The sequence below is a fragment of the Bradyrhizobium sp. CCBAU 45384 genome, from assembly GCF_028128665.1.
GTDB lineage: Bacteria > Pseudomonadota > Alphaproteobacteria > Rhizobiales > Xanthobacteraceae > Bradyrhizobium > Bradyrhizobium manausense.
Window position 1 is genome coordinate 678,076 of sequence record NZ_LBIZ01000120.1, and the last position, 55,665, is coordinate 733,740.

Here is a 55,665-nt window from a genome sequence, read left to right on the forward strand (position 1 = left end):
CTGTGCAGATGATCTGCACAAGCGCACCCCAATTCCGCTCCAATCGGGCTGCATTACGGAAGCGCATCACAAGCAGGCTTCCATGATCTCTCGGCGTCATCTCATCCGTTCTGTCGGCGGCCTTTCGGCGCTTGGCATCTCGACGGCCGCCTATGGCGTCGGCGTCGAGCCGGAGCTGCGGCCGCGCATCACGCGCTATCATCCGATGCCGCGACAATGGCCTGCGGACTTGCCGCTAAAGATCGCCGTAATCGCCGACATCCATGCCTGCGATCCCTGGATGTCGCTGGAGCGGATCGAGGCCATCGTCGACCAGACCAACGCGCTCAAGCCCGATCTGATCGCCCTGCTCGGCGACTATGTCGCCGGCCATCACCACGTCACCCGCGTTATCCCGGCCGCAGAGTGGGCGAGGGTGCTGGCTGGCCTGAAGGCGCCGCTCGGTGTTCATGCTGTCATGGGCAATCATGATTATTGGGACGACAAGGTCGTGCAGCTGGCCGGGCACGGACCGACGGTCGCCCATCGTGCGCTTGAGACGGCTGGCATTCCCGTCTACGAGAACGACGTTGTGCGTCTGAGCAAGGATGGCCGCTCATTCTGGCTCGCGGGCCTCGGTGATCAGCTCGCTTATGTTGCCGGGCCGCGCTATGGTCACGCGAGGAGTTTTGGGGCCGACGATCTCGATGCGACGCTCGCGAAGACCACCGACGACGGGCCGATCATTCTTCTCGCGCATGAGCCCTATATCGCGACGCGCGTACCCGCGCGCGTTGCGCTGCAACTGTCCGGTCACACCCATGGCGGACAGGTCCGCTTGCTCGGCTGGTCGCCGGCGCTTCGGCAGCAGCATGGCGTTCCGCTCGTCTATGGCCATCTCCGGCTGAAATGCGACGTCGTCATCTCCGGCGGCCTCGGTTGCAGCATCATCCCGGTCCGCGTCGGCGTGCCGCCGGAGATTGTCGAGGTGACGCTGGGGCGGCCGCCGGTGGCAACGGTGTCTTAGCCGTGCTTGCGCTGCCGGCCGTTTTTGCGCAAAAACGGACCTGCAGCGACAAGCGAAGAGGCTCGCGACGTGACAGCTCATCTCGACGGCGAGATCCGCGACGGCCGCCATCACATGCAGGTCCGCGTCTATTACGAGGACACGGATTTCTCCGGCATCGTCTACCACGCCAACTATCTGCGCTATATGGAGCGCGGGCGCACCAATCACCTGCGTCTGATGGGCGCCGAGCAGCAGGCGCTGTTCGATCAGGTCGAGACGGAAGGTGCTGGCTTCGCCTTCGTGGTGCGCTCGATGCATCTGGACTTCCTCAAGCCGGCGCGGATGGACGACGTGCTTGACGTCGTGACCTGGCCGGTCGCGGTGAAGGGGGCGTCCATCATGCTGGCGCAGGAGGTGCGGCGTGGTGAGGACGTGCTGGTCAAGGCCGAGGTGCGCGTCGCCTTCATCAGCGGCGGCCGCGCCCAGCCGATCCCGAAATCGATCCGTACGCTGATGAAGGCCGATCTGATTTCGTGATCGGTCGATAGGGGATCACCTCTCGACTCCGCCGCGTGTGGCGATAGATTGCGGCCTTGCAAACTGATGAGGCCCTCATGTCGCGCCCGCCGCTTCCGCCCTTCACCCGTGAGACCGCCGCGCAAAAGGCCCGCATGGCCGAGGACGCCTGGAATTCACGTGACCCGGTACGTGTCTCGCTCGCCTATACCGAGGACAGCCGCTGGCGCAATCGCTCCGAAGTATTTCAAGGTCGAGAAGCCATCGTCGCCTTCCTCACCCGTAAATGGGAGAAGGAGCAGGACTACCGCCTGATCAAGGATCTCTGGGCCTTCGATGGCAACCGCATCGCGGTGCGCTTCCAGTATGAATGGCACGACGCCGGTGGACAGTGGTATCGCTCCTACGGCAACGAGCAGTGGGAGTTCGACGAGCACGGTCTGATGCGGCGGCGCGAGGCCTCGATCAACGACATCATGATTGCGGAGAAGGATCGGCGGTTTTACTGGCCCGCGCCGGGACCGCGGCCGGCGGATGTGCCGGGACTGGGGACGGATCCGTTCTGAGTAACTCTCAATCCTCATGCGAAGCGCCGTCTCGAACCATGCAGGCCCGGCCGGTACAGCGGGGGCCTCGACCCTTCGAGACGCCCGCCTTTGGCAGGCCTTCAGGGTGAGGAGATGGATTTGCGCGCCAAAAAGCGCGTAATCGCTCCACCGAGCTTCGCGTTGTCCAACGGCTCCGCCAGTGACTGCCTCGCGGTCGCCACGACCTCATCCGGCGCCTTGCCGTCGCGCAGGTCGCAGCAGACTTGCGCGAACTCGACCTCGAACTCAGGATGGGGCTGCACCGTCAGCGTCGCGCCGTTGGCGTAAAGCAAGCCGGCATGCGGGGTGAATTCCGACGAAAGGATGGTCAGCGCATCGTCGGGCGCTTCGATCACCTGGTCCTGATGCGAGCAGGCGATGGCGACCGCTTCGCCGCCAATGACGCCGTTCTCCGGCAGCACCTGATAGACGTGCCGGCCGATGCCCCAGCCCTTTTCGGACTTGCGCACGGTGCCGCCGAGCGCCTGCGCGATCAACTGATGGCCGAAGCAGACGCCGACCATCGGCGTCTTGCTGGCGTAGGCACTGCGGACGAAATCTTCCAGCGGCGCGATCCAGTCGAGCCCGTCATAGACACCGGCGGCTGCCCCCGTGATCAGCACGGCCTCGAGCTTGCTCGGATCGGGCAGCGCATCGCCATTCGGAATGCTGACGACGTCGACTTCGGCGGTCGGATCCTCGGCGCGGACCATGCGCTCGAACATGTCCGGAAAGGAGCCATGCTGCTCGCGATATTTCGGCGGGACCTGCCCGGTCTCGATGATGGTGATGCGTGCCATATACCCCTCAGGTCAAAGGTAAGCTCAGTCGCTTCCTGCCCCATCTTGCTGGTGTGGCGCTGTGCGCGCCAGCAGCGCGCTCTCCTTGCGGATTTCGCCGAGAAAGGCCTTTGCCAGGCGCGACAGCGGTTCGGCTTCCGACCAGAGCATGTAAGCGACCGCGCGGGTTGTCGGTGTGAACGGCCGTACGACGAGGCCGTGCCCGCCATTCTGACGTGGTGAGAAGGGGTCGACCACGGCGGCACCGACGCCGGCGGCTGCGAGCACGCAGGCGGTGTTGCAATAGCGCACCTCGACCGTCGGCTGGAACGGCGCGCCGGCGCGAGCAAAACTGTCGCGCACGGCTTCGCCGAGCCGCGTGCCGCGCTCGAGCCCGATGAAGGGCAGGCCGGACAAGTCACACGCCGAAATCACGGCCTTGCTTGCGAGCGGATGCTGCGGGGGCACCACGCAAACCATTTCGCCGGTGTGCACCACCTCGTGCGCGATACCCGGGTGATGCGTCAGCCCGAGCGCGAAGCCGAGCTCGGCGACATGGCTGAGCACGCCTTCGATGATGCCCTCATAACGCCGGACGTCGAAGAACACGCGCGTCTCCGGGCGGCGGCGCAGGAAGACGGACAGCGCTGTGGGAATGATGCTGTACGCGAGCGGCGGCGTTGCCACGATGGCGAGATGCCCGGCGCGGTTCTCGCGCAGATCGCGCACGCGATTTTCGAGCTTGGCGTGAAGCGCGAAGATCGCCTCGCTCTCCTTGTAGAGCGCCATCGCCTCCGCTGTTGGAAACAGCCGGTTGTTGATGCGCTCGAACAGCGCAAAGCCCGCCTGCGCCTCCATCGTCTTCAGCGCGTTGCTGACCGCCGGCTGCGACAGCGCCAGTTCGTCGGCCGCCGCCACCGTGGTGCGATGGCGGATAACGGCATGCAGGATCTCGAGCTGGCGCAGGTTCATATCACTGGCTGTTATACTCTGGGCCAAAAGATCATAGCACGATGAATTGCTTTTGCAGCCCGGCTTACGCCTAATACCTCGGATTTGCACGCTGGATCAAAGGGTTCACTAGCCCATTGAGGCAGCATTGCGCACAGATTGGAGGCAAACTTGGTTCGTGTCCTTCGCGCCGCCGCCGCCCAGATGGGGCCGACGCAGAAAGCCGATGCGCGTGAGCAGACGCTGTCGCGGATGCTGGCCATGCTGGAGGAAGCGGCGGGCCGCGGCGCCAGCCTCGTGGTGTTTCCCGAACTCGCCTTCACCACCTTCTTTCCGCGCTGGTTTTTGGAAGGCGACGCGCTTGACCAATATTTCGAGCGCGGCATGCCGAACCCGGCCGTGGCAAAACTGTTCGAGCGCGCGCGTGCGCTGCGCGTCGGCTTCTATGTCGGCTATGCCGAGTTGACGCCCGAAGGCCGCCGTTACAATTGCGCCATCCTGGTCGATCGCGACGGCGAGATCCTCGGCCGTTACCGCAAGGTGCATCTGCCGGGGTCGGTCGAGCCTCGCGAGGGTGCGCGCTACCAGCAGCTCGAGAAGCGCTATTTCGAATATGGCGATCTCGGCTTTCCAGCGTTCCGCGCGGGATCTGCCTGGGCGCACGCGATCATGGGCATGATGATCTGCAACGACCGCCGGTGGCCGGAATCCTGGCGCGTGCTTGGCCTGCAGGGCGTCGAGCTGGTCTGCATCGGCTACAATTCGGCGGCCTATGATCCCAATGGCGGCAGCACTGAAGATGCCTCCTTGCGCACTTTCCATTCGACGCTGGTGACGCAAGCAAACGCCTATATGAACGCGACCTGGGCGATCTCGGTGGCCAAGGCGGGCGAGGAGGACGGCTCCGGCCTGATCGGCGGCTCCTGCATCGTCGATCCCAACGGCCGCATCGTCGCGCAGGCGGCGACGTTGACCGACGAGGTGATCGTCGCCGACATCGATCTCGACCTCTGCCGCCAGGGCAAGGACAAGATGTTCAATTTCGCCGCCCACCGGCGGCCTGAGCAGTACAGGGTGATCACCGAGCGCGCCGGCGTCATCGAGCCGGCCGTGCTCGACGCGGACTGAGCAAAATGGCACAGCGCTGGCTTGGATCAGCAACGAAAAAAGCCCGGCAAAGGAAAAGGTTGAAGGAGCTGATATGACACGCCTCTCGCATTTCCTCGCCTTCACAGCGCTGGCTGCGGTGACCTCAGTACAGGCTGCCGAGCTTCCGGCTGAGATCAAGCAGACGGGCGCGCTCAAGCTCACGGTCAACTCGACCTATGCGCCGATGGAATATCGCGACCCTGCCAGTAACGAGCTGGTTGGGCTCGACATTGATCTTGCGAACGAGCTTGCCAAGCGGCTCGGCGGCCTCAAGATTGTCTGGAGCGAGACGCCGTTCGCCGAGCTGATCCCCTCGCTCCAGACCAAGCGGGCCGATTTCATCATCTCGGGCATCTCCGACCGCGCCTCGCGGCGCGAGACCGCCGATTTCGTCGACTATCTGACCACAGGACCGCAGTTCTTCGTGATGGCCGACAGCGACGCGAAGGCTGCGGCCGATCTCTGCGGCAAGAAGGTCGGCACCACCCGCAGCACCAGCTTCCCGGTCGAGATCGAGAAATGGAGCAAGCAGAATTGCGAAGCCGCCGGCAAGCCGGCGATCCAGTACGTGCCTGGCGAGAACTCGATCGACGTGCGCAACCAGCTCAGGCAGGGCCGCATCGACGCCGCGGTGCAGGGCAGCGAGACGCTGCCTTATGCGCAGACGCAAGAACCTGGAAAATACCGCGTCGTCGGCGAGGCCTTTGCCAGAGGTTATCAAGGCATCATGTTCCGCAAGGACGATGCGGCGCTCCGCGAGGCCGTGACGGAGAAGCTCGCGGCGATGATCGCTGATGGCTCCTACAAGGCGGTGCTCGACAAATGGGGCCTGGGCGCCAATGCGGTCGCCCAGCCCATGCTGAACGCGGCGCCGCAATGAAGCCGGCGCCGGCACTCGCGGAAGGCTTCCCCGACCTGTCGGGAATGCGGATCGCGCGCGAGCCGCACTGGTTTCGCTGGTTCAGCGCGGCCCTGATCGTCCTGGTGCTGGCGGCAATTGCGCGTGCTTTCGCCAATGGCCAGATCGAATGGTCCTATGTCAGCCGTTTCATCACCGCAAAAGTGATCCTCGAAGGCATTGTCAACACCATGGTGATGGCGGTGCTGGCGATGGCGCTCGGCATTGTCCTCGGCATTGTCGTGGCGATCATGCGGCTATCGCCCAATCCGGTGCTGAAGACGGTCGCGGCCGGCTACACCTGGTTATTTCGCGGCACGCCGCTGATCCTGCAATTGCTGCTGTGGTTCAACCTGGCGCTGGTGTTTCCGACCATCGGCATTCCCGGCCTGTGGAGCGCGCGCGCCGTCGACGTCATGACGCCATTCCTCGCGGCGCTGCTCGGGCTCGGTATCAACCAGGGCGCCTATACGTCCGAAGTGATGCGCGCCGGCATGCTGTCGGTCGACATCGGGCAATATGAGGCGGCGCAGGCGATCGGCATGGGGCGGCTGCGCGCGCTGCGCCGGATCATCCTGCCGCAGGCGATGCGCGTGGTGATCCCGCCGCTCGGCAACGAGTTCATCGGCATGGTCAAGGCGACCTCGCTCGCGAGCGTCATCCAATATCCCGAGGTGCTGCACAACGCCGAGAACATCTATTACGCCAATTCCCGCGTGATCGAGCTCCTGATCGTCGCGGGCCTCTGGTATCTGCTCGTCGTCTCGATCCTCACCCCGCTCCAGATGCTGCTCGAACGCCGTTTTGCACGCGGCACAATGCGGCTCGCGCGATGACAAAGCCCCTCGTCGCGATCCGCTCCGTAGCTAAGAGCTTTGGAGAGTTCCAGGCTCTCAAAAGCGTCTCGCTCGACGTCTGGCCCGGCGAGGTGATGTGCCTGATCGGTGCCTCGGGCTCAGGCAAGACTACACTGCTTCGTTGCATCAACCAGCTCACCGCGATCGACGCCGGCGGCATCTGGCTCGACGGCGAGCTCCTGGGTGTGCGCGAGCAGGGTGGTAAGCTCTACCGCCTCAGCGAGCGTGAGATCGGACGGCAGCGGCTGAAGACCGGTATGGTGTTCCAGCGCTTCAACCTGTTCCCGCACAAGACCGCGCTGGAAAACATCACCGAAGGCCCGCTCCAGGTGCAGGGCCGCAAGGCTGACGAAGTGCGCACTGAAGCGCTCGAGCTACTTCGTCGCGTCGGGCTTGCAGCCAAAGCCAACTCCTATCCCGCGCAGCTCTCCGGCGGCCAGCAGCAGCGCGTGGCGATCGCCCGGGCGCTTGCGATGAAACCGATGCTGATGCTGTTCGACGAGCCGACCAGCGCGCTCGATCCGGAGCTGGTCGGCGAGGTGCTTGCCGTGATGAAAGAGCTGGCCAAGAGCGGCATGACCATGATGGTGGTGACGCACGAGCTCGGCTTTGCGCGCGAGGTCGCCGACCGCGTCGTCTATATGGACCAGGGCGTGATCGTCGAGCAGGGCCGCGCCTCGGACGTCTTGGGCACGCCGCGCGAAGAGCGTACCAGGGCATTTCTTTCGGCTGTAATCTGAAGTTGGGGATGTGATGATGAAAAGACTTTTGCTTACGGCGGCGTTCCTGGGCGCCATGAGCGCATCGGTGGTGGCGATCGAGCTGCCACCTGATCTCGCCAAACGCGGCAGCCTAAAGGTCGCGCTGGTGCCGAACTATCCGCCGATGGAGTTCCGCGATCCCGCCACCAATGCTCTGTCCGGATTCGACGTCGATCTCGGCGAGGCGATCGGCCGCAAGCTCGGGGTCAAGATCGAATGGACCGAGACCAGCTTTGCCGAGTTCATGCCGTCGATCTCGACGGGGCGGGTGGATGCCATCCTGTCCGGCTTCACCGATTATGCGAGCCGGCACGAGATTGCCTCCTTCGTCGACTATCTGCGCAGCGGTCCAAAGTTCTTCGTGCAGCAGTCCCGTGCGACGGAGTTCAAGGATATGGCCGCCTTGTGCGGCAAGAAGGTCGGCGCCAGCCGCCGCACCATGTTTCCGGCCGAGATCGACAAATGGAGCCAGCAGAACTGCGCGGGCAATCCGATCCAGTTCGTCGGCACCGACGGCTCGGCAGATGCGCGCACACAGCTCAAACAGGGCCGAATCGACGCCGCCGTGCAGGGCAACGAGACTCTGCCTTATGTGATGGACCTCGAGCCGGGCACCTATGCGCCGGTCGGCGATCCCTTCGCGACGCAGTTCACGGGCATTGCGCTGCCGGTCAAGGAAAAGGCGTTGCAGCAAGCGATCGTCGAGGCCGTCGATGCGCTGATCGCCGACGGCACCTATCGTACGCTGCTGGCGAAATGGAAACTGAACGACAACGGAATAGAGAAGGCGACCATCAATGCTGGACAGTAAGGCACTCCAGAGCATTCCGCTCACCCCAGCCAACACCGCGGATCCCGCGCCGGACTATCCGTGGCCGAAGCCGTACACATCGGCGATGTTCCTGTCGTTCGACGTCGATGCCGAGACCGCGTGGACCAGCAAGGACGCGCTGCACGCGCAGCGGCTCATCACCATGAGCTATGGCGGCTATGAGGCGCGCGTCGGCACGCCCAAGCTTCTGGAACTGCTCGATCAGCTCGATCTCAAGGCGACCTTCTTCGTCACGGGCTGGTCGGTCGATGCGCATCCAGCCATGGCGGAATCGATCCTCAAGGCCGGCCACGAGATCGGCCATCACGGCTATCACCATCTCTTGCCCGATCCCGGCGATCCCTGGATCGAGGAGGAGCTGGAGCGCGGTTTCGAGGCGTTGAAGCGCCGGCTCGGCGTCAAGCCGACCGGATACCGCGCACCCTATGGCGAGTTCACCGAGGAGCTGCGCGTGGCGCTGGTCCGCCATGGCATCGTCTACACTTCCTCGTTCCGCGACGACGTCAGGCCCTATCGGCATCGCCTCGCCAACGGCAAGCCCGGCACGATCGAGCTGCCGGTGACGGCGAGCTATGACGACTGGATGCATGGTCTCTCCGCCCGCTTCAGCCCGCGCTCGATCTTTCCCAAGGAGCATGTGCTCTCGATCTGGAAGGACGAGCTGGATGAAGTGCGCGACTGGGGCGCGATGGTGACGACCGTGCTGCATCCGCAATGCAGCGGTCGTCCGATGCGGCTGCGGCTGCTGCGCGAGTTCCTCACCTACGCAAAATCATGCCCTGACGTCTGGATCACAACCGGTGAGAAGATCGCGGAAAACTTCCTGCGCCACGAGGCCGCCAAGCGTTGAGAAGTGCCAGTGAGCCTTGCCAGTGAGCCTTGCAGTGAGCCTTGCCAATGAGCCTCGCCATGACCCGTCGCCGCATCCTCGTCATCAACCCCAACTCCTCGGCGTCGGTGACGGCGGCGATTGACGACGCGGTGGCGCCGCTGCGCATCGCGGGCGGGCCCGAGATCGAGGTGGTCGGTCTTGCCGAGGGGCCGCCAAGCATCAGCTCGCAGCGCGATGCCGACAGCGTGGTGATGCCGCTGGTGAACCGTGTATCGCGCGACAACGCGGATGCCTTCGTGCTCGCCTGCTTCAGCGATCCCGGCCTGCATGCGGTGCGCGAGGCGGCTGGCGGACGCCCCGTCATGGGTATCGCCGAATGCGGCATCTTTCGCGCGCTGATGCTCGGCGAACGTTTCGGCATCATCGCTCTGTCGCCGTCGAGCATCCGCCGTCAGCAGCGCATGGCGCGGGTGATGGGCGTCGACGGCCGTTATGCCGGCAGCTGGTCGGTCGGCGCCAGCGCGGCCGAGACGGCGAGTGCGGACATCCGCGGCCGGTTGATCGAGGCTGGCCGCGCGCTGGTCACGCAATATCGCGCCGATGTCGTGGTGATGGGCTGTGCGGGGATGGCCTCGCACCGAGGGGCGATTGCCGATGCGATCGGTGCGCCCGTGGTTGAGCCGGCGCAACAGGCGGTGGCCGTCGCGATCGGTGCGGTCTTGTTGAATACGTAAGGTACGTTTAGGAGCCTCTAGGAATGCCGATCTCCCGTCGTTCGCTCCTCAAGGCCGCCGCAGCGATGCCGGCGCTCTCATTGCCGGGCATCGTCCGCGCTGAATCGCAGTCGACCCTGCGCTTCATCCCCGTCATCGACCTCGCCTTCGTCGATCCCATCTATTCGACCGCGCAGGTGTCGCGAAACCATGGCTTCATGGTCTACGACACGCTCTATGGCATGAGCGCCTCGCTCCAGGTCTCGCCGCAGATGCTGTCGGGCCACGTCATCTCGAGCGACCAGCTGCAGTGGGACCTGACGCTTCGCGACGGCCTGTTCTGGCACGATGGTGAGCGCGTGCTCGCACGCGATTGCGTCGCCAGCATCCGCCGCTGGGCGGCGCGCGACGGTTTTGGCGGCGAGCTGATGGAGGCGACCAACGAATTGTCAGCCGCCGACGACCGCACCATCCGCTTCCGTCTCAAGCGTCCGTTTCCGTTGCTGCCGCAAGCGCTGGGTAAGGCCGCGATCAACGCCTGCTTCATGATGCCGGAACGGCTGGCGAGCCAGGATCCGTTCAAGCCGCTGACCGAGGTGATCGGCAGCGGCCCGTTCCGTTATCTCACTGATGAGCGCGTGCAGGGCGCGCGCAACGCCTACGCAAAGTTTGAGCGCTATCAGCCGCGCACCGACGGCAAGCCGGATTGGACCGCGGGCCCGAAGATCGTGCATTACGACCGCGTGGTCTGGACCACCACGCCCGATGCCGGCACCGGTGTTGCCGCGCTCCAGACCGGCGAGCAGGACTGGCAGGAGACCACGCCGCACGATCTGCTGCCGATCATCAAGGCCGCCGGCGATATCGAGACGCGCATCCTCGATCCCAGAGGTTACGCCTGCATGCTGCGGCTCAATCATCTTCAGCCGCCCTTCGACAATCCTGCCATCCGCCGCGCGCTGTTAGGCGCGATCGACCAATCCGCCTTCATGACGGCGGTGGCCGGCACCAATCCGGCGTTTCAGGTCTCGCCGATCGGCTTCTTCGCGCCGGGCACGCCCATGGCGAACGAAGTCGGCCTCGACGTGTTCCGCGGTCCGCGCAACTACGAGAAGGTCAAAGCTGAGCTGAAGGCCGCCGGCTACAATGGCGAGAGGATCGTGCTGCTCGTCCCCACCAACTCGCTGGCGCAGAAGCCGCTCGGCGAGATCGCGGTGGATAGCTTGCGCAAGGCCGGCATGAACGTCGAATATGCGGGCCTCGATTTCGCCGTGGTGTTGCAGCGCCAGCTCAAGAAGGATCCGATCGGGCAGGGCGGCTGGAGCGCGGCGGTCGGCAACTGGCAGGGCATCGATTGGCTCAATCCGGCCGGCAATACCAACATTCGCGGCGAAGGCAAGGTGGCCGGCTGGTATGCGAGCGAGAAGATGGGGCCATTGCGCAGCCAGTGGCTGGCGGCCTCCGAGCTTGCCGAACAGCAGCGCATCTGCCGCGAGATCCAGGCCGTCGCGTTCGAGGAAATCCCCTATATTCCAGTCGGCCTGTACAAGCAGCCGACTGCCTATCGCAAAGATATCACCGGCATTCTCGACGGCACCGCCGTGTTCTGGAACGTACGCCCCGCATGAGCACCACGGCAATTTTCGGCAGCTATGTGCTGTCACGCAAGGACGGCGCGCAGGACGTGCTGCGCGACCATTGGGTTCTGGTCGAAGGCAAGAAGATCGCGGCCGTCACGCGCGACAGGCCGCGCGCAGATCAGGTCTACGATCGTCCTGGCCGCTTCGTGCTGCCGGGCCTGTTGAACCTGCATAATCACTGCTTCTCTGAAGCCGTGGCGCGCAGCCACAGCGAGGATGGCAATGGCCGCAAAAACAACCAGAGCATCGTCTATACGGTGCTGCTGCCGCTGACCAAGCGCGGCGCGGAGATCCTGTCGGCGGAAGAGCGCCTCGCGGTGGCGCGGCTCGGCATCCTTCAGCTGCTCAAGGGCGGCGCCACCACGGTGATGGAGCCGTTCCGCAACTCGATCCCCGAGATGTTCGACGCGGCGGAGGAGATGGGCATCCGCTTCTACGGCGCGCCCTATCTGTTCTCGACCTCCGACGCCAAAGCCGGCCCGGATGGCGTGGTTCGCTATTCCGGCGACGACGGCGCCGCCGACATGGCGAGGTGGGATACGCTCTACCAGCGCTGGAACAATCGCGGCGACGGTCGCATCAACCTCGCGATGAGCCCGCACGCCACCGATACCTGCGGCCCCGATTTGCTGAAGGCCTGCGCCACCCGGGCGCGCGAGCTCGGCGTGCCCATCACGACGCACATGGCGCAGAGCCGCGCCGAGGTCGCGACCATCGGCAAGCGTTACGGCGGCCGCACGCCGGCGGAATATCTCGACTGGCTCGGCCTGCTTGCGCCCGATCTGATGGCGGCGCATTGCATGTTCAGCAGCGACGATGATCTCAAGCTGATGGCCGCGCGCGGCATGACCGTGCTGAACTGCCCGCGCGTGTTCGCGCGCGCCGGCGTCACCGCGGCGTTCAGCCGCTTCGCCGAGCACGGCGTCCGCACCGTGGTCGGCACCGACGGCTACAACATGGACCTGCTCGGCGAGCTCAATGCGGCCTCGCTGATCTCCAAGATCACCTCGGCCCGCGCCGACGTCGCCAATTCGCCCGAGCTGATCGAGGCGAACACGGCGGTGGCCGCCGACGTGATCAACCGTCCGGATCTCGGCCGCATCGAGCCGGGCACCACCGCCGACCTCACCGTGGTCGACCTTACCCATCCGCATCTTCAGCCGTTGTTCGACCCGCGCCGCGCGCTGATCGCGCTCGCCAACCGCGCCAATATCGATCAGGTCATGGTCGATGGCCGTATGCTGATCGATGAGGGCCGCTATCTCGGCGCGGATGAGGCTGCCATGGTTGCGGCAGGTACTGCTGCGATCGGCAAGATCTGGGACCTGCCGGAGGCGCAGGCTGCGTTCAACGGCTAGCTCTCAAACTCCGCCAGCGATTTCCGCATGGTCTCGACCAGATCGAGCGCGACCGGCGAGGGGCTGCGCTGCGCCGGAAACACCGCGGAGAACTCGAAGTCGATGCGCGGCAGGAAGCGGCGCACGACGACGCCGCGGTTGGAGAATTCCTGTGCGGTGAAGGGATCGCAGATCGCAACGCCCAGCCCTGATGACACCAAGCCGCACATGATCTCGGACAGCGCGGTCTCCACCCGCAGCACGCGGCGGACATCGTGGCGATGAAAGATCTGGTCGATGAGGTGCCGGCTCGACGATCCCGCCGAGAGCGAGATGAAGGTCTCGCCCTCGAAGTCCTGCGGCTCCAGCACTGGCTTTTCCGCGAGGCGATGACCGGTCGGTAGTACCGCGACGCGCGCAGGCGCCGGCAGCTTCTGGCTTGGCAGGCCGGAATGCGCGATCGGCACCTCGGCAAAACCGACGTCGCACTGATTGTTCAGCACCCAGTCGACCACGATCGGCGAGATCACGCCGAAGAAGGCGAGGTTGAGGTTCGGCCGCTCTTTCAGAAAGTGACCCGTGAGCCGCGGCAAGTATCCGTTCGACAGCGCCGGTAGTGCTGCGATCCGCAGCGAGCCGGTGCGGCGTCCCCGGATTTCCTCCGCTGCGGCGGCGATACGCTCGAGGCCGACGAAGGAGCGCTCCACTTCGGTGTAGAGCGCCATCGCAGCGGCGGTCGGCACCAGGCCCGTACCGCGCCGCTCGAACAGCTCCATCTTCAACAGCGCCTGGAGGTCGCGCAGCAACCGGCTGACCGCCGGCTGCGTAACTGTCATCAGCGCCGCAGCTTCGGTGACGCTGCCGGTCAGCATCATCGCCCGGAAGGCCTCCACCTGCCGCGAGTTGATCCGCGCCATCGCAAATCCAATTCATAACATTTGGGCATGTAGATGGTGCCATTATTCATTGGACGATGGAAGCTGGGGTTTGCGATCTTTTTCATCAGAGCTGGAGACAGACCGCTTTTTCGGCAGATTGGGGCTCAAAACGTCCCAGATCGCGCCAGAACCCGTCGAGCAGGGGCCGGAGCCCTGCTTCAAAGGGGATCGGCGCGGAAGGAAATGCGGCAAGTCGCTTCTCGCAGGGTTTGTCGGCACGTCACCTCATTCCGGTATTGGAGATCGGTCCTCATGAAGACTTCTAGCCTTCTGACCGCGGTCAGCATCGCAGCGCTCATTGCCATCCCAACGGCCGTCTCGGCCCAGCAGAAAACGCTCTATGTCGCCGGCTATGGCGGCTCGTTCGAGAAGACCATCCGCGACGAGGTGATCCCGACCTTCGAGAAGGAGAACAACGTCAAGGTCGAGTACGTCGCCGGCAACTCGACCGACACGCTGGCAAAACTCCAGGCGCAGAAGAGCAACCAGCAGATCGACGTCGCCATCGTTGACGACGGCCCGATGTATCAGGCGATCCAGCTCGGCTTCTGCGGCAAGCTCGACGGCCTGCCGACCGCTGATCTCTACGACACCGCACGCTTCAAGGATGACCGCGCGGTCGCGATCGGCATCGTCGCGACTGGTCTGATGTACAACACCAAAGTATTCGCGGACAAAGGCTGGGCGCCGCCGACCTCGTGGAACGATCTGAAGGACACGAAATACGCCAAGCAGCTCGTGATCCCGCCGATCAACAACACCTATGGTCTTGAAGCGCTCGTGATGCTGTCAAAGATGAACGGCGGCGGCGAGTCCAACGTCGATTCCGGCTTCAAGATCTTCAAGGACGAGATCAATCCGAACGTGCTCGCCTATGAGCCGTCGCCGGGCAAGATGACCGAGCTGTTCCAGTCCGGCCAGGCCGTGATCGCGGTGTGGGGCACCGGCCGCGTGCAGAGCTTTGCCAATACCGGCTTCCCCGTCGACTTCGTCTATCCGAAGGAAGGTGCGGCAACGCTGCTGACCACTGCGTGTCCGATCAACAAGCCCAACGCCTCGCCGCTCGCATCCAGCTTCGTGAAAATGCTGCTCGATCCAAAGATCCAGCTCGTGATGCTGAAGGATTACGGCTACGGCCCGGTGCTGAAGTCGCTGAAGGTGCCGCCGGAACTCGGCAAGATGGCGCCGATCGGCGAGCGTGCAGCCAAGCTCTATAATCCGGATTGGACCGCCATCAACGACAAGCGCGAGGAGTGGACCAAGCGCTGGAATCGCGAGGTCGAGCGCTGATCTGATCGTCCGCGGCGGAGACAGCGTATGGCCTATCTCGAGCTCGATCGGGTCGCCAAGCAATTCGGTGCGCAGACAGTGGTCGATGACTTCAGTCTAGCGGTCGGCAAGGGGGAATTCATCTCCTTCCTTGGTCCCTCCGGTTGCGGCAAGACAACGACCTTGCAGATGATCGCGGGCTTCCTCGATCCCACGCGCGGCGCGATCCGCCTGGAGGACAAGGACCTCACCGCGATCCACCCGGCCAAGCGTGGCCTCGGCATCGTGTTCCAGAGTTATGCGCTGTTTCCGCACATGACCGCGGCGGAGAACGTCGCCTTCGGCCTCGAGATGCGCAATGTGCCGCGCAATGATCGGGCCGAGCGCGTCCGTGCCGCGCTCGCGATGGTGGGCCTCGCCGGTTACGAGGACCGCCATCCCCGCCGCATGTCCGGCGGCCAGCAGCAGCGCGTGGCGCTGGCACGCGCGCTGGTGATCAAGCCGAGCGTGCTGCTGCTCGACGAGCCGCTGTCCAACCTCGACGCAAAACTGCGCGAGGAGATGCAGATCGAGCTGCGCCAGATCCAGCGCACCATCGGCACCACCACCATCCTGGTCACCCACGACCAGAACGAGGCGATGTCGCTGTCCGACCGCATCGTGGTGATGAGCCAGGGCAAGATCGAGCAGATCGGCACGCCGCAGGAGACCTACGAAAAGCCGGCATCGGCCTTCGTCTCGCAGTTTTTGGGCAAGACCAACGACTTTGCCGGCACGATTGATCGGACCGCCACGCCGGCGCAACTCGTGGCCGGCTCCTGGAGTGCGCCGGCGCCTGCGGGTCTCAGCGGCCCCGTCACCGTTAGTATTCGCCCCGAACGTATCGGCTTCGGCAATGCTGGCCTTAACGCAAAGATCGTCACCCGCATCTTCCAGGGCAATCACTGGCTGTTCCAGTGCGAGAGCGAATGCGGCCTTGCGATCGTGATCCGTCAGAACGACGGCAAGCCGCAGCCGGCCGAAGGCGAGGCGGTTCGCCTGACCTGGAGTTCCCAAGACATGAGTGTGCGCCCGAGGGCTGGCGCATGAGCATGGCCGCCGAGGAGCGCAGCGCGCGTGCGCCATGGGCGTTGACGGCGCCCGCCTTGATGCTGTTCGTCGGCGTGCTGGTGATCCCGCTCGCCATGACCGTGATGCTGTCTTTCCACGATTGGGGCCAGTACAAAGGCATCGAGCCGATCTTCATTCTCAAGAACTGGCGTGAGATCGCGACGGATCCCTATTACGCCGAGATGTTCTGGCGAACCTTTCGCATCGCGATCCTGACCACGCTGCTCACCGCGCTGTTAGGCGCGCCCGAAGCCTACATCCTCAACCGCATGAGCGGCCGCTGGAAGAGCTTTTTCCTGCTGGTCATTCTCGGCCCGTTGCTGATCTCGGTGGTGGCGCGCACGCTCGGCTGGGCGCTGCTGTTCGGCGGCAACAACGGCCTCGTCAACAAGCTTCTGATGACGCTTGGCGTGATCCGTTCGCCCATTCCCTTCATGTTCACCGAAACAGGAATGGTCGTCGCGCTCGCGCACGTGATGATGCCGTTCATGGTGCTGTCGGTCTGGGCGGCGTTGCAACGGCTCGATCCGCAGATCGAGAATGCCGCGATGTCGCTCGGCGCCGGACCCGTCACCATCATCCGCCGCATCATCATGCCGCAGATCATGCCGGGCGTGCTGTCGGGCGCGATCATCGTGTTCTCGCTTTCGGCCAGCGCCTTTGCGACGCCCGCGATCATCGGCGGCCGCAGGCTCAAGGTCGCGGCGACGCTCGCCTATGACGAATTCCTCAACACGCTGAACTGGCCCCTGGGGGCGGCCGTCGCCACGTTGCTGCTGGTCGCGCTGGTGCTGATCGTGGTCGGCAGCAACGCACTGATCGAACGCCGCTATGCGGAGGTGTTCCGATGAGCCGGAACGGCCCGCTCGCACTGATCTTCCACACCGTCTTCGTCATCGTCATGGTGGCGCCGATCCTGGTGGTCTGCCTCGTCGCCTTCACCCCCGAGGGTTTTCTGTCGTTGCCGACCAACGGCTTTTCGCTGCGCTGGTTCAGGGCGATCGCGCAATATCCCGAATTCATCCATGCGTTCTGGGTCAGTCTCGGTCTTGGCGCGCTGTCGTCCTTCGTGGCGTTGCTGTTTGCCGTGCCGGCGGCGCTCGCGATCGCGCGCTATCGCTTCCGCGGCCGCGATGCGCTCGCGGCGCTGTTCCTCTCGCCGCTGATGATCCCGCATGTCGTGCTCGGCATCGCCTTCCTGCGTTTCTTCACATCGGTTGGCTTTGGCGGCAGTTTTGCGGCGCTGATCATCGCGCATGTCGTCATCGTGTTTCCATTCGCGCTGCGGCTGACGCTGGCAGCGGCAACCGGCATGGACCACACCGTCGAGATGGCCGCGGTCTCGCTCGGTGCCGGCGGCTGGACGCTGTTTCGCCGGGTGACCCTGCCGTTGATCCTGCCCGGCGTCATCAGCGGCTGGGCGCTCGCCTTCATCCAGTCCTTTGACGATCTCACCATGACCGTCTTCCTCGCCGCACCCGGCACCGAGACGTTGCCGGTGCGCATGTTCCTTTATATCCAGGACAACATCGATCCGCTGGTGACGTCGGTCTCGGCCTGCGTGATCGCTGTCACCATGACCGCCCTCATTCTGCTCGACCGCTTCTACGGGCTCGACCGCGTGCTCGTCGGCAAGGGCGATGCGGGACGATAGGAGAACCTATGCGAACTGAATACGACGTCGCCGTGGTCGGCGGCGGATTGCTCGGCTCCGCCATTGCCTGGGGCCTCGGAAGGCTCGGCAAGAGCGTGGCTGTGCTCGACGAAGGTGACATCACCAAGCGCGCTTCGCGTGCAAACTTTGCGTTGGTCTGGGTCCAGAGCAAGGGCCTCGGCATGCCCGCCTATACGGTCTGGACGGTGCAGGCCTCGCAGGCCTGGGGGCGGCTCGCGTCCGAGCTGAAGCAGCAGACCGGCCTCGATGTCGCGCTTCAGCAGAACGGCGGCTTTCACCTTACGCTCGGCGATGACGAGTTCGGCCAGCGCACCGAGCTCGTCAAGCGCATGCACAACCAGACCGGCGCGGCCGACTACAAGATGGAGATGCTGTCCGCATCCGAGGTGAAGAAGTGGCTGCCGCTGATCGGGCCAGAGGTCTCCGGCGGCAGCTATTGTCCGCTCGACGGCCACGTCAATTCGCTGCGGACGTTCCGCGCGTTCCATACCGGCTTCAAGGCCTTCGGCATCGCCTATTTTCCCGAACGTCCGGTCTCGGCGATAAGCAAGAGCGGCGGCGAATTCCGCCTGACCACGCCGCAGGGCGAGCTGCGCGCCGCCAAAATCGTGCTTGCCGCCGGGAATGCCAACCAGGCGCTGGCGCCGATGGTCGGCCTTTACGCGCCGATGGGCCCGACCCGCGGCCAGGTCGTGGTGACCGAGCGCACCATGCCGTTCCTGCCGCATCCGCTGACCACGATCCGCCAGACCGACGAGGGCACGGTGATGATCGGCGACAGCAAGGAGGACGAACTGGACGATCGTACGCTGAAGCCGTCGATCAGCGGCGTGATGGCCGATCGCGCGCAGCGCATGTTTCCGCATCTGTCCCGGCTCAACGTTGTCAGGAGCTGGTCCGGCATCCGCGTCATGCCGCAGGACGGCTTTCCGATCTACGACCAGTCGGAGACGCATCCCGGCGCCTTCGTCGCTTGCTGCCATTCCGGAGTGACGCTCGCCTCCAACCACGCTTTCGAGATCGCACGCATGGTCGCGCAGGGCGCGCTCGAGCCCGAGCTGGTCGGCGCGTTCTCGGCCAGCCGTTTTGGCGGCGCCGGCGCTGCGAACAACAGCGGCTATTAGAGATATTAAGGAGCCACGAGGCATCCCATGTTTAGACGATCCGAACAGGACAAACGTCCTCCAGTGCAGATCTTCGTCGACGGCGTTGCCGTCGCGGCGCGCGAGGGCGACACCGTTTCAGCAGCACTGCTGGCCTCCGGCCGGGACGCACGGCGCTCCACGGCAGTCAGCGGCGCGCCGCGTCTGCCTTACTGCATGATGGGCGTGTGCTTCGACTGCCTCGTCACCATCGACGGCGTCGGCAATCGCCAGGGCTGCCTCGTGCCAGTGGCCGAGGGCATGCAGATCGAGATCCAGAAGGGCAAGCGGGAGATCGGAAGATGAGCGTTGCTCCCAAGCGCGAAGACTACGATGTCGTGGTGGTCGGCGCCGGACCTGCGGGTCTTGCCGCCGCTGCCACAGCCGCAGAGGCAGGTCTCACGACGCTGCTGCTCGACGAGAATATCGGTCCCGGTGGCCAGGTGTTCCGCGCCATTTCGTCGACGCCGGTGACGGACCGTGGTCAGCTCGGTGCTGATTATTGGGTCGGTGCCGATCTCGTGCAGTCACTCCGCGCGAGCAAGGCCGAAGTCATCCATCGTGCCACCGTCTGGAGCCTCGACCGCAATCTCGATATCGCCGTCTCGATCGGCGGCGCCTCTGCGTTCATCAGGGCCAAACGCGTGATTCTGGCAACCGGCGCGCTGGAGCGGCCGTTCCCAATTCCTGGCTGGACCCTCCCGGGCGTGATGACCGCTGGCGCGGCACAGACCATGCTGAAATCGTCGGCCCTGGTGCCCGATGGTCGCACCGTGATCGCAGGGCAGGGCCCGCTGCTCTGGCTGCTGGCCGCCCAGCTCCTGCGTCTTGGCGGCCGCATCGATCGCATTCTCGACACCACCGGGCGCGGCAATTATTTCGCAGCGCTCCCGCACGCCTTCGCATTCCTCACCTCGCCCTATTTCGCCAAGGGCCTCTCGATGATGCGCGAGGTGAAGGCGAAGGTGCAGGTCGTCTCCGGCGTCACCGAGCTGGCTGCGGCTGGCGACGGCCAGCTCGCGAGCGTCAGCTACGTCGCCGGCGGCAAGCGCGAGACCATCCCTGCCGATCTGCTGCTGCTGCATCAGGGCGTCGTCCCCAACGTCAATCTGGCGATGGCGGCCGGTATCGAGCATCGCTGGGATGATCTGCAATTGTGCTGGTCGCCGGTGCTGGATGCGAACGGCAATTCTTCGGTCGCCGGCATCGCGATCGCTGGCGACGGGGCGGGTATCGGTGGTGCCAATGCGGCCGTGGTCCGTGGTCGTATTGCCGCGCGCGCTGCGATCGAAGCGCTGGCGCCTGCGGCTGCCGCCAAACTTGCGCCGGTGGCGACGCTCCGCGCCGATCTCGCCAGGGCCGAGCGCGGCCGCGTGTTCCTCGACACGCTGTTCCGTCCCGCGCCGCAGTTCCGCATTCCCTCAGGTGACACCATCGTCTGCCGTTGTGAGGAAGTGACGGCAAAGGATGTTCTGGATTCCGTGGCGATCGGCGCGACCGGGCCGAACCAGCTCAAGGCCTACCGCCGCACCGGCATGGGGCCGTGCCAGGGCCGGCTCTGCGGCCTCACGGTGACGGAGCTGATGGCGCAGGCTCGGGCCAAGACCCCGCAGGAGATCGGCTATTACCGCCTGCGCGCACCGGTGAAACCGATCACCCTTGCCGAGCTCGCCGCCGTCCCGAAAACGGAAGAGGACGTCAGGGCCGTGGTGCGCGGATGACCACATCAGTGGATGCGATCGTCATCGGCGGCGGCATCCACGGATGCTCGACGACGCTGCATCTGTGTCTCGCCGGCCTGAAGCCGGTGCTGATCGAGAAGGACTATGCCGGCCGCCACGCTTCAGGCGTCAACGCCGGTGGCGTCCGCCAGCTCGCGCGGCATATCCCCGAGATTCCGCTCTCGATCCGCTCGATGGGCATCTGGGAGAAGATCACCGATCTCCTCGACGATGATTGCAGCTTCGAAAGCTACGGCCAGGTGCTGGTCGCGGAGAACGAGGAGGAGCTCGCCGTTTGCCGTACACGCGTGGCTGAACTCAACACGCTCGGCTTTACCCATGAGGAGCTGATCGACGCGGTGGAGCTCCGGCGCCTTGTGCCCGCGGTGGCCGAGACCTGCCCCGGCGGCGTGGTGTCGCGCCGCGACGGTGCGGCCAACCCGGCGCAGACGACAACGGCGTTCCGGCGCAAGGCCGAGCAGCTCGGCGCGACCGTGCGCGAGGGCGTCGCCGCCAGCAATATCCGGCACCGTGACGGCCTCTGGCATGTCGACGTTGGCTCAGATAGCTACGCCGCGCCAGTGCTCGTCAATGCCGCCGGCGCCTGGGCCGGCAAGATCGCCGCCGATCTCGGCGAGCCGGTGCCGGTCGAGACCGTGGCGCCGATGCTGATGATCACCTCGCGCGTGCCGCACTTCATCGATCCCGTCGTGATCCTGCGTGGACGAAAACTCTCCTTCAAGCAATTCAAGAACGGCACCGTGCTGATCGGCGGCGGTCATCTGGCGACGGCCTACCAGGATCGCAACGAGACGGTGCTGGACTGGAAGAGCCTTGCAACCAGCGCGCAGACCGTGTTCGAGCTGTTCCCGGTGATGCGCAGCGCCACCATCGTGCGCGCCTGGGCCGGCATCGAGGCGAAGATGAAGGACGATATCCCCGTATTTGGGCCGAGCAGCCGGCACAAGGGACTCTATCACCAGTTCGGCTTCTCGCTGCATGGCTTCCAGCTCGGGCCCGGCGCCGGCGCCGTGATGGCGGAGCTGATCGTGGGCGGCGGCACCCAGACTCGCATCAGCGATCTCGGCATCGAGCGTTTCCATGCTTCGGCCGTCCGTTGAGGCGCTGCTTCGCCCATTCCGACTTGGCAAACATTCCGACCAGGGTCTCGCGCAGCCAGCGCTGCGCAGGCACGGTGTCGTTGCGCTGGTGCCAGAACAGGCTGACGATCCGCGCCGGCGCCTTGAGCGGCAGCGGCATCGCATGCAGGAACGGCGCGTGACGCGACTGCGAACGCAGATCGCTCGGCAGCACGGCGATCAGATCGGTCTGGCGCACGATTTCATAGGCGGCGCTGTAATGATTGACGGTCGCGACCAAATTGCGCGACAGCCCGCGCGAGGCCAGGAAGAGATCGTAGGTCGGCGCTCGCTTGCCGGCCAGGGTCACGTCGACATGCCCGGCGTTCAGGAAGGCGCGCGTGCTCAGACGCTTCCGGGCCGCGAGCGGGTGGCCGCGCCGCATGAAGCAGGCATAGTCGACGGTCCAGAGCGAGCGTGAGCGAATCGCCGTCGGCTGCTGCGCTTCGTTGACATAAACGCTCAGCACGCAATCGACCCGATTGCCCTCGAGCTGATCGGCGATCTCCAGGATGGTGTTGGGCACGGTGTGGACCCGCGTCTTGGGCGCGATCTCGCCGAGATGGTTCAACAAATTCGGCATCACCAGCGAGGCGACGTAGTCCGACATCGACAGGGTGAACTCGGTCTGGGCGCGAGCCGGATCGAACACCTGCTCGTCGAGCGCGCTGCGGACGCTTTCCAGGGCCTCGCCGATCGGCTCCCAGAGAACGACGGCGCGCTGGGTCGGACGGATCCCGGTGCCGGACCGTACGAACAGCGGATCGCCGAGCGCATCGCGCAGGCGTGCGAGCGCGTTGCTGACGGCGGGCTGGGTCATCGTCAACGCGCTCGCCGCGCGCGTGACGCTGCCCTCGGTCATCAATGCCTCGAAGACTTTCAGCAGGTTGAGGTCGAGCGCGCGGAAGGACACGGATATTCACCACAGTGATGTACTAGATCATCATTATAAATTATGACGATAACGTCATTCTGTCTATGATTTCGTCCCGAACGACAAGCGGGTGCCGGCCCGCGGGGATCGAGGGGGATATTCATGTCGATGATATCGGCGCGCATCGAGCGCCTTCCGTTTGCACGCTTCCACACGCATCTGTTGCTGATGGGTGGGCTCGGCTACATGTTCGACGCGATGGACGCGGCGGTGCTGGCCTTCATCCTGCCGGTGCTGCGCACGGCGTGGAATCTGTCGAGCGTCCAGATCGGCGTGCTCGGCAGCAGCACCTATATCGGCTTCCTGTTCGGCGCCCTGTTCGCCGGCACGCTCGGTGATCTCATCGGGCGCCGCGCCGTGATGATGTCGGCACTGGCGCTGTATTGCGCAGCATCGATCGTCAGCGCGATGGTCGATACCTGGCCGGCCTTCTTCGCAGCCCGCATCGTCGCCGGCATGGGCACGGGCGCGGAGAGCGCGATCATCGCGCCCTATCTTGCGGAGTTCGTGGCGCGACGTTACCGCGGCGCCTTCACCGGGGCGCTCGCCGGCTTCTTCTCCTTCGGCTTCGTGGCCGCGGCCTTGCTCGGCTACTTCATCGTTCCCTCCTACGACAATGGCTGGCGTATCGTGCTTGTGATCACGGCGGTGCCGGTCGTCATGCTGCTGTGGTGGCGGCGCGCTCTGCCGGAATCGCCGCGCTGGCTCGAGAGCCGGGGACGGGAGAAGGAAGCCGAGACCGTGCTTGATCGCATCGAGGCTGTCTTTGCGCGCGAGGGCCGTGTGTTGCCGCCGCCGGTGGTCGAAGTCGTCCCTCCCGCCGGCACCGGTGGAACGCTGCTTGCCAATTTCGCAGCGCTTCTGGCGGCGCGCCAGGCGCGCATCACCATCATGACCTGGATCATGTGGCTTGCGATCACCTTCAGCTATTATTCCTTCTTCGTCTGGATCCCCGGCCTCCTGGTCCAGAATGGCATGAGCATCACCAAGAGCTTTGGCTATTCGATCGCGATCTATTGCGCGCAGATTCCCGGCTATTTCAGCGCCGCGTATTTCAACGAGCGGATCGGCCGGCAGGCGACCATTGCGACCTATATGGTCCTCGGCGGCGTCAGCGCGCTCGGCCTTGCCTTCGCGCAGACGGATCAGCACATCATACTGGCGGGAATTCTGCTGTCGCTGTTCATGAACGGCACCTATGCCGGTGTTTATGCCTACACCGCCGAAGTGTTTCCGACCCCGATCAGGACCACCGGCGCCGGGCTTGCTTCCGCCATCGGCCGCATCGGCGCGATCGTCTCGCCGATCCTGGTCGGCTACCTCTATCCCAATTTCGGCTTCGCCGGCGTGTTCGGCGTCACCACCACGGTGCTGCTGTTAGGGGCGGTCACCGTCGTCTTGATGGGCGTGCCGACGCGCGGTCGCTCGCTCGAAGAGATCGCCGCAGGTGAAACAGCATGAGGCCGACCAGGCGCCCGGCCGATCCGCTGCTCTGCGCCGTGGCAGCGGCGCAGGACAGGGCGGATCAACCGGGCGCGATCTTTGCGGCGCTGGACGAAGCCCTGAAGTCGGCGATCGGGCACAAGCTGTTCACGATCCTGACCTATGACGGCGCGACCTTCGAAGCCGCGCGGGTCTATTCCAATCTGCCGGGTCCGTACCCCACCGGCGGTCGCAAGCGCCTCGCGCCGGGACCGTGGACCGAAGCCGTGCTCGATTCCGGCGAGGCCTATATCGGCCGGACGCAGGACGATCTGCGCACCGTGTTCCCCGACCACGAGCTGATCGCCTCGCTTGGCTGCGCCAGCGTGCTCAACATGCCGGTGCGCTGGCGCGGCCGCACGCTCGGCTCGCTCAACCTGCTTCACGAAGCCGGCTGGTATGACAAGGACGACGTGGCCGCGTGTCTTCCGTTCGCCCAACTCGCGCTGCCGGCGCTGCTTTTGATGGCCTGATAGAGGAAACCTCCATGCCCAGCACTCTTTTCAAGAACGCCGCGCTGCTTGATCCGCTCCGGCCCGAGTTGCTGACCGGCCATGACGTTCTGGTCGAGGATGCCATGATCAAGGAGGTCTCGGACCGGCCGATCCAGGCCACCGCAGATCGAACGATCGATCTCAAGGGCAGGACGTTGATGCCCGGCCTGATCGACCTGCACGTCCATACCATCGCGATCGAGCTCAACCTGGCGGCACAGGCAAAAATGCCGAATGTCCTGGTGACGCTGCGTTCGACGCTGATTCTCAAGGGCATGCTGCGGCGAGGTTTCACGACCGTCCGCGATGCCGGTGGCGCCGGCCACGCGATGAAGCAGGCCATCGAGACCGGCCTGACCGATGGTCCGCGCCTGTTCGTCTCGGGCCGTGCGCTGAGTCAGACAGGCGGCCATGGCGACGGCCGGGCCCGCTCGGACTATCTGGCCAGCGATTCCGTCTGTCCCTGCTGCGTGCGGGTCGGCGCGCTGGCGCGGGTTGCCGACGGTGTCGACGGCGTGCGCAAGGCGGTGCGCGAGGAGCTGCAGATGGGCGCCGACCAGATCAAGATCATGGCGTCCGGCGGCGTGGCCTCTCCGACCGATCCGGTCGGCGCCTTCGGCTACTCCGAGGACGAGATCCGCGCCATCGTTGACGAAGCGCAGGGTCGGCAGACCTATGTGCTCGCCCATGCCTATACGGCTCCAGCGATTGCGCGCGCGGTCCGCTGCGGCGTCCGCACCATCGAGCACGGCAATCTGGTCGACGATCAGACCGCTCGCCTGATGGCCGAGAAGGGCGCTTACGTGGTGCCGACGCTGATCACCTATGAAGCGCTCGCCAATGAGGGCGCAAAGTTCGGCCTGCCGCCGGAGAGCGTCGCCAAGATCGCCGACGTCCGCGATTCCGGCCTGCGCTCGCTCGAGATCTATCGCAAGGCCGGGGTGAAGATGGGATACGGCAGCGACCTGCTCGGCCCGTCGCAACGCCTCCAGAGCGAAGAGTTCCGCATCCGTGCCGAAATCCAGGGGGCGCGCGAGGTCATCGCCAGCGCGACCGTAATCGGGGCCGAGGTGCTCGGCATGGAGGGTAAGCTCGGCCGGATCGTGCCCGACGCGCTTGCGGATCTGCTCGTGGTCGACGGCAATCCGTTGCGTGATGTCGGCTGCTTGCTCGGTCAGGGCGAGCACATCCCGCTGGTGATGAAAGCGGGCAAGGTTCAGTTCGACAGGCTGGCGTAGCCGCTGGCTTCGCGACGGCATGCCTTGATCTTGCCACCCGGCCGAATTATGAGCGAGGCTCTCATCAAGGATGTCAGCAGCCATGGATTTCACCCCGACCGCAACGCCGATCCGCATTGCTCACGGGGAATTCCATGCCTGCTTCCATCATCCTGTCGAACCTGTCGCTGTCCACGCCTGACGGCCGCTCGCTCCTCTCCAACATCGATCTGATCTTCGGCGCGGAACGCGCCGGCCTTGTCGGCCGCAACGGCGTCGGCAAGACAACGCTGCTCGCCGCAGTCACGGGCGAGCACGTCCCGCAGGCGGGACGCATGGTCGTCAACGGCACCGTTGGCCTCTTGCGGCAGGACGCCCAGCTGCGCGGCGGCATGCGGGTCGTCGACCTCTTTGGCGCGCGAGAGTCTCTCGACTTGCTTCGCCGGGTGGAGCGTGGCGAGGCGTCCGCCGAGGATGTCGCCGAGGTCGACTGGGCGCTCGAGACGCGGCTCGCATCCGCCCTGGCGCGCGTCGGCTTCGATATCGCGCCCGATACGGAGCTGGACCGTTTGTCGGGCGGGCAGATCACGCGCGTTCGTCTCGCCGCGCTGCTGTTCACCGCGCCGGATTTCATCCTGCTGGACGAACCCACCAATAATCTCGATCGGGACGGGCGCCGTGCCGTGATCGATCTGCTTGCCGCCTGGCGCGGCGGCGCGATCGTCGTCAGCCATGACCGGGCACTGCTCGAGACCATGGACGCCATCGTCGAGCTGACCTCGCTCGGCGCGACCCGCTATGGCGGCAATTGGAGTAGCTATCGCGCGCAAAAGGCCGTCGAGCTTGCGGCCGTCAGGCACGACCTCGCGCATGCCGAGAAGCATTTGTCCGAGATCGACGGCAAGGCGCAGGAGGCGGCCGAACGCAAGGCGCGCAAGGACAGCGGTGGCAAGAGGAAGCGCGCCAAGGGCGACATGCCACGAATCCTTGCAGGCGCGCGCAAGGATCGCAGCGAGGACAGCGGCGGCAGGGCCGCAGAGATCGCCGAGCGGCGGCGCGCGGAGGCTCGGGATGCGCTCGACACCGCCCGCCGGCGCATCGAGATCCTTCAGCCGCTGACTGTAAAGCTACCGTCGACCCGGCTCCCGGCGGGGCGGGAGGTGGTTTGGCTTGATCGTGTTCGCGCAGGCTATCAGCCGGAACGGCCGATCCTGCGCGATCTATCGCTTGCCATCGTCGGGCCGGAGCGCGTCGCGATTGTCGGGCCCAACGGCTCCGGCAAGACGACGCTGTTGAAGCTCATCGCCGGTGAGCTACGCCCTGTCGCGGGCACCGTGCGCGTGAGGCCGGACTTCGCGCTGTTCGACCAGAAGGTCAGCCTGCTCGATCCCGCGATCTCGATTCTCGACAATTTTGGGCGTCTCAATCCGCGGGCCGGTGCGAATGAATGCCACGCCGCGCTGGCGCGTTTCATGTTTCGCGCAGATGCGGCCTTGCAATGCGTCGGCAGTCTGAGCGGCGGCCAGCTGTTTCGCGCCGGCCTTGCCTGCGTGCTCGGCGGGGCGACGCCGCCGTCGCTGCTGATCCTGGACGAGCCGACCAATCACCTCGACCTTGAATCGATCGAAGCCGTCGAGGCGGGCCTCCGCGCCTATGACGGCGCGCTGCTCGTGGTCAGTCACGATGAGGCGTTCCTGGGAGCCATCGGGATCACACGCCGGCTCGATCTGACCGGTTGTCCCGACTGACGGAACAATGATACCGGCTCGCGGCCGGCGGAGCTGACCGATGCGGCCGATGCAAGCTTTGACAGCCAGATCGCGTGATAATTTTCAAAAACCCGACGCTCTGCCCCCAGCGCGTCGGGTGGAATGGATGAGTATCAATCCGTGATCCCAACATCTTTGTTGTGACTCCGGTCCTACGAATTTTCTACTCCGGGAAACTACCGCAACGGAACCAGGCGGCGTCTGCCTTCGATCTTCGCTTTGCGGCTCTACGCGCTGCCGCCTGGCTCCAGCGCTTCGCCGATCTCCAGTGGATGCGCCATGGTCTCGTGCAGCGCCTGGCGATCGAGCTCGCCTTCCGAGATGCTGATGACGACGCAGGCGACGCCGTTGCCGATCAGATTGGTCAGCGCGCGGCATTCACTCATGAACTTGTCGATGCCGACCAGGATCGCGATCGACTGGATCGGGATGTCGGGCACGATCGACAGCGTCGCGGCGAGCGTGATGAAGCCTGCGCCGGTTACCCCGGATGCTCCTTTCGAAGTGATCATCGCGATACCGAGAATGCCGAGCTCCTGCCAGATCGTCAGATGCGTGTTGGTCGCCTGCGCCAGGAACAGCGTCGCCAGCGTCATATAGATGTTGGTGCCGTCGAGGTTGAAGCTGTAGCCGGTCGGGATCACGAGGCCGACCACCGAGCGCGAGGCGCCGAGATGCTCCATCTTCTGGATCATCTGCGGCAGCACCGTCTCCGACGAGGAGGTGCCGAGCACGATCAGGAGCTCGTCCTTGATATAGGCAATGAAGCGAATGATGGAGAAGCCGGCAAGCCGTGCGATCGCACCCAGCACGATCAGCACGAACAGGATGCTGGTGAGATAGAACGTGCCGATCAGGGCGGCGAGGTTGAGCAGCGAGCCAAGGCCGTAGGCGCCGACGGTGAACGCCATCGCGCCGAATGCGCCGATCGGCGCCACGCGCACGATGATGCGGATGATACCGAAGAACATCTTCGCGGCCTTGTCGATTGCCTCCGCGATCGGCTCGCCTGATTTGCCGAGGAAGGCGATGGCGAATCCGGAGAGGATCGAGACCAGCAGCACCTGCAAGAGGTCGCCGCGCGCGATCGCGCCCACATAGCTGTCGGGAATGATCGCCATCAGATGGGCGACGATGCCGTCTTCGTGCGCCTTGGACACATAGGTCGCGACCGATTTCGGATCGATGGTGGCGGGATCGATGTTGAAGCCGTGCCCGGGCTGGAGAATCTCGCCCACCAAAAGACCGATGGCGAGCGCAACGGTCGAGACAGTCTCGAAATAGATCAGCGATTTCAGTCCGACCCGGCCCACGCGCTTGAGGTCGCCCATCGAGGAGATGCCATGCACCACGGTGCAGAAGATGACGGGCGCGATCATCATCTTGATCAGCGCGATGAAGGCGTCGCCGAGCGGCTTCAGCGCTTTGCCAAGGTCCGGATAGAAATAGCCGATCAGGACCCCGAGCACGATCGCGATCAGCACCTGGACGTAGAGGATCCTGTACCAGGGCTGGTGCCGGCGGTGGACGGCTGGCTGGATCGCGATCTGTGTCATAAAGTTCAATCCCGGAACACATTGATCGTGCATGACTTACATCATGTGATGATCGCCGCTCGAGCAACAATCACATTTTTGTCTGTTAGCACGAACATCAATCGCTGCACCGCACTTTGGGGGGGACATGCCGAACGCATTGGGCGCGGACGAGCGATCGCAGGACCGTCTTTCACAAGGCTATTTTCCGCGTTGGAAGCTGAAGACCTCGGGCGTGATCATGCCGGAGGAGCGGTTGTCGTGGGGGCAAACCATCGTCTCCGGTCTCCAGCATTGCGTCGCCATGTCGGGCGCGACGATCATCGCGCCGTTGCTGATGGGGTTCGACCCCAATGTTGCTGTGTTGTTCTCCGGCATCGGCACCCTGATCTTCTTCGTCATCGTCGCGGGGCGCGTGCCGAGCTATCTCGGCTCGAGCTTCGCGTTCATCGCCGTCGTCCTCGCCGCCACCGGCTATGCCGGGCACGGACCGAATCCGAACATCTCAATTGCGCTCGGCGGCATCGTCGGCGCCGGCGTGCTCTACGGCGTGATCGCACTGATCGTGATATGGTCGGGCATCGGCTGGGTCGAGCGTCTGATGCCGCCGGCGGTCACCGGCGCCGTGGTCGCCGCGATCGGCCTCAACCTCGCGCCCGTGGCGGTGAAGGCGGTGAGCGCGAACGCGTTCGAGACCTGGATCGGGCTTGCGACCGTTCTGATCATCGGCGTGGTTGCGGTGGCCACGCCCGGCCTGTGGCGCCGCCTGCCGATCATCCTGGGGGCGATCGGCGGATATCTCTTGTACCTGCTGTTTGCGAACGGTCTTGGCTTCGGCAAGCCGATCGACTTCACGCAGCTCTCGGCCGCGCCGTGGTTCGGCCTGCCGAATTTCACCACGCCGACCTTTCAGGCCGACGCCATCTTCCTGATCGCGCCGGTTGCGGTCATCCTCGTCGCCGAAAATCTCGGGCACATCAAGGCCGTCGGAGCCATGACGGGCCGCAGCCTCGATGCCTATCTCGGCCGCGCTTTGCTTGCCGACAGCCTCGCAACGATCGTGGCGGCCTGCGGCGGCGGCACCGGCGTCACCACCTATGCCGAGAATATCGGCGTGATGGCGGCGACGAAGGTCTATTCGACCCTGCTGTTTGCTTTCGCCGCCACCGTATCGGTCCTGCTCGGCTTCTCGCCGAAATTCGGCGCGCTGATCCTGTCGATCCCCGGGCCCGTCATCGGCGGCCTTTCGATCGTGCTGTTCGGATTGATCGCGGCGATGGCGGGCCGGATCTGGGTCGAGAACAAGGTTGACTTTGCCAATCCGGCGAATTTGATCACCGTCGCGGTGGCGCTGACGGCGGGAGCCGGCGATCTCACGCTCAAATTCGGTGCATTCACGATCGGCGGAATCGGCACCGCGACCTTTGGTGCGATCATCCTGTATCAGATCCTGACCTCGCCGATCGCGCGCCGCGCGGAATGAATCCCAGCGATGTGCCAACAGGGTGGAACAAAATCTCGGTTCCATCCATGATGAGGCATCCCGGAGAATGCACATGCCACAGACCGATCTCTCAACTGTCTTTCCCTCACGCCTCGTCGGCCAATACGCGCTGGTGACGGGCGCTCCGCAGGGCATCGGGCGTGCCGTCGCCATTCGCCTCGCCCAGGAAGGTGCGACGGTCGCCATCAACTATATCGGTCCCCCCGAGAAGGCTGAGGAGACGCTTGCGCTCGCGCGCACGGCTTCGAGCGACCGTGGCCACGGCAGGCTCGATCATTTCATCATTCACGCCGATATTGGGGTCGAAAAAGACATCGCCGCAATGTTCGAAACCATCCTGGCGCGCTGGAAGCGCCTCGACTGTCTCGTCAACAATGCCGGCTTTCAGCAGGAATCGCCGAGCGAGGCGCTCGACATCGAAGCCTATCGCCGCATCATCGACGTCAATCTCAACGGCGCCGTGCTCTGCGCGCAAAAGGCGCTGGCGCATTTCGTTGCCCGCGGCGGAGGCGGCTGCATCATCAACTGCTCGAGCGTCCACCAGATCATCCCAAAGCCTGGCTATCTCGCTTATTCGATCAGCAAAGGCGGCATGGCCAATCTGACCCGCACGCTGGCGCTGGAGTTTGCCGGCCGCGGCATTCGCGTCAATGCGGTCGGCCCCGGCGCAATCGACACGCCGATCAACGCCGCCTGGACCGGCGACGCCGAAAAGCGCGGCGCGGTCGTCAGCCACATTCCGCTCGGCCGCGTCGGCACGCCGGAAGAGATGGCTGCGGTATTCGCCTTCCTGGCCTCGGATGACGCCAGCTACATCACCGGGCAGACCATCTATGCGTGCGGCGGCCTCACGCTGTTTCCCGAATTCAGGGACAACTGGTCGAGCTGAGATGAGCGGCCGCCGGCCAAAGCGTGATCTGGCAAAATGTCGCGGCGCAGACTACATCTGCGCCATGACAAACACTCCGCTGGCAGACTCTCGGCTCCAGGATTTCGTCGGCCGGCACGAAAAACTGTTCGTGCTGACCGGCGCCGGCTGCAGCACCGATTCGGGCATCCCTGATTACCGCGACAGAAATGGCAGCTGGAAGCGGACCCAGCCGGTCAATTTCCAGGCCTTCATGTCGGAAGGGCACACGCGCCAGCGTTACTGGGCGCGCAGCCTGATCGGCTGGCGGCGATTCGGACAAGCGAGGCCGAACGATGCGCATCATGCGCTGGCCCGGCTCGAGGCGAGCGGGCGCTGCGAGATGCTGCTGACGCAGAATGTCGACAGGCTGCATCAATCCGCGGGCCACCGGCAGGTGATCGATTTGCACGGGCGGCTCGATCTGGTCCGCTGCATGGGCTGCGGGGCCAAGACGCCGCGCAACGAATTCCAGGAGGCGCTTGGCCGCGCCAATGCCGAATGGCTGACGCTCGATGCCGCGGACGCGCCCGACGGCGACGCCGATCTGGAGCAGGCGGATTTCTCATCATTCAAGGTGCCGGCTTGCGAGGCCTGCGGCGGCATCCTCAAGCCCGACGTGGTGTTCTTCGGCGAGAACGTCCCCCGCGACGTTGTCGCCACCGCGCAGGATCATCTGGCGCAGGCGGATGCCATGCTGGTCGTCGGCTCGTCGCTGATGGTCTATTCCGGCTTTCGCTTTGTGAAGGCTGCCGCAGAGCGACAGATCCCGATCGCTGCGGTCAATCTCGGGCGCACCCGTGCCGATGATCTCCTGACGCTCAAGGTCGAGGAGCGTTGCGAAGCGGCGCTTGCATTCCTGCTCTGATGTGATGCCGGGTGACGTCTTGCCTATTGCATAGGTGCCAAGCAGAATAGCCAGGTACAGCGTTTTCGTTGTGCTCGATGGCACGGAAATTGCTGCTTTTTCGCCCTCAGTTCTTGACGATCAGCCGGAGAATTTTGGAATGCTTGAAGGAGCCGAGGTGCGGCTTGCCGTGGATATTGGCGGCACGTTCACCGACATCGTGCTTGACGTGGGCGAGGTGCGCAAGACCCGCAAGGTGCTGACCACGCCGCAGCGTCCAGAGCAGGCAGTGCTGGACGGCATGCGCCTCATTCTCGCCGACGCGCGTGCGCATATCAGCGACATCGACGTCTTCATCCACGGCACGACGCTGGCGACCAACGCCATCATCGAGCGGCGTGGCGCCAAAACGGCCCTGATCGCCACCGAAGGTTTTCGCGACGTGCTGGATATCGGCACCGAGAGCCGTTACGACCAGTACGATCTCAGCATCGACAAGCCGAAGCCGCTGACGCCGCGCAGCCTTCGCTTCACCGTGCCCGAGCGCATCGATGCGCACGGTGCCGTTCGCCTCGCGCTCGACGAGGTTGCTGTACGCGCACTCGTACCGAAATTGCGCGAATTGAAGGTCGAGAGTGTCGCGATCGCGTTTCTGCATTCCTATGCCAATCCCGACCATGAGCGCCGCGCAGCCGCGATCATCGGTGAGGAGATGCCGGGCATTTCGGTGACGGTGTCCTCGGCCGTGTGCCCGGAGATCCGCGAGTATGAGCGAACCTCAACCGCTGTTGCGAATGCCTATGTGCAGCCGCTGATCGACGGCTATCTCGCCCGCATGGCCGACGCATTGCAGGTCGAGCAATTCCGCGGCGCCATCTATCTCGTCACCTCAGGTGGCGGCGTTACCTCGATCGAGACGGCGCGACGCTTTCCGGTGCGGCTCGTCGAATCCGGTCCTGCCGGCGGCGCGATCTTCGCGGCGCAGATTGCTGCGCGTCTTGGCGAAAGCAAGGTGCTGTCCTTCGACATGGGCGGCACCACGGCAAAGATCTGTCTGATCGAAAAGTACCAGCCCGAGACCTCGCGCGTGTTCGAGGTCGATCGCGCCGCGCGCTTCCTGAAAGGCTCGGGCCTGCCGGTGCGCATTCCCGTGATCGAGATGGTCGAGATCGGCGCCGGCGGCGGCTCGATCGCGCATGTCGACGCGATGAAGCGCGTCACTGTCGGCCCGGAGAGTGCGTCTTCCGAACCGGGCCCTGCCTGCTACGGCCGTGGCGGTCAGCGGCCGGCCGTGACCGATGCGGACGTTGCGCTCGGCATGATCGATCCTGATGCGTTTGCTGGCGGCACGATCAAGCTTGACCCGGAGCTTTCAAAGAAGGCCCTGCTGAGCAGCGTCGGCGAAGCGCTGGGCCTGTCGGCGGAGACCGCAGCCTATGCGGTGCACGAGGTGGTCTGCGAGAACATGGCCAGCGCGGCGCGCGTGCATGCCGTCGAGCGCGGCGAGATCGTCGGCCAGCACACGCTGATTGCTTTCGGCGGCGCTGCTCCGCTGCATGCGGCGCGCGTTGCCGAGAAGATCGGTGTTTCCCGCGTGATCGTGCCGTCGAATGCCGGCGTCGGTTCTGCCGTTGGCTTCCTCGCCGCGCCCATCGCCTATGAGCTGGTACGCAGCCGTCACGTCCGCCTCGATGATTTCGACACCAAGGCCGTCTCCGATCTCTTGCAGGAGATGGTGACCGAGGCGCGCGCACTGGTCGAGCCCGGTGCGGCCGGTGCGCCGGTGCGCGAACGCCGCGCGGCCTTCATGCGTTATGTCGGCCAGGGCCACGAGATCACCGTCGAGCTGCCGAACCGGCCGCTGACGTCGGCCGATCTCGGCAGCCTGCGCCAGAAATTCGAGGCGGACTATTCCGCGATGTTCGAGCGCCCGATCCCGGGCGCGGCGATCGAGGTGCTGAGCTGGTCGGTGCTCGCCACGACGGAGGCGCGCAATCCGCCCACCGTCGCGGCCGTGACGCGCAAGCCGGCGGGCAAAGCGTCCGGCAGCCGGAAATTCTTTGACGGAAGGGCGGGCGAGGTGGTCGAGATCCCGCTCTATCGCCGCGAGGACATGGCGCCCGGCGCGACCATTGCCGGCCCCGCCGTGATCGCGGAGGATGAGACCTCTACTTTTGTGTCGACCAGTTTTGATGCCCATATCGACGGTGCCGGCAGCATCGTCATGGAACGGAAGGCGGCCTGATCATGAGCAAGGCAAACGGCGCGAGCCTGATCGACCTTCAGATCATGTGGCACCGGCTGATCGCCGTGGTCGAGGAGCAGGCGCAGGTGCTGCTGCGCACCGCCTTCAGCCCGATCGTGCGCGAATGCGGCGATCTCTCCGCCGGCGTGTTCGACCTCAAGGGGCGGATGCTGGCGCAAGCGGTGACCGGCACGCCGGGCCACGTCAACTCGATGGCGGAATCGGTCAAGCACTTCATCAGCCATTTCCCGCTCCAGACGATGAAGCAGGGCGATGCCTACATCACCAACGACCCCTGGATGGGTACCGGCCACCTCAACGATTTCGTCGTCACCACGCCCTGCTTCAAGGACGGCAAGATCGTCGCGCTGTTCTCCTGCACCAGCCATCTCATGGACATCGGCGGCATCGGCTTCGGCCCTGATGCCACCGACGTGTTCATGGAGGGGCTCTACATCCCCATGCTGAAGCTCATCGACCAGGGCGTCGTCAACGAGACGCTGATGGCGATGATCCGCGCCAACACGCGCCTGCCCATCGATACCGAAGGCGACACCTATTCGCTCGCCGGCTGCAACGATGTCGGCTGCGAACGCCTGGTCGAGATGATGACCGAATTCGGCATCGATACGCTCGACGCGCTCGGCGACTATATCTGCGACCGCTCGCGCGAGGCCGTGCTCGCCGAGATCGCCAAACTGCCGAAGGGCAGCTGGCGCAACAGCATGGTGGTCGACGGCTATGATGCGCCGGTGAAGCTGGCGGCGACGCTGACGATCTCGGATCAAGGCATCCACGTCGATTTCGACGGCACCTCGGCCGCGTCGAAATTCGGCATCAACGTGCCACTGTCCTACACCACGGCCTACACCGTGTTCGGCCTCGGCTGCGTCGTCGCCGCGCAGATCCCGAACAATGCCGGCTCGCTCTCGCCGCTGACGGTGTCGGCACCCGCGGGGGCGATCCTCAATGCGCCCAAGCCCGCGCCGGTCGCCTCGCGCCACATCATCGGGCAGATGCTGCCCGACGTCGTGTTCGGCTGCCTGCGCCAGATCATTCCCGAGCGGGTGCCCGCCGAAGGCACCTCCTGCCTGTGGAATCTCAACGTCCGCGGCCAGACGCGCAGCGGCGTCGGCGGCAATTACGGATTCTCGATGGCGGTGACCTCAAACGGCGGCACCGGTGCGCGCTTTGCGAAGGATGGGCTGTCGGCGACCGCCTATCCGAGCGGCGTGCGCGGCACGCCGGTCGAAATCGCGGAGACGCAGACGCCGCTGATCTTCTGGCGGAAGGAGCTGCGCCCGGATTCCGGCGGGGCAGGGCGCACCCGCGGCGGCCTCGGCCAGATCATCGAGGTCGGCAGCGGCGTCGATGCGCCGTTCGATATCCTGGCGGCGTTTGACCGCATCGATCATCCGCCGCGCGGCCGCGATGGCGGCAAGAACGGCGAGGCCGGCTATGTCGGCCTCAAGTCCGGCAAGAAGCTGCGTGGCAAGGGCTTTCAGCAGGTGCCACCGGACGACCGCCTGGTGGTGCACACGCCCGGCGGCGCCGGCATCGGCGATCCCACGGTGCGCGATCGAATGGCCGTGAAAGACGACGTCGAGAGCGGTCTCGTGTCGTCAGATAATGCGGTCGCAGTGTATGGCTACGCGGAGTGAACCGCTGAAAGAGTCCGTCCCGGCCTCGCCGGCCGGGACGATGCCTTTGGCCTGACTTACGCCGCCGCCTTCTTCCGGGCCAGCTCGGCCTTGTACAGCTCGAATTCCTCCGCGATCGCTTTCGCGATCGACGGCCGTTGGCGCAAGCGTTCGTAATAGGCCTTCACGTTCGGCCATTTCGCGAGCTCGATCGGCGGCGTCGCCATGGTCCAGTTGATGACCGTGACCAGGTAGGCATCGGCCACGCTGAAATGGTCGAGCAGGTAATCCCGACCCTTGAGGTAGTTGTCGAGATAGTCGAGCCGCGACAGGTTCCTCTCCAGCACATAGGCCTTGGCCTCCTGCGGCGCCTTGCGGTCGAGCACGGGGATGAACAGGCCCTTGTGCAGCTCGGTGCCGATGAAGCAGAGCCATTGATGCAGCCGGGTGCGCTCGATACCTGCCGTGGCGCCAAGACCGGATCGCGGAAAGCGGTCGGCGACATATTGCAGGATCGCCGCATTCTCGGTCAGCACCACGCCCTCGTCGGTACGGAGCGTCGGCACCAGACCGATCGGATTGACCGCTCGGAAGTCGGAGCCGTCGTTCAGCACTGTCTTGGTCGGGGGATCGACTTCGAGATAATTCGCATCAGCGCCGGCTTCATAGAGGGCGACGCGCGTCGCCATGGAGCAGGCGAGCGGCGAGAAATAAAGATCCATGATGGGCCTCCTTGGGCAAATCCTCTTGTGGGTGTCGCTCAACCTGGCCAGATTGATTTTTGTACCATCTTGCATAATATGAGGCGGGTCAAGGATTAATTTGCGAAATGGTACAAAAATCGAAGCCGCCAGCTGCTGCCAAAGAACCCCAGCGCCGCGGCGAACCGAAGCGCCGCGGCGAACCCAAGCGCCGCGGCCGGCCGCGCGCCTATGAACCCGAGATCGCCCTCGGCAAGGCGCTCGATCTGTTTCGCAAGCAAGGCTTTGCCGCGACCTCGCTCGACGACCTCAGCGCAGCCACCGGCATGAACCGGCCGAGCCTTTACGGCGCCTTCGGCGACAAGCGCGAGCTCTACATCAAGAGCTACCAGCGCTACCGCGAGGACGCCCGCGCCTCGATGGTCGAGATCTTTCGCCAGGAGATGCCGGTGCGCCAGCGGCTGGAACGCATCTATGCCGCCGCGTTGAACATCTATCTTTCCGGCGAGACCGGGCCGCGCGGCTGCTTCACGGTCGTGACGGCAGCCTCCGAAGCGGTCAGTGATCCCGAAATTCGCGCCATGGTGCTGGAGGGACTTGCCGATCTCGACAAAGCTTTTGCAAGCTGCTTCCGCCGCGCCAAGGAAAAGGGCGAGCTGCCGGAGAGCGCTGATCCGGCCGTGCTGGCGCAACTCGCCTCCGCCACCATCCACACCATCGCCATCCGCTCCCGTGCGCGCGTGCCGCGCAAGGAGCTGGAGGAAATCGTCAAAGGCGCGATTGACGTGATGGTGGGGGCTAACCCCTAACCGTCGTCCCTGCCTGGTGCGCAATTGCGCACCAGGCCGGGCGACGCCGAGTTTGTAGCACGATCCTGCCTTTAACTACGCCGCGCGAATCTGGGCGAGGAAGCGATCCACCTCATCGCGCAGCCGCTGCGACTGTTTCGACAGCTCGACGGCCGAGACCAGCACCTCTTCCGCGGCTGTGCCAGTCGCTGCGATGCCGTCGGTGACGCCGGCGATGTTCTGCGAGACCTCGCCGGTGCGGGCGGCGGCCTGCTGAACGTTCTGCGCGATCTCCTGCGTCGCCGTGCCCTGCTGGCCGACGGCGGCCGCAATTGCCGCGGAGATTTCATCGACTTGCTGAATCGTGGCGCAGATCGACTGGATGCCTTCGACCGCACCTGACGTCTCGCCCTGGACGGCTGTCACCTGTGCGCCGATCTCTTCCGTTGCCTTTGCGGTCTGGGTCGCGAGCGCCTTGACCTCGGAGGCGACCACGGCAAAGCCGCGGCCGGCTTCGCCCGCGCGCGCCGCCTCGATCGTCGCGTTCAGTGCCAAGAGATTGGTCTGCCCGGCGATGCCGTTGATGAAAGAAACGACGTCGCCGATTTTCTGCGCGGCATCGGCGAGGCTCTGCACGCGCGCATTCGACGCTTGGCCGTCGCTCGCAGCCTTGCCCACCACCTCGGTCGCATGCGCGAGCCGCCGGCTGATCTCGGTCATCGACGAGGACAATTCTTCCGCGGCAGCCGCAACCGTCTGCACGTTCTCGGAGGCGAGCGCCGAAGCCGACGACACCGCGCGGGTCTGATTGCGCGACTGCTCGACGATGGCAGACATCGAGCGCGCGGTGTGTTCCATCTCGACGGCGGCCGAGGAGACCGTGGTGACGACGTCGCGGATGCTGGCCTCGAAATTGTCGGCGAGCGCGGCGAAGGCGCGCCGTTTCTCCGCCTCGGATTGTGCTTTGGCCTCGAGCTGGCCGGCCTGGAGCCTGCTGAAGTTGATGGCATTGTCGCGGAACACCGCCACCGCCTTCACCATCGCGCCGACCTCATCATTGGCCTTGCTTTCGGGGATGGCGACGTCGAGATGGCCGTCGGCAAGCTCGCGCATCACTGATGTGATCGACAGAATCGGCCGCGAGATCCCGCGGGCGATGAGGTAGCCGACGATGGCGGCGAGCACGAGTCCGAGCACGGCGATGCCGATCGCAAGCATCCAGGCGCGGTCGGCGGAAGCCACGTAATCGGCGTTGTCCATCACCAGCTCGACGGCGCCGAGCGGTTTTCCCGAGAAGTCCTTGATCGGCCCGAGCAGCGCCGCGACCGGCCTGGTGTCGAGCTTCGACTGCCGTACCGCAAAATCGCCCCCGGTGGCGCGGCGGTAATCTGCGGCATCGAAGAAGTTCTGGCCCTTCAGCGTTCCGCCGAACAGCTTGAAGCCCGCGCCATCGGCAAGGTGGAAAGCGATGTCGACATGGCGGTTGGCCTTGAAATCGTCGAGAAAGGACTGGCCGAAGCTCAGGCCGAATTCCACCGAGCCGAGATGCTTGCCCGCTTGCGCGATCGGCACCACGCCGCGGATGCCGAGCCCGGCGACCCCGCCTTCGAGTCCGACGATGACTTTGCGCTCCTGATTGGCGTCGACGACGGTCTTGCGGAAGCTCGAGAGGTCGTCGCCGAACTTCGCCGGCTGGTGCACGCGCAGGAAGGAGGTCGCGGGCGGCGTATGGAACTGGAACTGCTCGACGCCGTACTCGGACTTGGTCGCTGCGAACACCGGCCCGAACAGGCGCATCAGGGCGTCGCGATCCTGCTTGGCCATCGCCTCCTGCGTCGCCGGCATCGCGGCCACCACCGTGCTCATGGCGGCGGCGCGGCGGGACTCTTCGGCGATCCGCGACAGCAGCGCATCATAATGGCTGCGCAATTCGCGCTGGTCGGCGCGGTCGATGATCCCCGCGATGATCCACATGGCGCCGAGCACGGCAATCAGCGCCGTCGCCGCCGCCGTCACCGCCAGCGCAACCGTGATCCGCATCCTGAGGCCGAGGTTCGCTCGCATGTCCGACTCGTTCGCTGCGCATTGACTGACAACGCGTATCAATCTCTCGCTAAAAGAGGGTGAACGGGATACCGGCGATGCGGGTGGGGGACGGCCAAGGCCAATCGGTCAACATAACGGCGTCGTCCCGCCGCGCTACGTCTCGCGCGCGAGCGCCGGCGCCGCTGCCGCGGCGTCCCGGAAGGCGTCGCGCAGGGAGCCCAGCAGCGTCTGTACGCGGGCGAGGTTGGAGCGCGTCGCCGGGACGAGCGCCTTGACCCAGAGATCGGGGACCTGCAGCTCCGGGAGCAGCTCGACCAGCGCGCCGGACTTGAGCCGATCCGCCACAGCGGTGCGCGAGGCGATCGCGATGCCGCTGCCCGCGCACAGGCTGTCGATGACGAGCGCGCCGTTATTGGTGACGAGATGCGGCCGGACCGTCACCGTCGTCACGCCGTTGCGCCCCTCGAAAGTCCAGGAGGGCCCGATCGGCGAAAACACGATGCAATCGTGATTGACGAGGTCGCGCGCGTGTCGGGGCTGGCCGCGCCGTGCCAGATAAGAGGGCGCGGCGCACAGTACGCGTTCGAACACATGCAGGGGCTCCTCGAGCACCCCGTCGAAGGATGACGGCATCATGGTGAGAACGATGTCGAAGCCTTCCTCGACCGGGTTCACCGTGCGGTCCACCAGCACCGCGTCGAGCGTCACGCGCGGATATCTGATCTGAAACGACGACAGCAATTGCGCGAGGTTGATCACCATCGGCGAGGCCGGCGCCTTGATGCGCAACTGGCCCTCGAGCTCGTTTGGCGATCGCATGATGCCCTTCGCCATCTCGTCGTAATCGCGCACGATCTGCCTGATGACGTCGAGATAGCGCTCGCCGATCTCTGTGAGCGCGAGGCGCCGCGTGCTCCGCCGCAGCAGCGTGGTCTTCAGCGACCATTCCAATTGTCCGACCCGCTTGGTGATGACGGATGGCGCCACCCCCAGCTGCCGGCCGGCCTCGGAGAAACTGCCGGTTCGGGCCGTTGCCAAAAACGCCTTCATATTCAAAAGGCTATCGGCCATTTAATCCAATCCGGAAAAGATGATCGCGCGAAATAGCTTATTCTCCCCCATTCCCGAAGGAAATAGGCTTCCTCCGCTACCACAAGCCGTCACACCAAAACGAACGGCAACTGGGAGGAATGAGCATGAGTGCATCTGACATCATCGATGTCACCGATGTCATCGAGCGCCAGCGCCGCAATGGCCTGGTCCTGACAGTCCTGATCCTGTCGACGACGATGATGTTCCTGGACGGTTACGACCTCCAGGCCATGGCCTTCGCCGCGCCATCGATCATCCGCGCCTGGGGCGTCGAGCGGGCTGCGCTCGGAATAGTCTTCAGCGCCGGCATTTTCGGCATCCTCGTCGGCGGCCTCGTATTCGGATCGCTCGGCGACCGCATCGGCCGTCGCCTGTCGATCGTGGCCTCGATGCTGGTGTTCGGCGGCTTCACGCTGGCGACGGTGTGGGCGAGCGACATCACGAGCCTGATCGTGCTTCGCTTCCTCGCCGGCATCGGCATCGGCGGATTGTCGCCGCTATGCTACGCGCTCAACCTCGAATATGCGCCGAGCCGATATCGCGGCACGGCGGTCGCGATCATCATGGTCGGTTATGTCGCGGGCAGCAGCATCGGCGGCTTCATCGCTGCCGGTCTCGTGCCGCAGTTCGGCTGGACCATCGTGTTCTGGATCGGCGGCGTGCTGCCGCTGCTGGGGGCCGCGCTGTGCTATTTTGCGCTTCCGGAATCGATCAAGTTCCTCGTGGTGCGCAATCGCGAGCCCGCGGAGATCGCGCGTATCCTCAACCGGATCGAGCCCGGCCTTCAGGCGCAGGCGACGACGCGCTTCGTGCTGCGCGATGAAGCGTCCGCCGGCAGCGCCGGCATGGGACCCCTGTCGCAACTCGCCTCGCTGTTCGACGGGCGGCTGGCGATCATCACGCCGTTCCTGTGGGTGGCCTATATCGCAAGCTCGATCACGATGTTCTTCCTCAACAGCTGGACGCCGATCCTGGCCGAGGCATCCGGGCACACGCCCGCGCAGGCTGCCATGGGCCTGACCGTGTTCAGCCTGGGAGGCGCCGTCGGCGGCCTCACCATCGGCCGGGTGCTCGATCGTTTCGGCGTCATCGCCATTGCGATCGTGCCGCTGATTGCCTGCCCGCTGGTTGCTTCGCTTGGCTGGGCCGGTCTTGGTGACAGCACCTACCTTGGGACGATGGCGTGTGTCGGATTCTTCGTCGTGGGCGGCCATCAGGGCCTGAACAGCTCGGTCGGCCAGTTCTATTCCAGCGCCAACCGCACGACGGCCGTGGGCTGGGCGCTGTCGGTCGCCAAGATCGGCTCGATCAGCGGACCGCTGGTTGCCGGCATCCTGATCGCACAGCATCTGCCGTTCTCGAACCTGTTCCTGCTGGCCGCTCTGCCGCCGCTGGTGGTGGCGGCCTGCGTCCTGGTGCTGGGAATTTCGCAGCGCAAGCACCTGGCGGCGCGGAAGATCGATCAGACGGCCGCGGCCTAGCCGCGTCCGGACGAAGTCATGGAGCTTGAGAGATGAAAATGCCCTTCGCAGGCGCAATCGATTGCGACCTGCACCCGCCGATGCCGAGCATGGCGCAGCTCCTGCCATATCTCGACGACTACTGGCGCGACCAGATCACGAACCGCGCGATCGACCGCATGTCGTTCGCCATGATGAGCTATCCGCCGAATGCGCCAATCAGCGCGCGCCCGGACTGGCGGGCGCCGAACACCGCGCGGAGCGATCTCGATACGCTGCGCGCCCATCTCCTCGATGCCTTCGACCTCCGGTTCGGCATCGCCAACGTGATGCATGGTGCGATCGCGCTCCACAACGACGACATGGCGGCGGCGATCTGCCGCGCCGTGAACGACTGGCTGCGGGCGGAGTGGCTGGACCGCGAACCGCGGCTGCGCGGCTCGATTTTGGTGTCACCGCAGGATCCGGCGCAGGCCGTTGCCGAGATCGAGCGTCTCGCCTCGGACCCGCGATTCGTGCAGGTCCTGCTGCCGGTGATGGGCGAAAAGCTGCTCGGCCGGCGCGAATTCTTTCCACTCTATGAGGCGGCGGAACGGCATGGCCTCGTCATTGCCGTTCACGCCGGCAGCACCTACCGGTACGCGCCGACGATCGTGGGCTGGCCGTCCTATCAGTTCGAGGACTATGTCGCGCAGGCGCAGGCTTTCGCCAACCAGACCATCAGTCTCGTTGCCGAGGGCGTATTCCGCCGCTTCCCGCGGCTCAAGGTGGTGATGCTGGAGTCCGGCGTAAGCTGGTTGCCGATGACCGTGTGGCGCACCGACAAGACCTGGCGTGGCGCGCGGCCGGAAGTGCCCTGGGTGGACCGCTGGCCGTCAGAGATCATTCGCGAGCATCTGCGCCTATCGGTCCAGCCGTTCGATGCGGCCGATGCGACGGGGGTCGCGCAGACGCTCGATCGAATCGGGTCGGATGAGATGTTGCTGTTCTCCACCGACTATCCGCACTGGCAGTTCGACGGCGACGACGTGCTGCCGGATGGGCTGCCGCCGGACTCGTTGCAGAAGATCCTGATCGACAATGCGCTCGCAACCTATCCCCGCCTGGCACAGGGCGCGGCCGCCGGCGCCGTCGAGCTTGCGAAGGAGGACGTGAGATGAACGCACCCTTTGTCGAGCAGAAGGCCCGGCAGACGCTGGCGGTCGTCGATTGCGACATCCATCCGGCGCACCGCACGCCCGGCGAGCTCTTGCCCTATCTCGAGCCGCGCTGGCGCGAGCACTACGAGACCCATGGCGTCCATGTGCGACAGGCGCTGCCAAGCGCGCTGATGTATCCGCGCATGATGGCCGCCGGCATGCGCGCCGATTCGCTTCCCGAGAAGGGCGGTCCTGCGGGATCGGATCTCGATCTCCTGCGCAGGCAGCATCTTGATCCCGTCAATGTCGAGTTCGGCCTGCTGATGGCGCTCAGCAAGGGCGGCATGGAGGAGCGCAATCCCGGACTTGCGGCAGCGTTGTCGCGCGCCACCAACGACTGGCAGATCGATCGCTGGGTACGCGAGGAGCCGCGCCTTCGCGCCGGCATCGTCGTGCCGCAGGAGTTTCCCGAGGCGGCCGTGGCCGAGATCGAACGCTGCGCCGGCGATCGCCGCTATGTGCAGATCATGCTGTCATCGAGGCCCTCGGACCCGCTGGGCCACCGGCGCTATTGGCCGATCTATGAGGCGGCGGAGCGCGCCGGCCTGCCGATCGGTCTGCATCCGGTCGGCTACAATGGCGGCCATCCCTCCACGGGCTCGGGCTGGCCGACCTTCTATTTGCAGGAGCACTATGTCTTCGTCGCGTGCATGGAAGCGCTTGCCTCGAGCCTGATCATCGAGGGCGTATTCGAGCGTTTTCCGAAGCTGAAGGTCGTGCTGGTCGAGGGCGGCTTCGGCTGGGCCCCGGCGCTCGCCTGGCGCATGGACAAGCATTTCGAGAAATTCCGCAAGGAGGTCGCACATCTCAAGCGGCGTCCCTCCGAATATCTGCGCGAGCACATCTGGTGGACGACGCAGCCGATCGAGGAGCCGGCGCAGTCGCGCCACATCGTCGAGATCATCGATTGGATCGGTTGGGACCGGCTGCTCTATTCATCCGACTATCCGCACTGGGACTATGACAATCCGTCCTTTGCCTTCAAATTTCCGATGACCGAGGCGCAGCGCCGCATGATCTTCAGAGACAATGCAATGGCATTGTATCGCCTCGCATGAGCCGCCATGTGGTCTGCCCGGCAGCCGAGCTGCCGCCCGGCGCACGCAAGGTCGTCGTGGTCGACGGGCGCGAGATCGGCGTGTTCAATGTCGAGGGGCGCCTTCATGCGCTGCTCAATCGCTGTCCGCACGGCGGAGCTGCGATCTGCTCTGGCGTCGTCACAGGGCTCAGCCAGTCATCCGGCCCCGGCGACTACCGCCTGGAACGGCGCGGTGAATTCTTGCGCTGCCCCTGGCATGGCTGGGAATTCGACATGGCGACCGGACAATCCTGGTGCGATCCGCGCCGCACCAGGGTGCGGAGCTTCGAGGTCAAGCTTGAAGCCGGCTCCGATCTTGTGATGGGACCCTATGTGGCGGAGCGATATCAGGTCACGGTCGAGGACGCTTATATCGTGGTCGACCTCTGAGAATGTGAAGCGTGCGGCATCAATATCCACGCACCCGATCCACCACGTTCTCCAGCGCGCCGCCCGCCTCGAATCTTGCGATCTGCTCGGCGACATAGGCCGAGATCGCGTCCGCATCGGTGTCGGCGGCGTTGTGCGGGGTCAGCACCACCTTGGGGTGGGTCCAGAACCGGCTGTCCGCGGGCTGCGGTTCCTGCACGAAAACGTCGAGCGAGACGGCGCCCAGCGTGCCGTCATCGAGACAGGCGAGAATGTCCGCTTCGTTCTGCAGGCCGCCGCGGCCGGCATTGATCAGCACCGGCGCGCCGAGCGGGCTCGTGCGGTTGAGCTTGGTGAAGACCTCGCGGTTGAGAATGCCGTTTGTGTCAGGCGTCAGCGGCAGCAGCGACACCAAAATGTCGGTCTTGCGCAGGAACGCATCCATCCCGGCGGTGCCGTGGAAGCACTCGACGCCCGCGATGGTGCGCGGGCTGCGGCTCCAGCCGGCGACGCGGAAGCCGAGCCGGCGCAGCACGTCGGCCGCATCGGCACCGAGCGTGCCGAGCCCCATCACACCGACCGTGATCGCGCTCGCCGGCCATTGATATTTCGGCTCCCAGCGCCTGGCGCGCTGCGAGTCGCGCAAATAGAGCTCCTGGCGGTGATGCATCAGCACGTGCAGCACGACATATTCGGTCATGCGGTTGGTGAGGTCAGGCACGGCGACGCGCACCAGCGGCACGTCGGGCAGGCTCTTGTCGGCCATCAGCGCGTCGACGCCGGCGCCGAGATTGAAGATCGCCCGCAGATTGGGGAAGGCGCCGAGGTCGCCCGGCACGGGTTTCCAGACCGCGGCATAGTGCACCTCGGCGGGATCGAGGGAGGCATCCGGTAGCAGCACCACGCGGCGGCCGTCGCAGACCGCATCGAACCGGGCCTTCCAGCGCTCGGGCAGCCAATTCTGCTGCGTGCTGTTGATCAGGACGGCCAGTGTGCCCATGGTCATTCGAAGTGCCTCATAAGGTTCCGCTTTTGGTGGCCCTCCTTGGCACGATCCGGCGGATTTTTCTCGCAAATTTTTTCCGCAGCCCTGTCGGGGCGAGGCATATTGGATCGTCTTCAAAACAAGCGCTCAGGTAAGGTACTGCCCATGCTTTATGCGATCCTTTGCTATCATGACGAAGACTTCGTCGGCTCCTGGAGCAAGGACCAGGACGAGGCCGTGATGAAAAAGCTCGCCGTGGTGCAGGACAAGCTCACCAGCCAAGGCCGGCTCGGCCCGGTGGCGCGGTTGCTGCCGACCACCGCGGCGGCGACCTTGCGCAAGGAAGATCCACCGCTGGTGCTCGACGGCCCCTATGCCGAGACCAAGGAGCAGCTGCTGGGCTTCTACATCGTCGATTGCAAGAACCTCGACGATGCGCTCGACGTCGCGCGCGACCTGGGCGCTGCCAATCCCGGCGGCGCCTATGAGGTGCGCCCCGTCGGCGTGTTCAGGCCGGGAGGAATTTCGGCGTGAGCGAGGCCGACACTGGCTGGATCGAGACGGCGCTGACCTCGGCGCGACCTCAGGCGGTCGGCGCTCTGCTGCGCTATTTCCGCGATCTCGATACGGCTGAAGAAGCCTTTCAGAACGCCTGCTTGCGCGCGCTCAAGAACTGGCGGGAGAACGGGCCGCCGCGGGATCCGGCGGCCTGGCTGATCATGGTCGGCCGCAACGTCGCCATCGACGAGGTTCGCCGCACCCGCAAGCAGCAGCCGTTGCCGGAGGACGACCAGGCGATCTCCGATCTCGACGACGCCGAAGGCGCGATTGCCGAGCGTCTCGACGGCTCGCACTATCGCGACGACATCTTGCGGCTGATGTTCATCTGCTGCCATCCGCAATTGCCGGCGACGCAGCAGATCGCACTGGCGCTACGTATCGTCTCCGGTCTTACCGTGAAGCAGATCGCGCGCGCCTTCCTGGTTTCGGAAGCCGCGATGGAGCAGCGCATCACCCGCGCCAAGGCCAGGGTGGCGGAAGCCGGGACGCCGTTCGAGACGCCCGGTGCTGTGGAACGCTCGGAGCGGCTCGCCGGCGTCGCGGCGATGATCTATCTGATCTTCAATGAGGGCTATTCGGCGAGCGGCGATACCGCGGAGATCCGCAAGCCGCTGTGCGAGGAGGCGATCCGTCTGGCGCGACTGTTGTTGCGCCTGTTCCCGAGCGAGCCGGAGATCATGGGGCTGACGGCGCTGATCCTGTTGCAGCACGCCCGCAGCGCCGCGCGCTTTGCCGAAGATGGATCGCTGATCCTGCTGGAGGACCAGAACCGCGCCTTGTGGAACGGCACCATGATCGCGGAAGGCCTCGCTTTGATCGACAAGTCCATGCGCCACCGCCGCAGCGGGCCCTACCAGATCCAGGCTGCGATCGCCGCGCTGCACGCGCGCGCGGCGACGCCCGATGAGACCGACTGGCCCCAGATCGACCTGCTCTACGGTGCGCTCGAAGTGGTGCAGCCTTCGCCGGTGGTGACGCTCAATCGCGCGGTTGCCGTCGCCAAGGTGCGCGGGCCCCAGGCCGCGCTCGACCTGATCGAGCCGCTGGCGCCGAAGCTTGCCAATTACTTCCATTTCTACGGCGTGCGCGGTGCCTTCCTGATGCAGCTCAACCGCAACGACGAAGCGCGAATCGCCTTCGACCGCGCCATCGCCCTCGCCAACACCTCCGCTGAAGCTGCCCACATCCGCATGCACATCGATCGCCTGATCCGGGATAGCCAGCCGAAGGGCGGCGGTGCCAGGCAGGGTGCGAAGGCGAAGTAGCCCCGCCTGCTTCCACGTCGTCATGCCCGGGCTTGTCCCGGGCACCCACGTTCTTCGTTCCTCTTGGCTAAGACGTGGATGGCCGGGACAAGGCCCGGCCATGACGTGGGGTGAGGACTGCGCCAAAAAATCCATTCCCACACTGTCGGCCAGCGCGGCTTCCCTTCGTCTTAATCCCGTATCAAGGGAGCCAATCATGCTGAAAGCTGTTGCCATTATCGCTGTTGTCCTCGCGATCGGGATCGCGGGCGTCCTCGTCTTCGCCCTTACCAAGCCCGACACGTTTCGTGTCGAGCGTTCGCTCGCGCTGAAGGCGCCGGCCGATGCGATCTATCCGCTGGTCGCCGATTTCCGCTTCTGGACCAGCTGGTCACCATATGAAAACCGGGACCCCGCGATGAAGCGCATCTACGGTGGAACCGCGTCAGGGAGGGGCGCAACCTATGCCTGGGACGGCAACAACAATGTCGGTGCCGGCCATATGGAAATTCTTGAGGCAAGCACGCCGTCGAAGCTCCGCATCAAGCTCGACTTCGCGCGTCCCTTCGAGGGGCACAATACCGCCGAATTCACTTTTGTGCCGCAAGGCGATGCTACGCTGGTTACATGGGCGATGTACGGCCCGGCGCCCTTCATGTCCAAGCTGATGCAGGTCTTCATCAACATGGACACGATGATCGGCAAGGACTTTGAAGTCGGCCTCGCCAGCCTGAAGAAGCTCGCCGAGAAGTAATAAGTCTCACTGGTCCAAGGAAAGAACGAGGAAAGACCAAGGAAATAGGAGAGAACGATGCTCAATCCCTATCTGTTCTATCAGGACACCTGCGAAGCGGCGTTCAATTTCTACGCCAAGGTTCTCGGCGGCAAGATCGAGATGATGATGCGTTCCTCCGAGGCGCCGCCGGACATGCCCGCCGCGCCCGGCCGCGAGAAGACGATCATGCATGCACGGATGTCGCTGCCCGGCGGCAGCGTGCTGATGGCCTCCGACGCACCGCCGGAGCATGTTCAAAAACCCCAGGGCTTTTCGATCTCGCTGACGATCACGGACGTTGCGGACGCCGAGCGCAAGTTCAACGCGCTCGCCGACGGCGGCACCGTCACGATGCCCTTCAGCAAGACCTTCTGGGCCAAGGGCTTCGGCATGTGCGTCGACAAGTTCGGCATCCCCTGGATGGTGAATTGCCCCGCCGAGGGAATGTGATCGTGTTGCTCCGCTGATACACCGCGCTGCGCCTTCCTCCCTGCTCTGCCGCGAGCGAGGAGGGCGCACCTCAGCGGATTGATCCAGTCGCCTCTTCCCTTGGCGGGTGTGCCACGCAGCTGCGGCAGATCACGAGCTTCGAGCCGAGTTGCCTGTCGTTCTCGGCTTCGATCTCGTCTTGAACGGCCCACCATGCGTCGGAATAAGGACGCAACGTCGCCAGCACTCTTTGCCGCTCAAGATTAGGATCGGTCTCTGGCGCTGTGCGACCGGCAACGCGCCGCTTCGTGACATCAGGGCGATTTGGATCGCGACCGAGTCCGTCCCATGCGATTGATCGCCGCTCCGCCGCCGGCGCGGCCGCGCATCCCGCGAGCACTGCGCAAAAACTAAGCAAGACAAGATGTGTCGCATCATGCCGGACTTTCGGTGCTCCACGCCACAGGCAAAAGCTGCGCAGGGCATTCTGCTTCGCGCCAATCAAATGGAACCCAAAGAAACACACCGCCGGCGAGGCTGAATCTGAAATCTTGATTCGCACAACATTGCGAGAGCAGTGAGGCCGCTTCGTGAACTGAAGCGGATCGCAATGCACAACAACTGGCGCAATATTAGGCTGTGCACGTCGCACGAGAATCCGTTAATAATTCCTTCATAAAATTTAAAATCTGGGGTGGGCGTAACTCGGAAGGGGTGCAACCGATGGCGGCGGCGCTACAAATCAACTTTGCATTGTGGGGAATGCTCATTTGCGCGAGCCTGGAGCTGGCGCAGACGATCGAGAGATTCTTCTAGGCAGCACATCAGCCAGTTCGCGCGCTGTTGCGAACGACAATGATCGGTGCGACGACGATCTCGCGGCAGCGACGACCCGCGCCGTATCGTCGCTGATCTTCACCGGCAGCGAGGATAGATGGCGGCGAGGTCGCGTCCCCTCAGCAAGAGCAAACGAGAGGTGAGGCCGCCGCGGCGGGCGATCCAGTCACGCACCGGGCCGGGATAGGCTTCGAGCACGGCTTCGGATGCTTCCGGTTCGGCATAGAAGCGTCCGTGTCGGTCGACCGAACGCGCAGCGTGGAAACCGAGCACGGCGCGCCTGGTCACGCAAATGCGCTCGCCCGGTACGATGCTGAGCACCAGCGTGCAGGCGGACAGGCACGGACCGTCGATCACGACACGCTCGCCGCTCGCGCGCACCTTCTCGAACAGATCGAGGAACGGCCCGACCTGCCCGCCGGGGCTCTGGATGATACGGATCTCCGCCTTGGCGGGTGCGGATGCGAACAGTGCTGATGCGAGCAGCAGGGCACTGCAGAAGGTGACGCGTCGCATGAGCTCTCCACCAACTCGATTTCGTAGGGTGGGCAAAGCGTAGCGTGCCCACCATTGCCACGGCAAATCCGAAAGAGATGGTGGGCACGGCGCAAGAGCGCCTTTGCCCACCCTACAATCCGTGCCTACCCGTTCCGTCGTTGTCCCCGCAACGTCGGCAGGCCGATACCCGCGGCATCAAAGCCGCCATCGACGGCCAAAATTTGGCCGGTGATGTAGCTCGCGCGCTCCGAGCACAGAAAGTAGATCGCCTCCGCCAGCTCCTCCTCGAGCCCATAGCGGTTGAGCGGGATGGCGTCGTGATAGTCCGCGCGGATCTCCTTGGTGTGCACCTGCTTTGCCATTGCCGTGTCGACCGGCCCGGGCGCGACCGCGTTGACGCGGATGTTGAGCGAGGCGAGCTCGACCGCGAGCTGTTTTGTCAGGTGCGCGAGCCCCGCCTTGCTGGTGCCGTAGGCCGAGCGCAAGGTCGAGGCACGCACGGCCGAAATCGAGGTGATATTGACGATGGCGCCGCCGTCGGCCTCGCGCATCAACGGCACCGCCGCCCTGGTGCAGAGAAACGGCCCGGTGAGATTGACCTCGAGCACGCGGCGCCAGTCGGCCTCCGACGTCTCCATCAGCGGCGCGAACACCGCAATGCCGGCATTGTTGACCAGGGCATCGAGCCGGCCGAAGCGCCGCTCGAGCACCGTCATTGCCGCGCCGACCGCGGTCGGGTCCGAGACATCGCAGGTGAGTGCCAGCGTATCGCCGCTTCTGCCGATCTCGGCGACGGCCTTGGCGAGCAACTCGCCCTCGATATCAAGCAGCGCCACCCGCCACCCTTCGGCCAGGAATTTTTTCGCGGTCGCGAGCCCAATGCCGCGCGCGGCTCCGGTGACGAGGGCGACGTTTTGCGAGGCTGACGGCATGGGCTGATCTGTCCTGTCTCGAACATGGGGCGCGTGGGTCTTCTTACTGTGCTTTCGTCCGGCGCTTCAAATTATTCGCGTTCACGTGTCGGTTCCGGCAATGCTCGTTCGTCTTGCAGGTGAGTGCGGGCGAAATCGGCTCGCATCGAGTGAATGTCTCCAGCCGGCCTCACGGCGCATGCCGTGATGCCACCGAAAGCCAAGGACCTTCCATGCGTTTCATGATGTTGATGATTCCGATTGGCTACTGCACTGCGGAACCGGGTGCCCAGCCTGATCCCGAGCGCGTCGCGGCGATGATGCGCTACAATGAGGAGCTGAAGAACGCCGGCGTGCTGATCACGCTCGACGGCCTGCACCCACCGTCTGCCGGCGCGCGCGTGTCCTTCGGCTCCGGTGAACCAATCGTGACCGATGGGCCGTTTGCCGAAGCCAAGGAAGTCCTGGGCGGTTACTGGATGATCGATGTGGCCTCGCGCGACGAGGCGATCGCATGGGCCAAAAAATGTCCGGCCTCCGGCAACGAGATCATCGAGATCCGGCAGGTGCAGGAGTTGTCGGATTTCTCTGACGAGGTGCGAGACGCGGTCTCTGGATTCGAAGACTTGCCGCATGTTACGGCCGCACAACGCGGCCAGGCGCATCATTAACGTTGAAGGGAGAAACAGCAAATGAGCAACGAGACCTATCTCGCAGTCTTCCTCGGCAGCAAGAGCAGTCCGAAAATGGCGGCGTGGAATGCAATGTCCGACGCCGAGCGCAAGGCAAAGGAGATGGAGGGCATGGCGGCCTGGAAGGGCTGGGTCGAGAAGCACCAAAGCGCGATCCAGGCGATGGGTGGTCCGCTTGGCAGGACCAAGAAGGTCGACGGCAGCGGCATTGCCGACATCGCCAACGAGATGGGTGCCTTCACGGTCGTCCGCGCCGCCTCGCACGAGGCCGCCGCAAGAATGTTCGAGAACCACCCGCATTTCGCGATCTTCCCCGGCGAGCGCGTCGAGATCATGCCGGTGCTGCCGATTCCGGGCGGCTAGGCTCTGTCGTCATTCCGGGGCGGTCCGAAGGGCGAACCCGGAAATCCGGAGGTTTTCGAGCGAGATTCCGGGTTCGGCTCTTCGAGCCGCCCCGGAATGACGGGGAGGGCCTAGTGACCTTCATGCGCAGCTCATGTAAAGATCGTTCACATGAGCTGGCGCAAGGAGCAGCGCCGCGCCGAGCGCGGCTATCACCACGGCAATCTGAAGGAAGCACTTCTGCAGGCCGCCCTCGGGCTGATCGCGGAAAAGGGGGCGGCCGGCTTCACCTTTGCCGATGCCGCGCGCATGGCCGGCGTCAGCGCTGCGGCACCGTACCGGCATTTTCGCGACCGCGACGAGCTGCTGTCCTCGATTGCCCAGCGCGGTTTCGAGCAGTTCGAGCAGCGGCTGACCGAGGCCTGGGACGACGGGCGCCCCGACACCGTCACCGCGTTCGAGCGCGTCGGCCGGGCCTATCTCGCCTTCGCCCGCGAGGAGCCGGCCTTCTACAATGCGATGTTCGAATCCGGCCTTCCTGTCGATGCCAATGCAGCGCTGCAGGCCGCAAGCGAGCGTGCTTTTAACGTCATTCGCGCCGCCGCGGAGCGTCTCGCCGCGCTGGCCCCGCCAGGCACGCCGCGCCCGCCGGCGATGATGATGGCGCTGCACATCTGGTCGATGGCGCATGGCGTCGCCTCGCTGTTTTCCCGCGGTGACGCCGCGCGCCGAAAACTGCCGATGTCGCCGGACGAGCTGCTCGAGGCCGAGGTGCTGATTTACTTGCGTGGCCTCGGTTTCCCGACCGACCGCAGGCCGCAGGCGAAGAGCGCCGAGCCGCCGCCGGTGCCACCGGAGGCATCCTCCGGTTCGGGCGTGCCGCCTGGCGGTCCCTGGGGCAAGCCGAAATAAAGTTGCGCCAATAATCACGCGGGCGTGTCAGGCGGTCAGCTTGACAAAATCGCGGGATGGTCTAGCTATGTAAATGTTATTTACATTCACAACGGCGCCGATGCCGTGATGGAGAAGGGAAATGGCCTACACCGCTGATGTCAATCGCTGGCGCGGCCCCTCGGACCAATACCGATCGTATGAGCGGCCCCACATGCTCGATACGCCTTGGCATCCTGGTTGGATTGCCGTGACCATTCTCGGCTTCATCATCTGGTGGCCGATCGGACTCGCCCTTCTTTTTTTCACACTCGGGAGCAGAAGAATGTCGTGCTGGAGCAACTCTGATCGCTGGCAAAACAAGATGGAGCGGATGCAGTACAAGATGGACCGCATGCGCGACCGCATGGAGCGCCGCGGCTTCGGCGGCTTTGGCTTCGGCCCGCCGTCCTCCGGCAACCGTGCCTTCGACGAGTACCGCACTGAAACGTTGCGCCGTCTCGAGGAAGAGCAGGTCGAGTTCAAGAACTTCCTCGACCGTCTGCGCCACGCCAAGGACAAGGAAGAGTTCGACCAGTTCATGGCCCAGCACAAGACGCGCCCGACCCCGCCGCCGACCGACCAGCCGCAGGGTTGATCAAACCTCTCAAAGCCTTCAGGCGCACGCCCCCAAAGTCCTGATGGCCCCGAGCCGCCCGCTTGCGCAACCGCGCAGGCGGGCGGTTTGGTTTTCACCTCTTCCCGCAAGCGGGGGAGCGAGGGACGGTCTATATTCGTGGTCGCGGGCAAGGCGCGGAGGCGACGATGGTACAGGCTGCGATCATGACGACCGAGAGCCTCTGGCGTGAGATCCGCGGCGAGGCGCAGCGCGCAGCCGATGCCGATCCCGAGTTCGCCAAGACCGTTGCCGGTGCCATACTCGTCCATGATGATTTTGCGGCCGCGCTGGCCGATCTGATCGGGCATCGGCTTGGCCGCAGCAACGCCGAGCGCGCGCGCTTCACCGCCCTTTCGCGCAATGCCTTTCGCGACGAGCCGGACCTGATCGCAGCGGCCGTTTTCGACTTGCGCTCTATCGCGCTGCGCGATCCAGCCATCACCTCGTTGTTGCCGCCGCTGCTGCATTACAAGGGCTACGTCGCATTGCAGGCCTGGCGCGTCTCGAACTGGCTCTGGCGTCATGACCATCGCGATGCAGCGCTGCTGTTCCAGAACGAGGCCTCGAACGTCCTGCAGGTCAGCATCCACCCGTCCGCGACATTCGGATCGGGGGTGTACCTCGACCATGCCACCGGCATTGTCGTCGGCGCCAATGTCGTGATCGGCAACGAGGTCACCATTCTCCAGAACGTCAGCATCGGCCGCGACAGCGAGCTGCCGGCGCGCTCGCCGCGGATCGGCAGCGCTGTCTATATCGGCGCCGGCGCGAGCATCCTCGGCGACATCAGCATCGGCGATTTCGCCAAGATCGGCGCCGGCGCAGTCGTGACATCGGATGTGCCAGGCGGCTGCACCGCGGTCGGCAATCCGGCGCGACTGACCAACTGCCCAGAGACTCTCCCGGCGGCTTTCCCTCAATACCCCGCCGCCAGCCCCGAATTGCGGCGCGGATCGTTGGCGCCGTAGTAGCGGTTGTTGCCGACCTGCTTGCCGTCCAGCGACGGCGCGCCGACGATGATGACAGCGAGATGGTTGGCCGGTTGCGGCGGCCCGAACTTGTGGCCCATGCCCTCCAGAATCTTGCGCGTGTCCGGAGACAGGGCGTAGGTCTCGACATTGGTCAGATCAGGCAGCCATTGCTGGTGGATGCGCGGCATGTCGACGGCCTCTTGCGCGTTCATGCCGTAGTCGATCGCGTTGATCATGGTCTGCAAGACCGCGGTGATGATGCGGCTGCCGCCCGGCGTGCCCACCACCATGACGGTCTTGCCGTCCTTGGTGACGATGGTCGGGCTCATCGAGGACAGCGGCCGCTTGCCGGGAGCAATGGAATTGGCCTCGCCCTGCACCAGGCCATAAAGGTTCGGCACCCCGACCTTGGCGGTGAAGTCGTCCATTTCATCATTGAGCAGAACGCCGGTCTTGGCTGCTGTCACCTTGGCGCCGAACCAGTCGTTCAGCGTGTAGGTCACGGATACAGCGTTGCCGTCCTTGTCGGCGATGGAGTAATGCGTGGTGTTGCTGCCCTCATGCGGCGCCACGCCCGGCTTGATGTCCTTGGAGATTGCCGCCTTGTTCGGATCGATCACGGCGCGGATATCGGCGGCGTATTTCTTGTCCAGCAGGCGGTCGAGCGGATTCTTCACGAAGTCAGGATCGCCGAGATAGCTGTTGCGGTCCACATAGGCGTGCCGCATCG

The 55,665-nt window shown here is 64.7% G+C and carries 55 protein-coding genes (1 of these 55 only partly in view); 43 read left to right on the top strand and 12 right to left on the bottom strand.

Translation table 11 applies throughout. The features are described 5' to 3' along the window. Positions 1–82: 82 nt before the first annotated feature. From XH80_RS42950 to XH80_RS42960, 3 genes are all read left to right on the top strand, one after another. On the top strand, positions 83–1,006 hold the full coding sequence (locus XH80_RS42950) for a metallophosphoesterase (RefSeq protein ID WP_271603835.1): 924 nt from the start codon (positions 83–85) through the stop codon (positions 1,004–1,006). A gap of 69 nt (positions 1,007–1,075) precedes the next feature. Then, a complete protein-coding gene (gene ybgC / locus XH80_RS42955; RefSeq protein WP_082813630.1) occupies positions 1,076–1,525 on the top strand; it encodes a tol-pal system-associated acyl-CoA thioesterase in 450 nt (149 codons plus the stop codon). Positions 1,526–1,602: 77 nt separating this feature from the next. Then, on the top strand, positions 1,603–2,070 hold the full coding sequence (locus XH80_RS42960) for a nuclear transport factor 2 family protein (RefSeq protein WP_271603836.1): 468 nt from the start codon (positions 1,603–1,605) through the stop codon (positions 2,068–2,070). Positions 2,071–2,171: 101 nt separating this feature from the next. Here the strand turns inward: XH80_RS42960 and XH80_RS42965 are convergent, their stop codons facing one another. Together XH80_RS42965 and XH80_RS42970 are read right to left on the bottom strand one after the other, a co-directional pair. After that, entirely contained in the window at positions 2,172–2,891 is a 720-nt protein-coding gene (locus XH80_RS42965) for a type 1 glutamine amidotransferase (RefSeq protein ID WP_271603837.1), read from the bottom strand. A gap of 24 nt (positions 2,892–2,915) precedes the next feature. After that, complete coding sequence (locus XH80_RS42970; RefSeq protein WP_057759269.1) at positions 2,916–3,842, bottom strand: LysR family transcriptional regulator; 927 nt, start codon at positions 3,840–3,842, stop codon at positions 2,916–2,918. Positions 3,843–3,992: 150 nt separating this feature from the next. Between XH80_RS42970 and XH80_RS42975 the strand changes: the two genes are divergently transcribed. From XH80_RS42975 to XH80_RS43015, 9 genes are all read left to right on the top strand, one after another. Continuing rightward, entirely contained in the window at positions 3,993–4,949 is a 957-nt protein-coding gene (locus tag XH80_RS42975; protein ID WP_083514855.1) for an N-carbamoyl-D-amino-acid hydrolase, read from the top strand. A gap of 73 nt (positions 4,950–5,022) precedes the next feature. After that, on the top strand, positions 5,023–5,850 hold the full coding sequence (locus tag XH80_RS42980; RefSeq protein ID WP_271603838.1) for an ABC transporter substrate-binding protein: 828 nt from the start codon (positions 5,023–5,025) through the stop codon (positions 5,848–5,850). Beyond that, on the top strand, positions 5,847–6,704 hold the full coding sequence (locus XH80_RS42985; protein WP_271603839.1) for an amino acid ABC transporter permease: 858 nt from the start codon (positions 5,847–5,849) through the stop codon (positions 6,702–6,704). Before XH80_RS42980 ends, XH80_RS42985 begins: the two co-directional genes overlap by 4 nt. Continuing rightward, positions 6,701–7,465 (top strand): amino acid ABC transporter ATP-binding protein, encoded by a 765-nt coding sequence (locus XH80_RS42990; protein WP_271603840.1) that lies wholly within the window; start codon positions 6,701–6,703, stop codon positions 7,463–7,465. Before XH80_RS42985 ends, XH80_RS42990 begins: the two co-directional genes overlap by 4 nt. A gap of 16 nt (positions 7,466–7,481) precedes the next feature. Further along, positions 7,482–8,297, top strand: a complete 816-nt coding sequence (locus XH80_RS42995) for an ABC transporter substrate-binding protein (RefSeq protein ID WP_271603841.1) — start codon at positions 7,482–7,484, stop codon at positions 8,295–8,297. Then, positions 8,284–9,168, top strand: a complete 885-nt coding sequence (locus XH80_RS43000) for a polysaccharide deacetylase family protein (RefSeq protein ID WP_271603842.1) — start codon at positions 8,284–8,286, stop codon at positions 9,166–9,168. Before XH80_RS42995 ends, XH80_RS43000 begins: the two co-directional genes overlap by 14 nt. A gap of 59 nt (positions 9,169–9,227) precedes the next feature. Beyond that, on the top strand, positions 9,228–9,884 hold the full coding sequence (locus tag XH80_RS43005; protein WP_271603843.1) for an aspartate/glutamate racemase family protein: 657 nt from the start codon (positions 9,228–9,230) through the stop codon (positions 9,882–9,884). A gap of 23 nt (positions 9,885–9,907) precedes the next feature. Beyond that, complete coding sequence (locus tag XH80_RS43010; protein WP_271603844.1) at positions 9,908–11,491, top strand: ABC transporter substrate-binding protein; 1,584 nt, start codon at positions 9,908–9,910, stop codon at positions 11,489–11,491. Further along, positions 11,488–12,861 carry an amidohydrolase family protein gene (locus XH80_RS43015; RefSeq protein WP_271603845.1) on the top strand — a complete coding sequence of 458 codons (1,374 nt, stop codon included), beginning with the start codon at positions 11,488–11,490 and terminating at the stop codon, positions 12,859–12,861. The genes XH80_RS43010 and XH80_RS43015 overlap by 4 nt, the downstream gene beginning before the upstream one ends. On the opposite strand, the gene XH80_RS43020 is transcribed toward XH80_RS43015, so the two are convergent. Then, positions 12,858–13,757 carry a LysR substrate-binding domain-containing protein gene (locus XH80_RS43020; protein WP_271603846.1) on the bottom strand — a complete coding sequence of 300 codons (900 nt, stop codon included), beginning with the start codon at positions 13,755–13,757 and terminating at the stop codon, positions 12,858–12,860. The two genes, XH80_RS43015 and XH80_RS43020, sit on opposite strands and share 4 nt — an antisense overlap. 273 nt (positions 13,758–14,030) lie before the next feature. Between XH80_RS43020 and XH80_RS43025 the strand changes: the two genes are divergently transcribed. From XH80_RS43025 to XH80_RS43060, 8 genes are read left to right on the top strand one after another with little or no spacing between them, the layout of a single operon-like run. Then, entirely contained in the window at positions 14,031–15,068 is a 1,038-nt protein-coding gene (locus tag XH80_RS43025; RefSeq protein ID WP_271603847.1) for an ABC transporter substrate-binding protein, read from the top strand. 27 nt (positions 15,069–15,095) lie between these two features. Beyond that, entirely contained in the window at positions 15,096–16,136 is a 1,041-nt protein-coding gene (locus XH80_RS43030; RefSeq protein ID WP_271603848.1) for an ABC transporter ATP-binding protein, read from the top strand. Beyond that, the gene (locus XH80_RS43035) at positions 16,133–17,008 is read left to right on the top strand and encodes an ABC transporter permease (protein ID WP_271603849.1); all 876 of its coding nucleotides are present in this window, start codon (positions 16,133–16,135) and stop codon (positions 17,006–17,008) included. Before XH80_RS43030 ends, XH80_RS43035 begins: the two co-directional genes overlap by 4 nt. After that, complete coding sequence (locus XH80_RS43040; protein ID WP_271603850.1) at positions 17,005–17,811, top strand: ABC transporter permease; 807 nt, start codon at positions 17,005–17,007, stop codon at positions 17,809–17,811. Before XH80_RS43035 ends, XH80_RS43040 begins: the two co-directional genes overlap by 4 nt. An 8-nt stretch (positions 17,812–17,819) precedes the next feature. Continuing rightward, positions 17,820–18,956: an NAD(P)/FAD-dependent oxidoreductase gene (locus tag XH80_RS43045; RefSeq protein WP_271603851.1), complete on the top strand. Its 1,137-nt coding sequence runs from the start codon at positions 17,820–17,822 to the stop codon at positions 18,954–18,956. 27 nt (positions 18,957–18,983) lie between these two features. Further along, positions 18,984–19,280, top strand: a complete 297-nt coding sequence (locus tag XH80_RS43050; RefSeq protein ID WP_057759242.1) for a (2Fe-2S)-binding protein — start codon at positions 18,984–18,986, stop codon at positions 19,278–19,280. After that, positions 19,277–20,695: a (2Fe-2S)-binding protein gene (locus tag XH80_RS43055; protein ID WP_271603852.1), complete on the top strand. Its 1,419-nt coding sequence runs from the start codon at positions 19,277–19,279 to the stop codon at positions 20,693–20,695. The genes XH80_RS43050 and XH80_RS43055 overlap by 4 nt, the downstream gene beginning before the upstream one ends. Further along, on the top strand, positions 20,692–21,816 hold the full coding sequence (locus tag XH80_RS43060; RefSeq protein WP_271603853.1) for an NAD(P)/FAD-dependent oxidoreductase: 1,125 nt from the start codon (positions 20,692–20,694) through the stop codon (positions 21,814–21,816). The genes XH80_RS43055 and XH80_RS43060 overlap by 4 nt, the downstream gene beginning before the upstream one ends. On the opposite strand, the gene XH80_RS43065 is transcribed toward XH80_RS43060, so the two are convergent. Then, positions 21,770–22,753: a LysR family transcriptional regulator gene (locus XH80_RS43065; RefSeq protein WP_333969085.1), complete on the bottom strand. Its 984-nt coding sequence runs from the start codon at positions 22,751–22,753 to the stop codon at positions 21,770–21,772. The genes XH80_RS43060 and XH80_RS43065 overlap by 47 nt on opposite strands. Positions 22,754–22,870: 117 nt before the next feature. Between XH80_RS43065 and XH80_RS43070 the strand changes: the two genes are divergently transcribed. From XH80_RS43070 to XH80_RS43085, 4 genes are all read left to right on the top strand, one after another. Beyond that, the gene (locus XH80_RS43070) at positions 22,871–24,229 is read left to right on the top strand and encodes an MFS transporter (RefSeq protein ID WP_271603855.1); all 1,359 of its coding nucleotides are present in this window, start codon (positions 22,871–22,873) and stop codon (positions 24,227–24,229) included. Next, positions 24,226–24,723 carry a GAF domain-containing protein gene (locus tag XH80_RS43075; RefSeq protein WP_271603856.1) on the top strand — a complete coding sequence of 166 codons (498 nt, stop codon included), beginning with the start codon at positions 24,226–24,228 and terminating at the stop codon, positions 24,721–24,723. Before XH80_RS43070 ends, XH80_RS43075 begins: the two co-directional genes overlap by 4 nt. Positions 24,724–24,737: 14 nt before the next feature. Beyond that, positions 24,738–25,982, top strand: a complete 1,245-nt coding sequence (locus XH80_RS43080; RefSeq protein ID WP_271603857.1) for a metal-dependent hydrolase family protein — start codon at positions 24,738–24,740, stop codon at positions 25,980–25,982. Positions 25,983–26,116: 134 nt separating this feature from the next. Continuing rightward, entirely contained in the window at positions 26,117–27,709 is a 1,593-nt protein-coding gene (locus XH80_RS43085; protein WP_271603858.1) for an ABC-F family ATP-binding cassette domain-containing protein, read from the top strand. A gap of 248 nt (positions 27,710–27,957) precedes the next feature. Here XH80_RS43085 and XH80_RS43090 read toward each other — a convergent pair whose 3' ends face one another. Continuing rightward, complete coding sequence (locus tag XH80_RS43090; protein WP_271603859.1) at positions 27,958–29,286, bottom strand: dicarboxylate/amino acid:cation symporter; 1,329 nt, start codon at positions 29,284–29,286, stop codon at positions 27,958–27,960. A gap of 127 nt (positions 29,287–29,413) precedes the next feature. On the opposite strand from XH80_RS43090, the gene XH80_RS43095 reads away from it, so the two are divergent. From XH80_RS43095 to XH80_RS43115, 5 genes are all read left to right on the top strand, one after another. Then, positions 29,414–30,748 (top strand): solute carrier family 23 protein, encoded by a 1,335-nt coding sequence (locus tag XH80_RS43095; protein WP_271603860.1) that lies wholly within the window; start codon positions 29,414–29,416, stop codon positions 30,746–30,748. A gap of 73 nt (positions 30,749–30,821) precedes the next feature. Then, positions 30,822–31,658, top strand: a complete 837-nt coding sequence (locus XH80_RS43100) for an SDR family oxidoreductase (RefSeq protein WP_271603861.1) — start codon at positions 30,822–30,824, stop codon at positions 31,656–31,658. Between the two features lie 64 nt (positions 31,659–31,722). Further along, the gene (locus tag XH80_RS43105; RefSeq protein WP_271603862.1) at positions 31,723–32,544 is read left to right on the top strand and encodes an NAD-dependent protein deacetylase; all 822 of its coding nucleotides are present in this window, start codon (positions 31,723–31,725) and stop codon (positions 32,542–32,544) included. Positions 32,545–32,683: 139 nt separating this feature from the next. Then, positions 32,684–34,768, top strand: a complete 2,085-nt coding sequence (locus tag XH80_RS43110; protein WP_271603863.1) for a hydantoinase/oxoprolinase family protein — start codon at positions 32,684–32,686, stop codon at positions 34,766–34,768. A gap of 2 nt (positions 34,769–34,770) precedes the next feature. Continuing rightward, positions 34,771–36,429 (top strand): hydantoinase B/oxoprolinase family protein, encoded by a 1,659-nt coding sequence (locus tag XH80_RS43115; protein WP_271603864.1) that lies wholly within the window; start codon positions 34,771–34,773, stop codon positions 36,427–36,429. 56 nt (positions 36,430–36,485) lie between these two features. Here the strand turns inward: XH80_RS43115 and XH80_RS43120 are convergent, their stop codons facing one another. After that, positions 36,486–37,130 (bottom strand): glutathione binding-like protein, encoded by a 645-nt coding sequence (locus tag XH80_RS43120; protein WP_271603865.1) that lies wholly within the window; start codon positions 37,128–37,130, stop codon positions 36,486–36,488. 107 nt (positions 37,131–37,237) lie between these two features. Here XH80_RS43120 and XH80_RS43125 point away from each other — a divergent pair, with 107 nt between their 5' ends. After that, positions 37,238–37,918: a TetR/AcrR family transcriptional regulator gene (locus XH80_RS43125; protein ID WP_271603866.1), complete on the top strand. Its 681-nt coding sequence runs from the start codon at positions 37,238–37,240 to the stop codon at positions 37,916–37,918. Between the two features lie 75 nt (positions 37,919–37,993). Here the strand turns inward: XH80_RS43125 and XH80_RS43130 are convergent, their stop codons facing one another. Both XH80_RS43130 and XH80_RS43135 read right to left on the bottom strand, forming a co-directional pair. Next, positions 37,994–39,961: a methyl-accepting chemotaxis protein gene (locus tag XH80_RS43130; protein WP_271603867.1), complete on the bottom strand. Its 1,968-nt coding sequence runs from the start codon at positions 39,959–39,961 to the stop codon at positions 37,994–37,996. Between the two features lie 135 nt (positions 39,962–40,096). Then, positions 40,097–41,014: a LysR family transcriptional regulator gene (locus XH80_RS43135; protein WP_057759212.1), complete on the bottom strand. Its 918-nt coding sequence runs from the start codon at positions 41,012–41,014 to the stop codon at positions 40,097–40,099. Between the two features lie 125 nt (positions 41,015–41,139). On the opposite strand from XH80_RS43135, the gene XH80_RS43140 reads away from it, so the two are divergent. Genes XH80_RS43140 through XH80_RS43155 form a run of 4 tightly spaced genes read left to right on the top strand, consistent with a single transcriptional unit; the run spans position 41,140 to position 45,162 of the window. Then, entirely contained in the window at positions 41,140–42,516 is a 1,377-nt protein-coding gene (locus XH80_RS43140; RefSeq protein WP_271603868.1) for an MFS transporter, read from the top strand. Positions 42,517–42,548: 32 nt separating this feature from the next. After that, positions 42,549–43,655, top strand: coding sequence for an amidohydrolase family protein (locus XH80_RS43145; protein WP_271603869.1), 1,107 nt, complete (start codon positions 42,549–42,551; stop codon positions 43,653–43,655). After that, on the top strand, positions 43,652–44,752 hold the full coding sequence (locus XH80_RS43150; protein ID WP_220006824.1) for an amidohydrolase family protein: 1,101 nt from the start codon (positions 43,652–43,654) through the stop codon (positions 44,750–44,752). The genes XH80_RS43145 and XH80_RS43150 overlap by 4 nt, the downstream gene beginning before the upstream one ends. After that, positions 44,749–45,162 carry a Rieske (2Fe-2S) protein gene (locus XH80_RS43155; protein WP_057759203.1) on the top strand — a complete coding sequence of 138 codons (414 nt, stop codon included), beginning with the start codon at positions 44,749–44,751 and terminating at the stop codon, positions 45,160–45,162. The genes XH80_RS43150 and XH80_RS43155 overlap by 4 nt, the downstream gene beginning before the upstream one ends. Before the next feature lie 19 nt (positions 45,163–45,181). Here the strand turns inward: XH80_RS43155 and XH80_RS43160 are convergent, their stop codons facing one another. After that, complete coding sequence (locus XH80_RS43160) at positions 45,182–46,147, bottom strand: 2-hydroxyacid dehydrogenase (protein WP_271603870.1); 966 nt, start codon at positions 46,145–46,147, stop codon at positions 45,182–45,184. 144 nt (positions 46,148–46,291) lie between these two features. On the opposite strand from XH80_RS43160, the gene XH80_RS43165 reads away from it, so the two are divergent. The 4 genes from XH80_RS43165 (at position 46,292) to XH80_RS43180 (ending at position 49,156) form a co-directional block, all read left to right on the top strand. Continuing rightward, positions 46,292–46,660, top strand: a complete 369-nt coding sequence (locus XH80_RS43165) for a YciI family protein (RefSeq protein WP_057759198.1) — start codon at positions 46,292–46,294, stop codon at positions 46,658–46,660. Further along, complete coding sequence (locus tag XH80_RS43170; protein WP_271603871.1) at positions 46,657–47,952, top strand: RNA polymerase sigma factor; 1,296 nt, start codon at positions 46,657–46,659, stop codon at positions 47,950–47,952. Before XH80_RS43165 ends, XH80_RS43170 begins: the two co-directional genes overlap by 4 nt. 196 nt (positions 47,953–48,148) lie before the next feature. After that, positions 48,149–48,685 carry an SRPBCC family protein gene (locus XH80_RS43175; protein ID WP_271603872.1) on the top strand — a complete coding sequence of 179 codons (537 nt, stop codon included), beginning with the start codon at positions 48,149–48,151 and terminating at the stop codon, positions 48,683–48,685. Between the two features lie 57 nt (positions 48,686–48,742). Continuing rightward, positions 48,743–49,156: a VOC family protein gene (locus tag XH80_RS43180; protein ID WP_057759192.1), complete on the top strand. Its 414-nt coding sequence runs from the start codon at positions 48,743–48,745 to the stop codon at positions 49,154–49,156. Positions 49,157–50,050: 894 nt separating this feature from the next. Here XH80_RS43180 and XH80_RS43190 read toward each other — a convergent pair. Together XH80_RS43190 and XH80_RS43195 are read right to left on the bottom strand one after the other, a co-directional pair. Continuing rightward, on the bottom strand, positions 50,051–50,488 hold the full coding sequence (locus XH80_RS43190) for a hypothetical protein (protein WP_271603873.1): 438 nt from the start codon (positions 50,486–50,488) through the stop codon (positions 50,051–50,053). 125 nt (positions 50,489–50,613) lie between these two features. Further along, positions 50,614–51,402: an SDR family NAD(P)-dependent oxidoreductase gene (locus tag XH80_RS43195; protein WP_271603874.1), complete on the bottom strand. Its 789-nt coding sequence runs from the start codon at positions 51,400–51,402 to the stop codon at positions 50,614–50,616. Between the two features lie 212 nt (positions 51,403–51,614). Here XH80_RS43195 and XH80_RS43200 point away from each other — a divergent pair, with 212 nt between their 5' ends. The 5 genes from XH80_RS43200 to XH80_RS43220 all read left to right on the top strand — a co-directional run bounded on the left by XH80_RS43200 (position 51,615) and on the right by XH80_RS43220 (position 54,932). After that, complete coding sequence (locus tag XH80_RS43200; RefSeq protein ID WP_271603969.1) at positions 51,615–52,052, top strand: YciI family protein; 438 nt, start codon at positions 51,615–51,617, stop codon at positions 52,050–52,052. A gap of 21 nt (positions 52,053–52,073) precedes the next feature. Then, complete coding sequence (locus XH80_RS43205) at positions 52,074–52,436, top strand: hypothetical protein (protein WP_271603875.1); 363 nt, start codon at positions 52,074–52,076, stop codon at positions 52,434–52,436. Between the two features lie 150 nt (positions 52,437–52,586). Continuing rightward, complete coding sequence (locus XH80_RS43210) at positions 52,587–53,327, top strand: TetR/AcrR family transcriptional regulator (RefSeq protein WP_271603876.1); 741 nt, start codon at positions 52,587–52,589, stop codon at positions 53,325–53,327. Positions 53,328–53,448: 121 nt separating this feature from the next. Next, positions 53,449–53,943, top strand: a complete 495-nt coding sequence (locus tag XH80_RS43215) for a DUF2852 domain-containing protein (protein WP_271603877.1) — start codon at positions 53,449–53,451, stop codon at positions 53,941–53,943. A 167-nt stretch (positions 53,944–54,110) separates the two neighbouring features. Continuing rightward, on the top strand, positions 54,111–54,932 hold the full coding sequence (locus XH80_RS43220) for a serine O-acetyltransferase (RefSeq protein ID WP_271603878.1): 822 nt from the start codon (positions 54,111–54,113) through the stop codon (positions 54,930–54,932). On the opposite strand, the gene ggt is transcribed toward XH80_RS43220, so the two are convergent. Further along, on the bottom strand, positions 54,881–55,665 hold the end of the coding sequence (gene ggt / locus XH80_RS43225) for a gamma-glutamyltransferase (protein WP_271603879.1). It continues 952 nt past the right edge of the window; the window shows 785 of its 1,737 coding nt (coding positions 953–1,737); its start codon lies beyond the right edge, outside the window — the gene reads right to left on this strand; it ends in the stop codon at positions 54,881–54,883. The two genes, XH80_RS43220 and ggt, sit on opposite strands and share 52 nt — an antisense overlap.

What these genes read in the sequence shown, in the direction of transcription:
- XH80_RS42950 (WP_271603835.1), top strand. Translation starts at nt 83, where the DNA reads ATGATCTCTCGGCGTCATCTCATCCGTTCTGTCGGCGGCCTTTCGGCG.
- XH80_RS42960 (WP_271603836.1), top strand. Translation starts at nt 1,603, where the DNA reads ATGTCGCGCCCGCCGCTTCCGCCCTTCACCCGTGAGACCGCCGCGCAA.
- XH80_RS42965 (WP_271603837.1), bottom strand. Translation starts at nt 2,891, where the DNA reads ATGGCACGCATCACCATCATCGAGACCGGGCAGGTCCCGCCGAAATAT.
- XH80_RS42970 (WP_057759269.1), bottom strand. Translation starts at nt 3,842, where the DNA reads ATGAACCTGCGCCAGCTCGAGATCCTGCATGCCGTTATCCGCCATCGC.
- XH80_RS42980 (WP_271603838.1), top strand. Translation starts at nt 5,023, where the DNA reads ATGACACGCCTCTCGCATTTCCTCGCCTTCACAGCGCTGGCTGCGGTG.
- XH80_RS42985 (WP_271603839.1), top strand. Translation starts at nt 5,847, where the DNA reads ATGAAGCCGGCGCCGGCACTCGCGGAAGGCTTCCCCGACCTGTCGGGA.
- XH80_RS42990 (WP_271603840.1), top strand. Translation starts at nt 6,701, where the DNA reads ATGACAAAGCCCCTCGTCGCGATCCGCTCCGTAGCTAAGAGCTTTGGA.
- XH80_RS42995 (WP_271603841.1), top strand. Translation starts at nt 7,482, where the DNA reads ATGAAAAGACTTTTGCTTACGGCGGCGTTCCTGGGCGCCATGAGCGCA.
- XH80_RS43000 (WP_271603842.1), top strand. Translation starts at nt 8,284, where the DNA reads ATGCTGGACAGTAAGGCACTCCAGAGCATTCCGCTCACCCCAGCCAAC.
- XH80_RS43005 (WP_271603843.1), top strand. Translation starts at nt 9,228, where the DNA reads ATGACCCGTCGCCGCATCCTCGTCATCAACCCCAACTCCTCGGCGTCG.
- XH80_RS43010 (WP_271603844.1), top strand. Translation starts at nt 9,908, where the DNA reads ATGCCGATCTCCCGTCGTTCGCTCCTCAAGGCCGCCGCAGCGATGCCG.
- XH80_RS43015 (WP_271603845.1), top strand. Translation starts at nt 11,488, where the DNA reads ATGAGCACCACGGCAATTTTCGGCAGCTATGTGCTGTCACGCAAGGAC.
- XH80_RS43020 (WP_271603846.1), bottom strand. Translation starts at nt 13,757, where the DNA reads ATGGCGCGGATCAACTCGCGGCAGGTGGAGGCCTTCCGGGCGATGATG.
- XH80_RS43025 (WP_271603847.1), top strand. Translation starts at nt 14,031, where the DNA reads ATGAAGACTTCTAGCCTTCTGACCGCGGTCAGCATCGCAGCGCTCATT.
- XH80_RS43030 (WP_271603848.1), top strand. Translation starts at nt 15,096, where the DNA reads ATGGCCTATCTCGAGCTCGATCGGGTCGCCAAGCAATTCGGTGCGCAG.
- XH80_RS43035 (WP_271603849.1), top strand. Translation starts at nt 16,133, where the DNA reads ATGAGCATGGCCGCCGAGGAGCGCAGCGCGCGTGCGCCATGGGCGTTG.
- XH80_RS43040 (WP_271603850.1), top strand. Translation starts at nt 17,005, where the DNA reads ATGAGCCGGAACGGCCCGCTCGCACTGATCTTCCACACCGTCTTCGTC.
- XH80_RS43045 (WP_271603851.1), top strand. Translation starts at nt 17,820, where the DNA reads ATGCGAACTGAATACGACGTCGCCGTGGTCGGCGGCGGATTGCTCGGC.
- XH80_RS43050 (WP_057759242.1), top strand. Translation starts at nt 18,984, where the DNA reads ATGTTTAGACGATCCGAACAGGACAAACGTCCTCCAGTGCAGATCTTC.
- XH80_RS43055 (WP_271603852.1), top strand. Translation starts at nt 19,277, where the DNA reads ATGAGCGTTGCTCCCAAGCGCGAAGACTACGATGTCGTGGTGGTCGGC.
- XH80_RS43060 (WP_271603853.1), top strand. Translation starts at nt 20,692, where the DNA reads ATGACCACATCAGTGGATGCGATCGTCATCGGCGGCGGCATCCACGGA.
- XH80_RS43070 (WP_271603855.1), top strand. Translation starts at nt 22,871, where the DNA reads ATGTCGATGATATCGGCGCGCATCGAGCGCCTTCCGTTTGCACGCTTC.
- XH80_RS43075 (WP_271603856.1), top strand. Translation starts at nt 24,226, where the DNA reads ATGAGGCCGACCAGGCGCCCGGCCGATCCGCTGCTCTGCGCCGTGGCA.
- XH80_RS43080 (WP_271603857.1), top strand. Translation starts at nt 24,738, where the DNA reads ATGCCCAGCACTCTTTTCAAGAACGCCGCGCTGCTTGATCCGCTCCGG.
- XH80_RS43085 (WP_271603858.1), top strand. Translation starts at nt 26,117, where the DNA reads ATGCCTGCTTCCATCATCCTGTCGAACCTGTCGCTGTCCACGCCTGAC.
- XH80_RS43090 (WP_271603859.1), bottom strand. Translation starts at nt 29,286, where the DNA reads ATGACACAGATCGCGATCCAGCCAGCCGTCCACCGCCGGCACCAGCCC.
- XH80_RS43095 (WP_271603860.1), top strand. Translation starts at nt 29,414, where the DNA reads ATGCCGAACGCATTGGGCGCGGACGAGCGATCGCAGGACCGTCTTTCA.
- XH80_RS43100 (WP_271603861.1), top strand. Translation starts at nt 30,822, where the DNA reads ATGCCACAGACCGATCTCTCAACTGTCTTTCCCTCACGCCTCGTCGGC.
- XH80_RS43105 (WP_271603862.1), top strand. Translation starts at nt 31,723, where the DNA reads ATGACAAACACTCCGCTGGCAGACTCTCGGCTCCAGGATTTCGTCGGC.
- XH80_RS43110 (WP_271603863.1), top strand. Translation starts at nt 32,684, where the DNA reads ATGCTTGAAGGAGCCGAGGTGCGGCTTGCCGTGGATATTGGCGGCACG.
- XH80_RS43115 (WP_271603864.1), top strand. Translation starts at nt 34,771, where the DNA reads ATGAGCAAGGCAAACGGCGCGAGCCTGATCGACCTTCAGATCATGTGG.
- XH80_RS43120 (WP_271603865.1), bottom strand. Translation starts at nt 37,130, where the DNA reads ATGGATCTTTATTTCTCGCCGCTCGCCTGCTCCATGGCGACGCGCGTC.
- XH80_RS43125 (WP_271603866.1), top strand. Translation starts at nt 37,238, where the DNA reads ATGGTACAAAAATCGAAGCCGCCAGCTGCTGCCAAAGAACCCCAGCGC.
- XH80_RS43130 (WP_271603867.1), bottom strand. Translation starts at nt 39,961, where the DNA reads ATGCGAGCGAACCTCGGCCTCAGGATGCGGATCACGGTTGCGCTGGCG.
- XH80_RS43135 (WP_057759212.1), bottom strand. Translation starts at nt 41,014, where the DNA reads ATGGCCGATAGCCTTTTGAATATGAAGGCGTTTTTGGCAACGGCCCGA.
- XH80_RS43140 (WP_271603868.1), top strand. Translation starts at nt 41,140, where the DNA reads ATGAGTGCATCTGACATCATCGATGTCACCGATGTCATCGAGCGCCAG.
- XH80_RS43145 (WP_271603869.1), top strand. Translation starts at nt 42,549, where the DNA reads ATGAAAATGCCCTTCGCAGGCGCAATCGATTGCGACCTGCACCCGCCG.
- XH80_RS43150 (WP_220006824.1), top strand. Translation starts at nt 43,652, where the DNA reads ATGAACGCACCCTTTGTCGAGCAGAAGGCCCGGCAGACGCTGGCGGTC.
- XH80_RS43155 (WP_057759203.1), top strand. Translation starts at nt 44,749, where the DNA reads ATGAGCCGCCATGTGGTCTGCCCGGCAGCCGAGCTGCCGCCCGGCGCA.
- XH80_RS43160 (WP_271603870.1), bottom strand. Translation starts at nt 46,147, where the DNA reads ATGACCATGGGCACACTGGCCGTCCTGATCAACAGCACGCAGCAGAAT.
- XH80_RS43165 (WP_057759198.1), top strand. Translation starts at nt 46,292, where the DNA reads ATGCTTTATGCGATCCTTTGCTATCATGACGAAGACTTCGTCGGCTCC.
- XH80_RS43175 (WP_271603872.1), top strand. Translation starts at nt 48,149, where the DNA reads ATGCTGAAAGCTGTTGCCATTATCGCTGTTGTCCTCGCGATCGGGATC.
- XH80_RS43180 (WP_057759192.1), top strand. Translation starts at nt 48,743, where the DNA reads ATGCTCAATCCCTATCTGTTCTATCAGGACACCTGCGAAGCGGCGTTC.
- XH80_RS43190 (WP_271603873.1), bottom strand. Translation starts at nt 50,488, where the DNA reads ATGCGACGCGTCACCTTCTGCAGTGCCCTGCTGCTCGCATCAGCACTG.
- XH80_RS43195 (WP_271603874.1), bottom strand. Translation starts at nt 51,402, where the DNA reads ATGCCGTCAGCCTCGCAAAACGTCGCCCTCGTCACCGGAGCCGCGCGC.
- XH80_RS43200 (WP_271603969.1), top strand. Translation starts at nt 51,615, where the DNA reads ATGCGTTTCATGATGTTGATGATTCCGATTGGCTACTGCACTGCGGAA.
- XH80_RS43205 (WP_271603875.1), top strand. Translation starts at nt 52,074, where the DNA reads ATGAGCAACGAGACCTATCTCGCAGTCTTCCTCGGCAGCAAGAGCAGT.
- XH80_RS43210 (WP_271603876.1), top strand. Translation starts at nt 52,587, where the DNA reads ATGAGCTGGCGCAAGGAGCAGCGCCGCGCCGAGCGCGGCTATCACCAC.
- XH80_RS43215 (WP_271603877.1), top strand. Translation starts at nt 53,449, where the DNA reads ATGGCCTACACCGCTGATGTCAATCGCTGGCGCGGCCCCTCGGACCAA.
- XH80_RS43220 (WP_271603878.1), top strand. Translation starts at nt 54,111, where the DNA reads ATGGTACAGGCTGCGATCATGACGACCGAGAGCCTCTGGCGTGAGATC.